General features: G+C 67.7%; 42 protein-coding genes and 1 tRNA gene (1 of these 43 running past the window's edge). 23 read left to right on the forward strand and 20 right to left on the reverse strand.

The window, feature by feature from the left end; all coding sequences use genetic code 11:
• The first annotated feature begins 4 nt into the window (after positions 1 to 4).
• From DLM85_RS06650 to DLM85_RS06660, 3 genes are all read left to right on the forward strand, one after another.
• Positions 5 to 1210, forward strand: a complete 1206-nt coding sequence (locus DLM85_RS06650; protein ID WP_111477258.1) for an aspartate aminotransferase family protein — start codon at positions 5 to 7, stop codon at positions 1208 to 1210.
• A 352-nt stretch (positions 1211 to 1562) separates the two neighbouring features.
• Entirely contained in the window at positions 1563 to 3557 is a 1995-nt protein-coding gene (locus DLM85_RS06655; protein WP_111477259.1) for a tetratricopeptide repeat-containing sensor histidine kinase, read from the forward strand.
• Positions 3558 to 3871: 314 nt separating this feature from the next.
• A complete protein-coding gene (locus tag DLM85_RS06660; protein WP_111477260.1) occupies positions 3872 to 4495 on the forward strand; it encodes a response regulator in 624 nt (207 codons plus the stop codon).
• Positions 4496 to 4703: 208 nt separating this feature from the next.
• Here the strand turns inward: DLM85_RS06660 and DLM85_RS06665 are convergent, their stop codons facing one another.
• A complete protein-coding gene (locus DLM85_RS06665; RefSeq protein WP_111477261.1) occupies positions 4704 to 5168 on the reverse strand; it encodes a tellurite resistance TerB family protein in 465 nt (154 codons plus the stop codon).
• Between the two features lie 280 nt (positions 5169 to 5448).
• Here DLM85_RS06665 and pfkA point away from each other — a divergent pair, with 280 nt between their 5' ends.
• Both pfkA and DLM85_RS06675 read left to right on the forward strand, forming a co-directional pair.
• Positions 5449 to 6420: a 6-phosphofructokinase gene (gene pfkA / locus DLM85_RS06670; protein WP_111477262.1), complete on the forward strand. Its 972-nt coding sequence runs from the start codon at positions 5449 to 5451 to the stop codon at positions 6418 to 6420.
• Between the two features lie 182 nt (positions 6421 to 6602).
• Positions 6603 to 7211: a hypothetical protein gene (locus tag DLM85_RS06675; RefSeq protein WP_111477263.1), complete on the forward strand. Its 609-nt coding sequence runs from the start codon at positions 6603 to 6605 to the stop codon at positions 7209 to 7211.
• A gap of 50 nt (positions 7212 to 7261) precedes the next feature.
• On the opposite strand, the gene miaA is transcribed toward DLM85_RS06675, so the two are convergent.
• Both miaA and DLM85_RS06685 read right to left on the reverse strand, forming a co-directional pair.
• Complete coding sequence (gene miaA, locus DLM85_RS06680) at positions 7262 to 8164, reverse strand: tRNA (adenosine(37)-N6)-dimethylallyltransferase MiaA (protein WP_111477264.1); 903 nt, start codon at positions 8162 to 8164, stop codon at positions 7262 to 7264.
• A complete protein-coding gene (locus DLM85_RS06685) occupies positions 8161 to 9282 on the reverse strand; it encodes a glycosyltransferase (RefSeq protein ID WP_165822031.1) in 1122 nt (373 codons plus the stop codon). Before DLM85_RS06685 ends, miaA begins: the two co-directional genes overlap by 4 nt.
• A 142-nt stretch (positions 9283 to 9424) precedes the next feature.
• Here DLM85_RS06685 and DLM85_RS06690 point away from each other — a divergent pair, with 142 nt between their 5' ends.
• The 6 genes from DLM85_RS06690 (at position 9425) to DLM85_RS06715 (ending at position 18113) form a co-directional block, all read left to right on the forward strand.
• Positions 9425 to 13546 carry a PAS domain S-box protein gene (locus tag DLM85_RS06690; RefSeq protein ID WP_111477266.1) on the forward strand — a complete coding sequence of 1374 codons (4122 nt, stop codon included), beginning with the start codon at positions 9425 to 9427 and terminating at the stop codon, positions 13544 to 13546.
• 59 nt (positions 13547 to 13605) lie between these two features.
• Positions 13606 to 13983, forward strand: coding sequence for a response regulator (locus DLM85_RS06695; protein WP_111477267.1), 378 nt, complete (start codon positions 13606 to 13608; stop codon positions 13981 to 13983).
• A gap of 92 nt (positions 13984 to 14075) precedes the next feature.
• On the forward strand, positions 14076 to 14843 hold the full coding sequence (locus DLM85_RS06700; RefSeq protein ID WP_111477268.1) for an MBL fold metallo-hydrolase: 768 nt from the start codon (positions 14076 to 14078) through the stop codon (positions 14841 to 14843).
• Positions 14844 to 14920: 77 nt separating this feature from the next.
• Complete coding sequence (locus DLM85_RS06705; protein WP_165822032.1) at positions 14921 to 15973, forward strand: alpha/beta hydrolase; 1053 nt, start codon at positions 14921 to 14923, stop codon at positions 15971 to 15973.
• A 10-nt stretch (positions 15974 to 15983) separates the two neighbouring features.
• A complete protein-coding gene (locus DLM85_RS06710) occupies positions 15984 to 16376 on the forward strand; it encodes a VOC family protein (protein WP_111477270.1) in 393 nt (130 codons plus the stop codon).
• Positions 16377 to 16538: 162 nt separating this feature from the next.
• A complete protein-coding gene (locus DLM85_RS06715; protein WP_111477271.1) occupies positions 16539 to 18113 on the forward strand; it encodes an NFACT RNA binding domain-containing protein in 1575 nt (524 codons plus the stop codon).
• Positions 18114 to 18382: 269 nt separating this feature from the next.
• Here DLM85_RS06715 and DLM85_RS06720 read toward each other — a convergent pair.
• A tRNA-Leu gene (locus tag DLM85_RS06720) sits at positions 18383 to 18464 on the reverse strand.
• Positions 18465 to 18703: 239 nt separating this feature from the next.
• Between DLM85_RS06720 and DLM85_RS06725 the strand changes: the two genes are divergently transcribed.
• Positions 18704 to 19186 carry a low affinity iron permease family protein gene (locus tag DLM85_RS06725; RefSeq protein ID WP_111477272.1) on the forward strand — a complete coding sequence of 161 codons (483 nt, stop codon included), beginning with the start codon at positions 18704 to 18706 and terminating at the stop codon, positions 19184 to 19186.
• A gap of 89 nt (positions 19187 to 19275) precedes the next feature.
• Here DLM85_RS06725 and DLM85_RS06730 read toward each other — a convergent pair whose 3' ends face one another.
• Positions 19276 to 20007 (reverse strand): Dps family protein, encoded by a 732-nt coding sequence (locus DLM85_RS06730; RefSeq protein ID WP_111477273.1) that lies wholly within the window; start codon positions 20005 to 20007, stop codon positions 19276 to 19278.
• 173 nt (positions 20008 to 20180) lie between these two features.
• Here DLM85_RS06730 and DLM85_RS06735 point away from each other — a divergent pair, with 173 nt between their 5' ends.
• Together DLM85_RS06735 and DLM85_RS06740 are read left to right on the forward strand one after the other, a co-directional pair.
• Entirely contained in the window at positions 20181 to 20888 is a 708-nt protein-coding gene (locus tag DLM85_RS06735; protein ID WP_111477274.1) for a VIT1/CCC1 transporter family protein, read from the forward strand.
• 352 nt (positions 20889 to 21240) lie between these two features.
• The gene (locus DLM85_RS06740) at positions 21241 to 21774 is read left to right on the forward strand and encodes an MOSC domain-containing protein (protein WP_111477275.1); all 534 of its coding nucleotides are present in this window, start codon (positions 21241 to 21243) and stop codon (positions 21772 to 21774) included.
• 171 nt (positions 21775 to 21945) lie between these two features.
• Here the strand turns inward: DLM85_RS06740 and DLM85_RS06745 are convergent, their stop codons facing one another.
• From DLM85_RS06745 to DLM85_RS06755, 3 genes are all read right to left on the reverse strand, one after another.
• Positions 21946 to 23604 (reverse strand): T9SS type A sorting domain-containing protein, encoded by a 1659-nt coding sequence (locus DLM85_RS06745; protein ID WP_111477276.1) that lies wholly within the window; start codon positions 23602 to 23604, stop codon positions 21946 to 21948.
• A gap of 130 nt (positions 23605 to 23734) precedes the next feature.
• Positions 23735 to 24535 (reverse strand): DUF2490 domain-containing protein, encoded by an 801-nt coding sequence (locus tag DLM85_RS06750; protein ID WP_111477277.1) that lies wholly within the window; start codon positions 24533 to 24535, stop codon positions 23735 to 23737.
• A gap of 60 nt (positions 24536 to 24595) precedes the next feature.
• On the reverse strand, positions 24596 to 25396 hold the full coding sequence (locus DLM85_RS06755; RefSeq protein ID WP_133256942.1) for a hypothetical protein: 801 nt from the start codon (positions 25394 to 25396) through the stop codon (positions 24596 to 24598).
• Between the two features lie 357 nt (positions 25397 to 25753).
• On the opposite strand from DLM85_RS06755, the gene DLM85_RS06760 reads away from it, so the two are divergent.
• The 3 genes from DLM85_RS06760 (at position 25754) to DLM85_RS06770 (ending at position 32978) form a co-directional block, all read left to right on the forward strand.
• The gene (locus DLM85_RS06760; protein WP_111477279.1) at positions 25754 to 29257 is read left to right on the forward strand and encodes a class I SAM-dependent DNA methyltransferase; all 3504 of its coding nucleotides are present in this window, start codon (positions 25754 to 25756) and stop codon (positions 29255 to 29257) included.
• 25 nt (positions 29258 to 29282) lie between these two features.
• Positions 29283 to 30962 (forward strand): hypothetical protein, encoded by a 1680-nt coding sequence (locus DLM85_RS06765; RefSeq protein WP_111477280.1) that lies wholly within the window; start codon positions 29283 to 29285, stop codon positions 30960 to 30962.
• Positions 30963 to 31313: 351 nt separating this feature from the next.
• Positions 31314 to 32978, forward strand: a complete 1665-nt coding sequence (locus DLM85_RS06770) for a hypothetical protein (protein WP_111477281.1) — start codon at positions 31314 to 31316, stop codon at positions 32976 to 32978.
• Positions 32979 to 33160: 182 nt separating this feature from the next.
• Here DLM85_RS06770 and DLM85_RS06775 read toward each other — a convergent pair whose 3' ends face one another.
• Positions 33161 to 33730, reverse strand: coding sequence for a hypothetical protein (locus DLM85_RS06775; protein WP_111477282.1), 570 nt, complete (start codon positions 33728 to 33730; stop codon positions 33161 to 33163).
• 418 nt (positions 33731 to 34148) lie between these two features.
• Between DLM85_RS06775 and DLM85_RS06780 the strand changes: the two genes are divergently transcribed.
• Together DLM85_RS06780 and DLM85_RS06785 are read left to right on the forward strand one after the other, a co-directional pair.
• Positions 34149 to 38576, forward strand: coding sequence for a DUF4394 domain-containing protein (locus DLM85_RS06780; RefSeq protein WP_111477283.1), 4428 nt, complete (start codon positions 34149 to 34151; stop codon positions 38574 to 38576).
• Positions 38577 to 38650: 74 nt separating this feature from the next.
• Positions 38651 to 38869, forward strand: a complete 219-nt coding sequence (locus tag DLM85_RS06785) for a PID-CTERM protein-sorting domain-containing protein (protein WP_111477284.1) — start codon at positions 38651 to 38653, stop codon at positions 38867 to 38869.
• Between the two features lie 73 nt (positions 38870 to 38942).
• On the opposite strand, the gene DLM85_RS06790 is transcribed toward DLM85_RS06785, so the two are convergent.
• The 7 genes from DLM85_RS06790 to DLM85_RS06820 form a co-directional block, all read right to left on the reverse strand.
• A complete protein-coding gene (locus tag DLM85_RS06790; RefSeq protein WP_111477285.1) occupies positions 38943 to 40859 on the reverse strand; it encodes a CocE/NonD family hydrolase in 1917 nt (638 codons plus the stop codon).
• 98 nt (positions 40860 to 40957) lie between these two features.
• Positions 40958 to 41530, reverse strand: coding sequence for a hypothetical protein (locus tag DLM85_RS06795; RefSeq protein ID WP_111477286.1), 573 nt, complete (start codon positions 41528 to 41530; stop codon positions 40958 to 40960).
• 111 nt (positions 41531 to 41641) lie between these two features.
• A complete protein-coding gene (locus DLM85_RS06800) occupies positions 41642 to 43078 on the reverse strand; it encodes an RtcB family protein (RefSeq protein ID WP_111477287.1) in 1437 nt (478 codons plus the stop codon).
• A gap of 196 nt (positions 43079 to 43274) precedes the next feature.
• Positions 43275 to 43826, reverse strand: coding sequence for a 2OG-Fe(II) oxygenase (locus DLM85_RS06805; RefSeq protein ID WP_165822033.1), 552 nt, complete (start codon positions 43824 to 43826; stop codon positions 43275 to 43277).
• A 151-nt stretch (positions 43827 to 43977) separates the two neighbouring features.
• Positions 43978 to 45381, reverse strand: a complete 1404-nt coding sequence (locus DLM85_RS06810; RefSeq protein ID WP_111477289.1) for an RtcB family protein — start codon at positions 45379 to 45381, stop codon at positions 43978 to 43980.
• Between the two features lie 1888 nt (positions 45382 to 47269).
• Positions 47270 to 48799 (reverse strand): TROVE domain-containing protein, encoded by a 1530-nt coding sequence (locus tag DLM85_RS06815; RefSeq protein WP_111477290.1) that lies wholly within the window; start codon positions 48797 to 48799, stop codon positions 47270 to 47272.
• Positions 48800 to 49004: 205 nt separating this feature from the next.
• Positions 49005 to 50306 (reverse strand): PcfJ domain-containing protein, encoded by a 1302-nt coding sequence (locus DLM85_RS06820; protein WP_111477291.1) that lies wholly within the window; start codon positions 50304 to 50306, stop codon positions 49005 to 49007.
• A gap of 913 nt (positions 50307 to 51219) precedes the next feature.
• Here DLM85_RS06820 and DLM85_RS06825 point away from each other — a divergent pair.
• Both DLM85_RS06825 and DLM85_RS06830 read left to right on the forward strand, forming a co-directional pair.
• Positions 51220 to 51615: an NUDIX hydrolase gene (locus tag DLM85_RS06825; RefSeq protein WP_111477292.1), complete on the forward strand. Its 396-nt coding sequence runs from the start codon at positions 51220 to 51222 to the stop codon at positions 51613 to 51615.
• Between the two features lie 69 nt (positions 51616 to 51684).
• Complete coding sequence (locus tag DLM85_RS06830; protein ID WP_111477293.1) at positions 51685 to 52587, forward strand: histone deacetylase family protein; 903 nt, start codon at positions 51685 to 51687, stop codon at positions 52585 to 52587.
• 274 nt (positions 52588 to 52861) lie between these two features.
• Here the strand turns inward: DLM85_RS06830 and DLM85_RS06835 are convergent, their stop codons facing one another.
• Both DLM85_RS06835 and DLM85_RS06840 read right to left on the reverse strand, forming a co-directional pair.
• A complete protein-coding gene (locus DLM85_RS06835) occupies positions 52862 to 53422 on the reverse strand; it encodes a cupin domain-containing protein (RefSeq protein ID WP_165822034.1) in 561 nt (186 codons plus the stop codon).
• An 84-nt stretch (positions 53423 to 53506) separates the two neighbouring features.
• Complete coding sequence (locus tag DLM85_RS06840; RefSeq protein WP_111477295.1) at positions 53507 to 54337, reverse strand: AraC family transcriptional regulator; 831 nt, start codon at positions 54335 to 54337, stop codon at positions 53507 to 53509.
• A gap of 170 nt (positions 54338 to 54507) precedes the next feature.
• Here DLM85_RS06840 and DLM85_RS06845 point away from each other — a divergent pair, with 170 nt between their 5' ends.
• Positions 54508 to 55521 (forward strand): hypothetical protein, encoded by a 1014-nt coding sequence (locus DLM85_RS06845; RefSeq protein WP_111477296.1) that lies wholly within the window; start codon positions 54508 to 54510, stop codon positions 55519 to 55521.
• A 369-nt stretch (positions 55522 to 55890) separates the two neighbouring features.
• On the opposite strand, the gene DLM85_RS06850 is transcribed toward DLM85_RS06845, so the two are convergent.
• Together DLM85_RS06850 and DLM85_RS06855 are read right to left on the reverse strand one after the other, a co-directional pair.
• Complete coding sequence (locus DLM85_RS06850; RefSeq protein WP_111477297.1) at positions 55891 to 56823, reverse strand: alpha/beta fold hydrolase; 933 nt, start codon at positions 56821 to 56823, stop codon at positions 55891 to 55893.
• Positions 56824 to 56918: 95 nt separating this feature from the next.
• The gene (locus DLM85_RS06855; protein WP_111477298.1) at positions 56919 to 57518 is read right to left on the reverse strand and encodes a TetR/AcrR family transcriptional regulator; all 600 of its coding nucleotides are present in this window, start codon (positions 57516 to 57518) and stop codon (positions 56919 to 56921) included.
• Positions 57519 to 57616: 98 nt separating this feature from the next.
• Here DLM85_RS06855 and DLM85_RS06860 point away from each other — a divergent pair, with 98 nt between their 5' ends.
• Positions 57617 to 57671 carry the start of a DUF3592 domain-containing protein gene (locus DLM85_RS06860; RefSeq protein ID WP_111477299.1) on the forward strand. 365 nt of this gene lie beyond the right edge of the window, so 55 of the gene's 420 nt are visible here — the first part of the coding sequence; its start codon is at positions 57617 to 57619; its stop codon lies beyond the right edge, outside the window.

The following is a 57671-nucleotide window of genomic DNA, read 5'->3' on the forward strand; positions in this document are numbered from 1 at the left end:
ACCCATGCTCACGCCCCGCCAGCTCTTTTTGCGCCACCAGGCCCAGACATCCGACTTTCCCCTGCTGCTCGAAATCGAGCGGGCCGAGGGCGTGTGGATGTACGGCCCCGACGGCCGCCGCTACCTCGATTTGATTTCGGGCATTGGCGTCAGCAACGTGGGGCACCGCCACCCGCGGGTGCTGCAGGCCATTCAGCATCAGCTCGATAAGTACCTGCACCTGATGGTGTACGGCGAGCTGGTGCAGGCCCCGCCGGCCGAGCTGGCCCAGGCCCTGCACCACACGCTGCCGCCCGAGCTGGACAACGTGTACTTCACCAACTCCGGCACCGAGGCAGTGGAGGGCGCCCTCAAGCTGGCCAAGCGCCACACCGGCCGCACCGAGCTGATCGGCGCCCACAACGCCTACCACGGCTCCACCCAGGGCGCCCTGTCCGTTACCGGCTCCGAGAGCTTCAAGCGCAGCTTCCGCCCCCTGCTGCCCGACGTGCGCCACCTGCGCTACAACCACGTCGAGGACCTCGCGCTGATTACCGGGCGCACGGCCGCCGTCATCGTGGAGACGGTGCAGGGCGAGGCCGGCGTGCGCGTGCCCGCCGGCGACTACCTGCGCCAGCTGCGCCGCCGCTGCCACGACGTGGGGGCGCTGCTGATTCTGGACGAAATCCAGTGCGGCTTCGGGCGCACCGGCACGTTCTGGGCCTTCGAGCAGTTCGGCGTGGTGCCCGACATCCTGCTCACGGCCAAGGGCATGGGCGGCGGTATGCCCATCGGCGCGTTCATTGCGCGCCAGGACATCATGCAGGATTTCAAGTCCGACCCGATTCTGGGCCACCTGACCACCTTCGGCGGGCACCCGGTGTCGTGCGCGGCGGCGCTGGCCACGCTGCGCGTGATTCAGGAGGAAAACCTGCTGGCCGGCGTGGCAGAGAAGGCCGCACGGTTTCGGCGGCAGCTGCGCCACCCGGCCATCCGCGGGGTGCGCGGGCTGGGGCTGCTGCTGGCCGTGGAGTTCGAGTCGTTTGCGGTGCTCAAGCCCATTATCGACCACGCTCTGGCGCACGAGGGCGTGCTCACCGACTGGTTTCTGTTCTGCGACAACTCCCTGCGCCTGGCCCCGCCGCTGACCATCACCGACGCGGAAATCGACTGGGCCTGCGCGGCGCTGCTGCGGGCCGTGGCCCACGTGACCGGGACGCCGGCCGGCTAGGGTCCACCGGCCGGGCCGCGCGGAATGCCGCCCGCAGAGGTGGCCGGCTCCGCGCGGAGCCGCTGCGCGGAAATGCTGCCCCTGGTGCCAGCGCGGAGCAAGCCAGGGCGCCGGCGTCGGCCAATCACTGCAACCAGAAGTAGACCGACCGGCCGCACGCGGGGTGGGGCGCTGTGCCCTTGCGCGGGCTCTTGGAGGCGCACGGCCCGGCAGCCGGGGCACCGCTTCCGCAAGCCCCGGCGAGGCGCGCTGGTTGATTTAAAAACCAACTACCCCAGCAGAGTGAAAGAAATAGCCCCGGAATTGTGGTATATTGTACCACTTATTTTGCCTGTACTCTGTCCTTTCCTCAATGCGCTGGTTTTTGTTTGCTTCCGCTGCCTTCTTCAGCCTTTGGCTGCTCGTGGTATCCGGAGCGGAAGCAACGCCGCGTAACGCCCACCCAACGGCCCCGCCCCCGCCTTCCGGGCCGACGACGCTGGCGGCCGGCCGGGTGCAGCGCACCAGTCAGCACCGTCTCGACAGCATTCAGGCCCTGATCCGGGCCCGGCCGCGGCTGGATACCGTCAAGATTGCGCTGACCACCCACCTGGCCTGGGAAATCCAGCAGCGCGACACCCGCGCCAGCCTGCCGGTGCTCCTGGAAGCGCTGCGGCTGGCCCGGCAGCTGGGCTACAAGGACTACGAAGCCGAAGCCCTGCTCGACGTGGCCGACTGCTACATTCTGCTCGGCGAGTACGACGCGGCCAAGCGCTGGATGAGCAAAACCAACACGGAATTCACGCGCCTGCACAACGTCGGCGGGCAGATCCGCTGCCTGGGCCGCCTGGCCAGGATTGCCGCCCAGCAGGGCCAGTACGCCACGGCCCTCGCCTACTGCCTCCGGGTGCCGGCCTCCTACGACGCCGGCGACACCCGCCGCTTTTATACCAGCCTGCAGATTCAGATCGGCAACGTGTACCGCCAACTCGGCGAGCTGGACCACGCCGAGCGGTACCTGCGCCACGCCCTGCAGGTGTCGCAGCGCTACGACTACCCTGACCGGCTCAACCTGATCTACGGGGAGCTGGGCGAAATCCGCCGGGCGCAGGGGCGCTGGCCGCAGGCCCGCCGCTACTACGCCCGGAGCATGGCCATCAGCCAGCGGCTGCACCTGGCCCCCGAAATCCTGCGCATGGAAATCAACCTGGCCGAAATGGACGAGCAGCTCGGCCACCCGGCCGCCGCCATGACGCGCGCCCACGTGGTGCTGGGCCCCACGCGCCAGGTGCTGCCGCTGGCCGTGCCGCGGGTGCTGGGGCTGCTGGGCCGCAGCAGCCTGACGCGCGGCTGGACCGACAGCGCGGTGGCTTATGCCCACCAAAGCCTGCGGGAAAGCCGGCTGCTGCGCGCGCCCGAAGGCATCCGGGACGCCCACGAGGTGCTGGCCCGCGCCTACGCCCACCGCCGCGACTTCGCCCGCGCCTACCAGGCTCAGCAGCAGTTCATGGCCGCCCGCGACAGCCTGACCGGGGCCGAGGTAAGCCGCCGCACCGGGGCCCTGCAGTACCGCCACGAGCTGGGCCGGCAGCAGGCCCAGATTCAGCTGCTCACCCAGAAAACGCGCCTGCAGCAGCAGCAGCAGGAGCTGAACCGCCTGCGGCAGCGCTGGCAGGCCCTGCTGCTGCTGGGCCTGATTGGCGTGGTAGCCGGGCTGAGCGGCCTGGCTTTCTGGCAGTACCGCCGCCGCCAGGCCGCCCGCGAAGCCGCCCTGCGCACCAGCCTGGCCGCCGACCTGCACGACGACGTGGGTTCGCTGCTCACGCAGATATCCATGCAGAGCACCATGCTGCGCGAGGGCCTGTACCCGCCTGAGCAGCAGCGCCAGCACCTCGACCACATGGCCGAAACCAGCCGGCAGGCCGCCCGCCAGATGAGCGACGTGGTGTGGGGTATTGACGCGCGCAACGACTCGCTCTCCAGCGTGCTCGACCGCATGCGCGACCATGCCTACCTGGTGCTGCCCCCGGCCGGGGTGGAGCTGGACTTTGCGGCCGACCCGGACCTGACGGCCACCGCCGTGCCGCTGGCCTCGCGCCAGGCCCTGTACCTGATCTACAAGGAAGCCCTGCACAACGCCGTCAAGCACGCCGGGGCCCGGCAGGTGACGGTGCGCCTGCGCCTGCACGGCCGGCAGCTGGAGCTGGATGTGCACGACGACGGCCGCGGCGCCCCCGTACCCGCCCGGACCAGCGCCGGGCAGGGCCTGCGCAACATGCAGGCCCGGGCCGCCGCCGCCGCCGGCACCGTCAGCTACGACGCCAGCGGCCCGGGCTTTCGGGTGGTGGCGCGGCTCCCGCTGAGCTAGGGTGCGTGGATAGCGAGCGAAAAAAACGTTATGCGCAGCCCCGCGAACCGCAGGTCGACGCAGTCAAGCCTCTCTACCGAACAACGAAGCCCTAGAGGAGCTTTGACAAGCGGATACCAGTTCAAGCATAACGGCCTGGAAAGCAGCCGAACCCCGTTTTCAGCTACTGTCCACACACCTTAGCGGGTCCCGGCGGGCTTTTGCCGGCCGGGCTTTCCCGCCGGCCGTACACGCGCGCCGACCTTCATTGGCTCCGGCGCGTTTCACATCTTTATGCGATACTTTCGGCCCGGCCCACTTCCGACCTTTGCCCCGTGATTTACCTCGGCATCATTGAAGACCAGCCCACGATTCGGGAAGCGCTGACGGGCTACCTCTGCGCCCAGCCCGAGTTCAGCTGCGTGCTCAGCGCGGCGTCGGTGGAGGAGTTTCTGGCGGCGGTGCCCACCATGATTCACCGCCCCACGCTTATCCTCTCCGACATCGGGCTGCCCGGGCTGTCGGGCATCGAGGGCCTGGTGCCGCTGCGCCAGCTGCTGCCCACGGCCGAGGTGGTCATGCTCAGCGTGTACTCCGACGCCCAGCGCGTGTTCGATTCGCTGCGCGCCGGGGCGGTGGGCTACCTGGAGAAGGATACGCCCCTACCCGTCATCAAGGAAAACCTGCTGCAGGTAGCCGCCGGCGGCTCGCCCATGTCGCCGGGCATTGCGCGCCACGTCATCCGTTACTTTCAGCCCGCTCCGCGCCTAGCCCTGGAGCCGCTCACCGCCCGCGAGCAGGACATCGTGCGCGGCATCGAGGACGGGCTGAGCTACCAGCGCATTGCCGACCGCCTGTTCCTGAGCATCGACACGGTGCGCAGCCACATCCGGCAAGTGTACCGCAAGCTGCAGGTCAACTCCAAGGCCGAGCTGCTGGCCCGCGGCTACCGCCGCTAACGCCCCGCCTGGCCCGGCTCCCGGGCGGCTAGCGGGGCGTCTTGCCCCGCGCCCGCCGGTACGCCCCCCGTTCCGGCTGGGGGCCTGGCGCCGTTTTCGGGCCGCGCCCGCCCGGGCCGATTTTACGCAGGCCCAACGACGCAAACAGGCGTTCCTGCGCGCAGGAACGCCTGTTTTAATAACTGTTAGGGGTGCGGCGCCGGCGCGGTTACAGCCCGTTGCCGTGGGCCGGCTCGCCCTTACCCTGGAAATTCAGGAAGGCCTGCGACTCTTCCTTGATTTGCTCGCGGGGCAGCCCGTCGCGCACGCCCATCGAGATTTTGCGCACCAGCACGCCCACAATGGCCTTGCGGAAACCCAGCTTCTCGGCCATGTCGATGCAGAAATCCATTTCGTTGTCGTCCACCACGCCGTCGGCCAGCATCATATCCACCAGGTCGAAGATCTGGTCGAAGCGCTCGGAGTCGTTGTCGGGGATGTGCAGCACGTGGGAGCTGGCATTCGACACGGCGCTGCGCACATCGTTGGCGTTCAGGCCATTTTTCTTGCCCACGGCCACCAGGAAATTCATTTCCCGTTCGTCGATGTGCCCGTCGACGCGGGCCAGGGCGGCCAGGTTGTGAATGTGGCTGCGGACTTTCTTATTCTGTTCGCTTTCGAAGAAACCAAACATAGGTCGGGCAGGGTAAAACGGTGAAGAGGGAGCGGCCGCGGAGTAGGCTGGGAGTTTTGCCACCGGCCCGGCGACCATGGCGGGCAGTAGCGGGTGCGAGGTTAAGGTAGGGTTTCGCCCGCAACCGTTCAATACGGCAAAGCGAAAAAAACTGCCATTTTGCCGGTCATATTTGCGTACAAATTTTAGCTCAAGCGGCGGCGGTTGGCCGGTTCTTGTACCTTTGCCATTTCATGGACGGCCCATCTGCGGATGCATTGTCCTTCTGACCCACGAAAGAATGAAGCGAATTGGAGTGTTTACCAGCGGCGGTGACGCGCCCGGTATGAACGCCGCCGTGCGCGCCGTGGTGCGCACGGCCCTGTACCACGGCATCGAAGTCTACGGCATCATGCGCGGCTATTCGGGCATGATTAAGGGGGAAATCGTCAAGCTCGATTCCACCTCCGTGGCCAACATCGTGCAGCGCGGCGGCACCATTTTGAAGTCGGCGCGCAGCCAGAAGTTCCTCACCAAGGAAGGCCGCCAGGAAGCTTTCGACCAGTTGGTGAACCACCGCATCGAGGGCCTGGTGGCCATTGGCGGCAACGGCACGTTCACCGGCGCCGAGCTGTTTGAGCGCGAGTTCGGCATTCCGACGGTGGGCGCCCCCGGCACCATCGACAACGACCTTTACGGCACCGACTACACCATCGGCTACGACACGGCCGTGAACACGGCCCTCGACGCCATCGACAAAATCCGCGACACGGCCGACTCGCACGACCGCGCCTTCTTCGTGGAGGTGATGGGCCGCGACTCGGGCTACATCGCCATTCCCTGCGCCATCGGCGGCGGGGCCGAAATCGTGCTGGTGCCCGAGCAGGTGCAGAGCATCGACACGGTTATCGAAACCCTGCAGGTGGCCCGCAAGCGCCAGAAATCCTCGTTCCTGATCATCGTGGCCGAGGGCGACGAGGAGGGCAACGCCACCACCATTGCCAGCAAGGTGAAGGAAGCCATTCCGGAAATGGACGCCCGCGTGACCGTCATCGGCCACATCCAGCGCGGCGGCGCCCCGTCGGCCGCCGACCGCCTGCTGGCCTCGCAGATCGGCATTGCCGCCGTGGAGGGCCTGCTCAACGGCATGCGCAACGTGATGGCCGGCATTGTGGACCGCAAGCTGGTGTACACGCCCTTCCAGGAGTGCATTTCGCGCAAGAAGATGATCAACCAGGGCTTCATGCGCATGGTGGAAATCCTGAGCGTGTAAGCCGCCCTTCGGCCGGGCAGCAGGGCGGGCCGTAGCAGTACGGCCCGCCCTGCCGGCGTTGGCGGGCGGCGGGGCGCCGGAAAATAATTCGGCTTGCGGGAGCGGGCAGGCCAACCTTTCGGGTTCCGGGCCTCCCCTTGGGGTAACTGTCCCGCTTATCTACCCCTTTCCACCGTTTCCGCATGCAGCTTCTTTACCCGCTCGCTCTGGCCGTTTCGCTCAGCCTGCCCGCCCTGGCCCAAACCGCGCCATCCACCCGCCCGGCACCCCGCAACCTTGTCGAGTTCGGCGCGGGCCGGAGCCTGAACGGCTCGGGCGACTATTTCTGCCAGAAATTCCACGTGGGCTACGCCCGCACCCTGGGCCGCCACTTCAGCGTGGGGCCGCGCCTGGCCCTGATCAACGGCTCCACGGACATCTACTTCGGGCAGGGCGCCACGCTGCCCATCACTTACCGCGCCATCAACCTGGAGGGCGAAGCCTACTACGCTCCCTTCGGCTACGAGCGGCGCTTTGTCTTCGCCTTCGGGGCCGGGGCTTACGTGGGCCACACCCGGCAGCACGACTTTTACTACGCCGGCTGGGGCCGCAACGCCAACAACGAGTGGGTGTTCGACTCCCGGCCCCGCAACACCCAAGGCTTCCACGTGGGCTACCTGGCTTCGCTGAATGCCGACTACGTGGTGGACGACGAGCAGCGCTGGCTGCTGGGCGCCAAGCTGGCCCTGCAAAACGACACCTACGGCAACATACTGCCCGGGGCCCAGCTGCGCCTGGCCAGACGGTTCTAGCGCAAATGTGGTTACGTTAGTGAGTTGGTGAAGTGCCGCTCGGACATTCACTAACTTACTAACGCACCAATGGCCTCAAAGGCCGCGTCCGGGTGCAGCCACTGGTAGGCTTCGTCGCGGCGCAGCCAGGTGAGCTGGCGCTTGGCATAGCGGCGGGTGTTGCGCTTGAGCAGGCGCACGGCTTCGGGCCAGTCGTAAGCCCCGTCGAGGTAGCCGAAGATTTCCTGGTAGCCCACCGTTTGCAGCGCCTGCGCGTGGCGGTGCGGCAGCAGTGCCGTTACTTCTTCCAGCAGGCCCTGGGCCAACATCTGGTCCACGCGCTGATCGATGCGCTCATACAGCTCGTCCCGTTCGCGCGTCAGGGCGACTTTCTGGGTGCGCCAGGGCCGCTCGGCTTTCGGGCCGGCCTGGTGGAAGCTGCTGAAGGGCCGGCCGCTGCTGCGGCACACCTCCAGCGCCCGCAGCACGCGCACCGGGTTCTGCCGGTCGATGCGCTGGTGGCAGAGCGGGTCCAGCGCGGCTAATTCTTCGACCAAGGCGGGCAGCCCCTTTTCGGCCAGCTCCGCCTGCAGCTGCCCGCGGATTGCCGCGTCAGCGGGCGGCAGCTCGTCCAGCCCGTCGGTGACGGCCTGCAGGTACAGCCCCGAGCCGCCGGTGAGGATGACGACTTCGTGCTTTTGGAACAGCTCGTGGAGCAGCTGCAGGCAGTCGGCTTCGTAACGGCCGGCGCTGTAGTCCTCGGTGATGCTGTGCGAATCGACGAAGTGGTGGGGCACGCCCTGCATTTCGTCCGCAGTAGGCTTGGCCGTGCCGATGTGCATCTCGCGAAAAAACTGCCGGGCGTCGGCCGATACCACCTCGGTGCCGAAATGCTGGGCCAGGCGCACGCACAGGGCCGTTTTGCCCACGGCCGTGGGGCCGGCTACCACCAGCAGAGTGGGTTGCTTGCTCATGCGGATACGGGGGATGGGGCGGCGGGCCAGAGCGCGGCAAACAGGCGCTGCAGCTCCTGCTCCTCGTGCTGCCAGTTCAGCTCCAGGCGGGCGCGCTGGCAGTTGTGGGCCAGCTGCTGATAATGCGTGGCGTCGCCGAGCAGGCGGTTCAGAGCGGCGGCCAGGGCGGCGGGCGTCAGCTCGGGCACCACTTCGGCCACCTGGTACTGTTCGTTCAGAGCCAGGTACTCGGGGAAGGGCGAAATCAACTGGGGCACGCCGGCGTGCAGGTAGTCGAAGAACTTGTTGGCTAGGGAGTAGTAGTAGCTCAGCCCCAGGTTTTCCAGTACGCTGATGCCCACGGCGGCCCGCGCCGTCACCTCGCGCAGCTCGGCCGGCAGCACGTAGCCGCGAAACTCCACCCGCCCGTTCTGCAGCAGCCCCAGGTCCTGGGCCCGCCGCCGCAGGCCGTCCGACAGGTCGCCTTCGCCGCAGACGACCAGGCGGGCGGACACCGCGGGCATGGCTTCGAGCAGGGCTTCCAGGCCGCGGCCGGCGTTGAGGGCGCCCTGGTAGAGAATGTAGCCCTCGTTGGGCGTCGCCGGGGCGTTTTCCGCCAGCCGGCTGATGTTGCGCACCGTGCCGAAGGCGCGGCCGTAGCGCTGCTCGAACAGCCGCGCCAGCGCCGGGCCCACGGTGTAGGCCAGCGTGGCCCGGGGCACCACAAACCGTTCCACGGCCAGCCACAGGCGGCGCACGGCCGGGCGGCCGACCACCTCGGGCACTTCGGTGAACAGCTCGTGCGCGTCGTACACGAACGGGACGCGGCCCAGGCGCGCGCGCAGCCAGGTGGGCAGCGCCGCGTCGAGGTCGGCGCAGCCGTAGGCCGCAAAGCCGCGCTGCCCGAGCAGGTACAGGAGCAGGCGCAGGTTGTATTCGAGGTAGAACAGCTTGCCCCGGCTAAACCAGCAGCGCAGCCGGTGCTGCTCGTAGGGCTGGGCCGTGAGCGGCTGGGAATTCGGCCACTGGCGGCCCACGAGGCGCACCTGGTAGCCCGCCCCGGCCAGCGAGGCGCAGATGCGCTGCATCCGCTGGTCGTAATTCAGGTCGGTGGTGACGGCGAAGAGCAGGCGGCGCACGGGAGAAAAGGAAAAAACCAAGCCGGCCGGGCAACGAATGCGCACCGGGGTTCGGATATATTTGACAAATTTAAGAAGTAAACCCTGCTCCCCGCCTGCGCCCCGCCCCCACGGCGGCGCGGCCGGCCGCTCGTTCTCCCGCATGGCGCTGCTTTCCGATACCACCCACTCCCAGGCCGCAACCGACGCCGCCACGTACCGCGCCCTCTTCGACGGCGCCTACGACGGCATTTTGCTCTATGACGAGCACGGCCGGCTTTTCGACTGCAACCAGCGGGCCCTCGACCTGCTGGGCACCACCCGCGCCGTGCTGCTCTCGGCCGGGCTGATGGCTTTTCTGCGCCCCGAGCAGACCACCGAGCAGCACTGGGACGGCGAAGAAACCTTGCAGGAAGCCCTGCTGCAGACGGCCCGTACCGGCCAGCCCGCGGCCCGCATTTGGTACGGCCGCCGGCAAGACGATACCCTGCTCGACGGCTGGGCCACGCTGCACCGCCTGGAGCTGCCCCCCGACCAGCGCATCGTGGTGGAGCTCAGCCTGCGCGACGTGACGCAGACGCGCCGGCAGTTTGAGGCCCTGCAGCACGAGCAAGCCGCCACCCGCTCGCGCGAGCAGCTGCGCGAGGTGCTCAGCCGCGCCGACCTGGGCTTCCTGCAGCTCGACCGCGAGGGGCGCATCGTCGACGTGAACGAGTTCTTCCTGGTGATGACGGGCTACTCGCGCGAGCAGGTGGTGGGCCAGGAGTACTTCAGCCTGTTTGCCGCCGAGGTGGAGCGCGAGCCGCGCCGCTACGCCTACCGCCGGGCCCTGGAGCACGAGGAGCTGCAGGATTTCTTCGAACGCTCCCTGCTGGCCCACGACCGGCACCGGCGCACGGTGTACTGGTACGCCGAGTTCGTGCGCGACGCCGACGGGCAGGTCAACGGCGTGATGTTCGTGGGGCGCGACGTGACCAAGGGACAGTTTACGGCCCGGGCCCTGGGCGAAAGTCAGTCGCGGCTGCAGGACTTTCTGGACAACGCCCACGACCTGATCCAGAACCTGAGCATCGACAACCGCTTCCTGTTCGTCAACAAGGCGTGGAAGGAAAAGCTGGGCTACGCGGCCGAGGAGCTGCCCGGCCTCTCGCTCACCGACGTGGTGCACCCCTACTACAAGGCCAAGCTGCTCTACCAGCTGCGCAACCTCTACAAGGGCGAGAAAGTCAACAAGCTCGAAACCGTCTTTCTGACCAAGACGGGCAAGCCGGTGCACCTGATCGGCTCCATCACCTGCTCCTGGGACGACGGCGAGCCGGTGAGCACCCGCGCCATCCTGCACGACATCACCGACCGCATCAAGGCCGAGCGGCTGCAGAAGGTCTACTACAGCATTGCCAACCTGGCCATCAGCTCCAAGGACTTGCACTCGTTGTACGGGGCCATTCACCGGGAGCTGAGCAAGATTATCGAAACCAACAACTTCTACATTGCCCTCTGCGACGAGGCCCGCACGCAATTGCAGTTCGCCTACTTCGTCGACCAGAATTCCCAGGGCGAGAAGGCGATGGTGATGCGGCCCTTCTCCTCGGGCGTGTCGGAGTACATCATCCGCACCGGCAAGCCGCAGATTCTGCTCAAGCCCGACCTGCAGGGTCTTATTGCCGACGGCACCATCACGGCCTACGGGCTGATGCCGGAGGTGATGCTCTGCTCCCCGCTCAGCATCGGCGACCGGATCATCGGCGTCATCACGGTGCAGGACTACACCAAGCCCGACGCCTACGCCCCTTCTGACCTTGAAATCCTGCACTTCATCTCCAACCAGGTGGCGCTGGCCATCGAGCGGAAGCGCAACGAGGTGCAGATCAACAAGCAGAACGCGCGCCTGAACGCCATCTTCGAGAGTGGGACGCACCTGATGTGGTCGGTGGATTTGAAGTCGCGCCTGACCTCGTTCAACCGCAACTACGCCGCCTACTTCCTGCGGCGCAACGGCGTGCACCCGGCCCTGAACATCAACCTCTGGCACGCCGACCTGGCCATGATGGAGGAAGACGCCCGGCAGCTGTTCATCGAGCACTACACCCGGGCCTTCGAGGGCGTGCCCCAGCGCTTCGAGGTGCGCCTGCGCGACGTGCGCGGCCACGACACCTGGCGCGAAATCTACCTCAACCCCATTTACCTCGACGACGGCACCTTCGAGGAAATTTCGGGCATTGCGCACGACATCACCGACAAGAAACGCTCGTTGCTGGAAATGGCGGCGCAGGAAGAGAAATTCCGCGCCATCTTCGAGTCGTTCCAGGATATCTACTACCGCACCGACGAGAAGGGCGTCATCACCATTATTTCGCCCTCGGTGGTCGACATCGTGGGCTACCTGCCCGAGGAAGTGGTGGGCCACCGCGTGGCCGACTACTACGAATTTCCCGACCACCGTGCCGATTTGATCAGCGAGCTGGAAATCGGCGGCGGCGTGGTGCGCAACTTCGAAACCGCGCTCATCCACAAGGAGGGCCACCCCATCAAGGTGCTGGTGAATGCCCGCGCCCTCTACGACGAGCAGGGCCGCATGGCCGGCATCGAGGGCATTGCCCGCGACGTGACGGACTTCAAGCAGATGCAGGACGATTTGCGCCGCGCCAAGGACGAGGCCGAAACCGCCCTGCACGCCAAAACGCAGTTTCTGGCCAACATGAGCCACGAGCTGCGCACCCCGATGAACGGCATCATCGGCATGATTGACCTCTTGCACCAGACGGTGGCCTCGGAAGAACAGGAGGAGTACATCGACACGCTGCGCAAGTCTTCGGACGCGCTGCTGGCCATCCTGAACGACATCCTGGACCTCTCCAAGATTCAGGCGGGCAAGATGGAGCTCAACGAGGAGGGCATGGACCTGCACTACACGCTGGAGAAAATCCACTCGCTCTTCGCCAACCGCGCCCAGCAGAAACAGCTCGACTTCACCTACGAAATCACCCCGCACACCCCGCGCTTCATCATCACCGACGAGACGCGCCTGCTGCAGGTCCTTTCGAACCTGACCTCGAACGCCATCAAGTTCACCCAGCAGGGCCGCGTGACGGTGCGCGCCACCTCCGTCTTCACCGACGGGGTGGAGCACACCCTGCGCTTCGAGGTGAAGGACTCGGGCATCGGCATCTCGCCCGAAAACGCCAAGCTGCTCTTCACCAACTTCACCCAGCTCGACACCACGCCCACCAAATCGTTTGGCGGCACCGGCCTCGGGCTGGCCATCAGCAAGCAGCTCACCGAGCTGATGGGCGGCCAGATTGGCGTCGACTCGGTGGTGGGCGAAGGGGCCACGTTCTGGTTTACCATTCGCTGCCGGGTGGCCGAAAACGAGGAAGCCATCCTGCAGGAGCGGCAGGCCTCGCGCGACCGGTCGCAGGTGGGCGTGCTGCGCTTCGAGCAGAGCCCGCGGGTGCTGCTGGTCGACGACAACCCCATCAACCAGAAAGTGGCCGTGCGCCTGCTCGACAAGCTCGGCTGCCAGACCGACGTGGCCGGCGACGGGTTCGAGGCCATCGGCCTGGCCACCAGCGGGGTGCGCTACGACGTGATTTTTATGGACATCCAGATGCCGGAAATGGACGGCGTGACGGCCATGCGCGAAATCCGCCGCCGCCTCGGGCCCGGCTGCCCCCCGGTGGTGGCCATGACGGCCTACTCCATGAAGGAGGATGCGGAGCGCTTCGTGCAGGAAGGCATGGACGACTACGTGCCCAAGCCGGTGAAAAGCCAGGACCTCTACGAGGTGCTGCACCGCTGGCGCCCGCAGCTAGCCGTAGCCCTGGCCCCGGTAGCCGATAACGAGGACGGCGCCCAGACCGCGCCCGCGGCTTCGCAAGCTGCTGAAACGACCGCGCCGCCCGTGGCCGAAGAACCCGCGCCCACCTACGCGGCGGACCCGCGCCCCGTTATCGACCTGGACACGGTGGAGCAGCTGCGCCAGCTGGGCGGGGCCGATTTTGCCGCCAGCCTCTTCAGCGACTTTGAGCAGGAAGCCGGCCCGCTTTTGGACGAAGCCAAGGCGCTGGTGGAGGCCGGCCGGCCCGCCGATATCCTGCCTCACCTGCACCAGCTCAAGGGCACGGGCTTCACCCTGGGCCTGACGCGGCTGGCCGAACAGGCCAAGCACCTCGAACACGAGCTCAAACAAGGCCGTACAGAACACGCGGTGCGGGATTTTCAGGCGCTTTTGCATTACTTCGCAGAGTTCATCCGGGAGTACCCGGCCCGCACCAGTGCCCCCTGACGGGCCTTTTTGGCAGTACCGCTCCACACCACCTTCCCCCAAACCCTTAGCTAGCAGTCATGTCCGACTCGAAAACCATTCTGATTGCGGAGGACAGCTCCGTGATTCTGAACCTGACCAAGAAGATCCTGGAGCTGCAGAAGTACCGCATCGTGTCGGCCAAAAACGGCGGCGAGGTGATGAAACAGCTCGAAGCCCAGCCCATCGACTGCATTTTGCTGGATATAAATATTCCGGTAAAAGACGGCATGACCGTGGCCCGCGAAATTCGCCAGAGCACCAACGACAAAATCCGCCAGGTGCCCATCATTGCCATTACCGGCAACGCCAACAACTACTCCATGGACGACTTCCGCGAAGCCGGCGTGACGGACTACCTGCCCAAGCCCCTGGACTTCGACGCGCTGGTGCGCACCGTAAAGCAGCACATTGGGTAAGTAGATAGGAGTTAGGAGCTAGGAGTTAGAATGGCTGTTTGATCCATTTTCGAACTCCTGGCTCCCAGCTTCTAACTCCTAGCTCCTTTCCTATGCAAGTTACTTTCCTCGGCACGGGCACTTCGCAGGGCGTACCGGTTATCGGCTGCCACTGCGACGTGTGCCGTTCGGTGGACTTCCGCGACAAGCGCCTGCGCGTGTCGGTGCACCTGCAGGTGCAGGGGCGCAGCATCGTCATCGACTCGGGGCCCGACTTCCGGCAGCAGGTGCTGCGCGAGCGGGTCGACCGGCTCGATGCGCTGGTGTTCACGCACGAGCACAAAGACCACACGGCAGGCATGGACGACATCCGCGCCTACAACTTCAAGCAGCAGCAGGACATGCCCGTGTACGCCGAGCCGCGGGTGCTGGAGCAGCTCAAGCGTGAGTACGCCTACATCTTCGCCGAGCACAAGTACCCCGGCGTGCCGCGGGTGCAGACGGTACCCATCCTGAGCGACACGGCGGCTTTCGAGGTCGAGGGCATCGAGTTCCAGCCCATCCGCGCCCTGCATTACAAGCTGCCGGTGCTCGGCTTCCGCGTGGGCCGTTTCAGCTACGTGACCGACGCCAACCACCTCTCGCCCGAAGCCCGCGCGCAGCTGCGCGGCTCCGACGTGCTGGTGCTCAACGCCCTGCGCCACGAGCCCCACATTTCGCACTTCAGCCTGACGGAGGCCCTGGAAGTCATTGAGGACGTGCAGCCCAAGCGCGCCTACCTCACACACATCAGCCACCTGCTGGGCAAGCACCGCGAGGTGGAAGCCGCCCTGCCCGCCCACGTGCGCCTGGCCTACGACGGGCTGCGGCTGGAGCTGTGAGCACGGCCAAGTTTCTGGGCGAATAGATGGCCAGTACGCTGCGCGGTCCTACGGCTTCACCGGTATCTTCGCCGCCGATGAAATACCTCCTGCTGGCGCTGCTGCTACTGACCGGGCTGCCGCACGCCTTCGCGCAGACCGCCCCCACCGGCCGCGTCGTCACCACCTACCTCGACTCCCGGCTGCTGCGCGGCAACGCGGGCGGCGAAAACCCGCGCCGGCGGGTGAGCGTGTACCTGCCGCCGGGCTACGAGGCCAGCCCGGCGAAGCGCTACCCGGTGCTCTACTACCTGCACGGCTTCAGCTGGAACGACAGCCTGATTTTCCACGCCGACGGCATGGCCCGCCTGCTCGACGCGGCCATTGCCGCCGGGCAGATCCGCCCGCTGCTCGTGGTGGTGCCCAACGAGTCGACGCTGTATCTGGGCAGCTTCTACGCCAACTCGGCCACCAACGGCCCCTGGGCCGACTTCACCGCCCGCGAGCTGGTGAGCTTCATCGATAAGCAGTACCGCACGCTGGCCCGGCCCGGCAGCCGCGGGCTGGCCGGCCACTCCATGGGCGGCAACGGCGTGCTGCGGCTGGCCCTGCTCTACCCCGGCACCTGGGCCGCCGCCTACGCCCTCAGCCCCGGCCTGGTGGCGCCCCACGCCGAATGGATGGCCGACCGCCCCAGCCAGGCCGTGGCCGCCCGCGCCGCTACCCGGGCCGAGGTGCTGAAGGATTTCAACGCCGTGCGCCTGCTTTCCGTGGCCCGCGCCTTTTCGCCCATGCCGGCCCAAAAGCCCTTCGGCGCGGCCTTGCTCCGCTACCCTGGCCCCGACAGCCTCGCCCGCCGCGACGCGGTGCTGCGACAGTGGGCCGCCGCGACGCCGCTGGCGCTGCTGCCCGCGCACCTGGCGGCGCTGCGCCAGCTGCGCGGTCTGGCCTTCGACTGGGGCGCCCAGGACCAGCTGCGGCACATCCCCATCACCTGCCGGCAGCTGAGCACCGCGCTGACGGCCTTCGGCGTGGCGCACTCGGCCGAGGAGTACCAGGGCGACCACGGCAACCGCGTGATGGGCCCCGACGGGCGCATGTACCAGCAGCTGTTGCCCTTTTTCAATCACCACCTGGATTTTGCTCCGTAACGTCCGCGCCATGCTTCACCTCCAACACCTGCACCACGTCGCCATCATCTGCACCGACTACGCCGCGTCCAAGCGCTTTTACACCGAAGTGCTGGGCCTGAGCATCGTGCGGGAAGTATACCGCGCCGAGCGCGACTCCTGGAAGCTGGACCTGGCGCTGCAAGGGCAGTACCTGATCGAGCTGTTTTCCTTCCCCGGTCCGCCGCCGCGCCCCAGTCGCCCCGAGGCCGCCGGCCTGCGCCACCTGGCCTTCGCCGTGGCCGATGTGGAGGCGGCCGTGCAGCACCTGGCCCGGCACGGCGTGACGTGCGAGCCGGTGCGCACCGACGAGTACACCGGTCGCCGCTTCACCTTCTTCTTCGACCCCGACCAGCTGCCGCTGGAGTTCTACGAAATCGGGTGACGAGTGCGCCGCCTGGCGCAACGGCCAGCCGGTGAGGCGCAGCTGGCACCGGGGGCCCAAACCAGTCCCGGCCAGCCGCTGCCCTTGCCCCCTGGCGGCACCGCGGGGCGTAGGCGGCGCGGCAAAATTCCCAACTTGCGTTGCACGCCCGCGCCTTTCGCTATGCACAACAACTATTACTTCCTGCGCCTGCTGGCGCCGGCGCTAACCCAACAGCTGGCCGGCTACCGCGTGGCCGCGTGTTTTTCGCAGGAAAAGGACGAGCTGGTCATCGGGCTGACCAACGGCGCGGCGGAGTTCTGGCTGAAGGCCCGGCTGGCCGGCACCCAGCCCCTGCTGAGTTTGTCCACCGAGTTCCACCGCGCCCGCCAGAACTCGGTGGACTTGCTGCCCGCCCTGCTGGGCCAGCAGGTGCAGCGGGTGGCCGTAACGCCCAACGACCGGGTGCTGCACCTGCAGTTTGGCAGCGGCGCCGAGCTGCTGCTGAAGCTATTCGGTCCGCACGCCAATGCCGTGTTCTACCCCGCCGACGCCACCGCACCGGCCCAGCTGTTTCAGCAGCGCTTCACCGCCGATGCGGCCCTGCGCGCAGTGCCCCCACGGCCCGACCCCTCACCCGCCGAAGTGGCCGCCCACCCCGACCCGGCCCGCCTCTACCCCACCCTGGGCGAGGTGCCGCGCCACTGGCTGCGGCAGCGCGGCTACGACGCGACCCCGCCGCCCGGGCGCGTGGCGCTGCTGCACGAGCTGCTGGCCCTGCTGGAGCAGCCCCCGGCCCTCTACATCGTCAGCCTCGAGGGGCGCACGCGCCTGAGTTTGCTGCCGGTGGGTGAGGTGGAGCAGACCTTGCCGCCCGACCCGGTGGCCGCCCTGCGCGCCTTTGTGCCGCTGCTGCTGGGCCGCGGCGTCTACGAGGGTGAGCTGCGCCTGCTGCGCCAAACCCTGGAAAAGCGCGCCGACGAGGCCACCACCAGCGCCGGCATGGCCCGCAAGCGCCTGCACGCGCTGGAGCACGAAGCCAGCTACCGCCAGACGGCCGACCTGATCATGGCCAACCTGCACCAGATTCCGGCCGGAGCCGCCGCGGTGGAGGTGCTCGACTTTTACCAGAACGACCAGCCGCGCCTGATCAAGCTCAAGCCCACCGAAACACCCCAGCGCACGGCCCAGAACCTCTACCGCAAGGCCAAAAACCAGCAGATCGAGCAGCGGCAGCTGCAGGAGCGCGCCGACCGCCGCGAAACCGAGGCGCTGTGGTGCCTGGAGCGGCTGGAGGAGCTGCCCACCCTGCCCGACCTGCGCCAGCTGCGCGCCTGGCGCAAGCAGCACGGCCTCGACCCGGCCGTGCAGGCCAAGGCGGCGGCCGCGGAGCTGCCGTTCAAGGTGTTCGAGGACTCGGGCTTCACCATCCTGGTCGGGCGCAACGCGCAGAACAACGACCTGCTCACCCAGCGCTACGCCCACAAGGACGACCTGTGGCTGCACGCCAAGGACGTGAGCGGCTCGCACGTGGTCATCCGGCAGCGGCCGGGCCACGCGGTGCCCGCGCCGGTGGTGGAGCGCGCCGCCCAGCTGGCCGCCTGGTACTCGCGCCGCCAGAACGACTCGCTCTGCCCGGTCACCGTCACGCCCAAGAAGTTCGTGCGCAAGCCCAAAGGCGCCCTGCCCGGGCAGGTGGTGGTGGAGCGCGAGAAAGTGGTGCTGGTGGTGCCGGCCAACCCCTTCGAGCGGACGTAGGCCCCTGCGTGCCGGCGCCGGGCAGCCGGGGCGGGTTTCCCGGCTCCAGGAGCCGCTCGGCTACCCCTGCTGCAGCCAGGCAGTACACCGGTGAATAGCCGTAGCAAAGCCTGGAGCCGGTCCCGATGCCACCAGCGGCTACTGATCCTGCAGCGGCGTTTCGGGGCGGCTGCCTTCGCTAGGGCCCTCGAAGCCGCGGCCGGATCCGCACGGGCCGCCAAAACAACAGCGGCCGGCTCCTGAATAAGGAACCGGCCGCTGGGCTGGTGTGCGCACAGGGAGAGTCGAACTCCCACACCCGAAGGCACCACCCCCTCAAGATGGCGTGTCTACCAATTTCACCATGTGCGCAGAACACGATAACGACGCTGTTGAGGGCGTCCGCTCCGCCGTCGAGGGCGGCGAAGTGGCGACAAAAGTAGTAGAAGCTTTTGGGCAGTGCAAGCCGGCGGAGTGCTTTTCTGCGTTTCAATGCGTAGCAGCAAGGGTATCAGGCATAAAAAATACCACCATGGGCACTTTCACCGGACTGTCATGCCTTGTGACGAAGTTGCCGAGCATTCCTCACCGCGTTTTCTCTCCCTCTCGTCATGACCCGCAACGAAGCATTTCTGGAAATCGGCCAGCAGCGCCGGGGTTCCTTTTTTCAGCGCGTCGCCCAGGCCATTACCCAGTGGTCGGGCTCAACCAGCGCCTTTCTGCTGGCGCTGGGCACGGTGCTGGTCTGGGCCATTACCGGCCCGATCTTCAAGTACTCCGAGGACTGGCAGCTGGTCATCAACACCGGCACCACCATCGTCACGTTTCTGATGGTGTTCCTGATTCAGCGCGGCCAGAACAAGGACTCCCTGGTGCTGCACCTGAAGCTCAACGAGCTGATTGCGGCCACCAAGGGCGCCAGCAACCGCCTCATCAACGCGCAGGACTTCACCGAGGAGGAAATTGTGCTGCTGCACCAGTTCTACTGCCTGCTGGCCGAAAAAGCCAAGAAGGACAATGACCTGGGCCTGACCCACACCGTGGAGGAAGCCGAGGAAAACCACGCCGAAAAGCTGGAGCACCAGCGCACCTAGCCGCGCCGGCGCCCTCTGCACACAACGCGGCGGCTCTTCCCGGAAAGGAAAAGCCGCCGCGCTGGTGTTTGGAATAAGATGGGCGGGGCTTAGTCGGCCTTGGCCAGCGGGGTGTTCACCACGTGCTCCGACACAAACCACACCTGCATTTCGTTGGCGCGCATCACGTCGCTCACCACCAGGTCGTTGGTGCCGTCGTCGCCCGAGTCATCGGCGCGCTTGGCGAAGTCGTGGCAGTTCTTGAGCATGATCTGGTGGGCTTCCAGCAGGCGCGACACCTGCACCGGGGCCTCTTCGCGGTCCTTGGGCGGGCGCGGAATGCTGGTCAGCTCGGCCACGTCGGCGGCCATGGCAATGGCCACGCCGCCCAGGATCTGAATGCGCTCGGCAATGGTGTCGACCAGCTCGCTTTGCTCCTCGTAGTGCTTGTCGTAGAGCAGGTGCAGCTGGTAAAAGGTGGGGCCCACCACTTGCCAGTGGTGCTTTTTGTACATGTCGCGCAGCGTGATGGTGTCGGCCAGCAGCTGGTTGAGCATGGTCACGCTTTCCTGGCGCACCTGCTCGCTCAGGCCGATGGGCAGGCGCTGGGCCACGGTGCCGTATTTCTGCAGGGGGGCGGGGGCGTTTTTCTGCTGGTTCAGGATGGGCTGCACCAGCGGCTGGTTGCGGTCGACGGGGCGCACCGGGGCGTCGATGTCGGCGGCCTGCGCGGCTTTGGCCGTGTCGGCTTTGCCGTTGGAGCTGGCGGCTTTTTTGGCGGCGGCGACGCGCGGAGCCGGGGCGGCGGGGGCCTTTTTGGCGGGGGTGGCTTTGGTTGCCATGGAGGTAATGAGAGGAAAGAAGTGCGGATGATGCGGGAAGCCGGCCGGGGCCGGGGCGGGAGCCCCGAATTCAGGGCCTCGCCTGACGGCAGTACGCCAAGCAACCGGCCCAGGTTAGGGCCAGCGCGTATATTTAGCCGCATTCCCGGTTGCGGCCGGGTGCTTTGCTCCCTATGTCGGCCCACCACCAGCACCCCCACCCCGAAGAGCACCTGGGCAGCTCCGCCCTGCTGCAGGACATTGTCATCGGTCTTTCCGACGGCCTGACGGTGCCCTTTGCGCTGGCGGCGGGCCTGAGCGGGGCGGTGCAGTCGTCGGAGCTGGTGATTACGGCGGGGCTGGCCGAAATCGTGGCCGGCTCCATTGCCATGGGCCTGGGCGGCTACCTCTCGGGCCGCACCGAGCTGGACCACTACGCGGCCGAGCAGCGCCGCGAGTACCGCGAAGTGGACGAAGTGCCCGAGGTGGAGCGGGCCGAGGTGCGGGAGCTGCTGGCCGACATGGGCCTCTCGGCCGCCACCCAGGAGCTGGCCATGCGCGAGCTGACCGCCGACCGCGACCAGTGGGTGAAGTTCATGATGAAGTACGAGCTGGGCCTGGAGGAGCCCGACCCGCGCCGCGCCCGCCACAGCGCCCTCACCATCGGGCTGGCCTACGCCGCGGGCGGCCTGATTCCGCTCAGTGCCTACTTCGTTACGGCCACGCCCGCCGAGGGCCTGCTCTGGTCGGCCGTCATCACGCTGCTGTGCCTGCTGGTGTTCGGCTTCTTTAAAAGCCGCCTGACGGGCCAGCCGCCGGTAGCCGGGGCGCTGAAGATGGCCGCCATCGGGGCGCTGGCGGCGGCGGCGGCCTTCGGGGTGGCCCGGCTGGTGGGGGGCTGATTTCTACGTTTTTCGTTGCTCGTTATTCGTTTTTCGTACTGCGTGTGCACGATCAGCCGCCGGGGCTGATCCGGACCAGGGCTGACCGCTGCAACCCCACAGCCAGGGGCTGCGGACAGCAACCCCAAAATTGAGTTTTGATGTTTTTTGGCCGCATGCCTGATCTGGCCTCCGCTTGTCGAAGCATCCCTACTGCGTTGGTCGCCCGAAATCGTTCGGTAGAGATGCTTGACTGCTTCGGCCTTTAGTTCGCGGGGCGCCGCATGACGTTCTTTTGGCGTCTGCACAGCCTAGCAGCAACAAAACCAGTACCGGCCCGAACAACGAACAACCAAATAACGAAAAACGAGCTATGCCTTTTCCCAACTTCGGCGACGACAAATCGGTGGTGGCGCGCCTGCTCTCCACCCTCCCCCAGACCGGCCGCGTGGAGTGGATCGGCGTACGGCCCAGGCGGCGGGAGCCGCTGCTGGCCCTGCCCGCAGTGGAGGTGCTCACCGACGCCCACCTGGCCGGCGACCATGCCCGCATCAAGCCCGGCGGCAAACGGCAGGTCACCTTGATTCAGCACGAGCACCTGGCGGCAGTGGCGGGCTTTCTGGGGCTCACCGAACCCCTCGAGCCCGGCCGGCTGCGGCGCAACCTGGTCGTCGGGGGACTGAACCTGCTGGCGCTGAAGAACCGCCGCATCCGCATCGGGGACGAGGTGCTGCTCGACATCACCGGCGAGTGTCACCCCTGCTCGCGCATGGAGGAAGAGCTGGGTCCCGGCGGCTACAACGCCATGCGCGGCCACGGCGGCCTCACCGCCCGCATCGTGCAGGGTGGCCGCATCCGCCTGGGCGACGCGGTGCGGGTGGAACCGGATGCCCCCGCACCGAGCTGACGCATCCCGGCTACGCTCCCCGGCAAACGGCAACGCCGCCCCGGCAACCTACAGGCTACCGGGGCGGCGTTGATTCAGGCTTTGTGGAGAGTTAGCCGGCTAAAAGCTTGCCCAAGCTGCCATCGTTTACTCACTTCCGCTCAGACGCGCAAGTCGGCTTACCGCAGAAACTTACTGCTTGACGATGCGCGTGGTCTGGTGCCACTGCCCGGCTTCCAACGACACCGAGTAGCTGCCGGCGGCCAGGTGCTGCACGTCCAGCGCCAGCTGCTGCGCCCCGGCGGCCTGCTGCCCGGCCCGCGCCGTAGCCACTACGCGGCCCAGCACGTCGCGCACGGTGGCCTGGGGCGCCGCCGCGGCGGGCAGCACGTAGCGCAGTTGCAGCTCGCCGGCAGTGGGCACCGGCGCGGGCTGCAGCTGGAGCACCGCCTCCTGGCGCGGGCGCAGGCCGGTTACGCGGCCGGCGGTGTAGCGCGTCAGGCGCATGCCCGGGTTGGTAGCGCCGGCGGTAAACACGGCCTCCCAGGCCAGCAGCTGGTCGTTGGGCAGGGCCGTAAGCGTGCGTACCAGGCCGCCATCGGCTACGGGCATCCCGTGCGCGCCGGCGGGCAGGCCCGGGGTGCTGCCAAACGAGGCATCGAGCACGCCCGCGGCGGAATAGCGCGCCAGCAGCAGCGCGGGCACCTGGGCCGCCGGCGGGTAGTACGAGCCGCCCACCACAATGCTGCCGTCGCTCTGCACGGCCACGGCGGCCAGCCCGCCCACGGTGGTGCCAAAGCTGCGGGAGGCGGCGGTATTGAAGGCCGCATCGGCGCTGCCGTTGGCGTTGAGGCGGAACAGAATCGGCGACTCCCAGGAGCCGCTGACGCTGCCCACCAGCAGAATTCGGCCGTCGGGCTGCACGGCCACGCCGTGAATGGCGGTGGGCCGCTCGAGGGGCGGCTGGCCGTTTGCGGCGGTGCTGTAGCCCACCACGCTGGTTTCGCCGTTGGTGCCGAAGCCGGTGTCGGGCGTGCCGTTGGCGTTCAGGCGGGCAATGCGGGTACTGTTGAGCGACAGGGGGCTGCCCGGCGCTGCGTGCGTCACCAGCAGAATCTTGCCATCGGGCTGCACCGTCATGTCTTTGAACATGGCGTAGTACATCGGGCCGACGGGGGAGCCGGCCCCGCTGCCCGCGGCCGTGCCGAAGCTGTTGTCGGGCTGCCCGTTGGCCAGCAGGCGCACCATGCGGGTGGGGCTGAGGTGGTCGAAGCTGGCGGCGGCCAGCAGCTTGCCGTCGGGCAGGATTACCACCCGGGCCAACTCGGTGGGCCCGGTCGGCAGCTGCGGGTCGGGGTAAGCCAGCCCGGCGGTGCCGAAGCCCGGGTCGGGCTGGCCCTGGGCGGTGTAGCGGGCGGCGGCCCACACGTTGCCCGCGTCGCCCCGAATGCCGCCGACGACGACCAGCTTGCCGTCGGGCTGCCGCGCCAGGCCGCTGGCAACGGAGCGGTTGCCGGGGAAGGCGCTGGTCACGCTGCCGTTGGCGCCGAAGCCGGCGTCGGGGGTGCCATCGGCGTGGTAGCGGCGCACGGTCCAGGTGTTGGCGTTGGCCGCGCACACCACGATTTTGCCGTCGGGCTGCACCAGCGTCTGGCCCATCACCGACCACGCGGCGCCGCCCGGGGCGACGGGCGAAAAATTAAACCGCTCGGCCAGCAGGCCGGTGGCCACGGAGCCCGCCGTGCCAAACGCCGCGTCGCGGGAGACGCTCTGCGCCCGGGCGCCCAGCGTGCCAAGGGTGAGTAAACCGGCCGCCACGCAGGCGCGCCCCAGAGTAAATGATTGCAGCATAAATGAACTGATTAAGAAGAAAAATACCACGCGGCCCGGCCCGCCGAAGCACCGAAAAAGTGTCCGCCGGGCCGGGCCGACAAATTAAACGACGCGCCCAAAAATTGGTATAGTTTTATTCCAAAATATATTAATCCTGCTGCGAGGGCAGGCGCTCGGGCGCGGGGGCGGTGGCATTGCGGCGGGCCAGGCGGTAGCTCAGGGCCAGCACCACGTTGTTTTTGGCCGAGGTATTCTGCGGCACGAACTGCCCTTGCTTGATGGTGGGCAGGTTGTAATTGGCCTGCAGCACCCAGCCGGCCTGCAGGGTCAGGCCCCGGGTCAGCTGGTAGCCCGCGCCGGCGTACACGCGGTTGCGCTCAAACACCGGCCCCCGGGGGTTGAGAAATATCTCGTCGTACACCGACAGAAACACCGTTTTGGGGCCCAGGGCGCTGTGGTTCAGCGGCAGAAAGGCGTTGATGCGGTAACGCAGGCGGTTGCGCTGGCCGGTGCTGTCGGCGCGGTAGCTGAACCAGCGCTGCTCCACGCGGTAGCGGTGCTCCAGCTTCAGGCGGCTGGCGTACTGGGTCAGCGTGAGCTGGCCCCAGAGGCGCTTCTCCACGTTCAGCGGCCCGGCGCCCCAGTCCTGGTAGTCGCGGGTGGCGTAGCGGCCGCCGCCCAGCAGCACCACGAAGTTCTTGTTGATGTCGTAGCTCAGCCCGCCCTTCAGCTCGTTGTAGAAGTACTGGCGGAACACGGCATTGGTGCGGGCCTGAAACTCAAAGAAACCGCCCCAGCGGTGCTCCTCGCTGCCCGGCAGCTGCAGCGTACCGATAAACCAGCTGCCCCAGGGCTGGGTGGGGTTGGCCGCTCGTTGGGCCCGGGCGGGCAGCGGGGCAGCCAGCAACCCCGAAAGGCTGGCGGCCGCGAAAAGAAAAGAATAGCGCATTGCAGAAGCCAAAGGTAGGGAGCGGGGGCACACGGACCTGCACTGCCCGCCCGGCCGGTGCTACCGGGGCTGCAGCTCCAGCAGCAGCACGGTGTCGAAAGCCTGCACCGCCTTGCCGCGAAACGATTGGGCACTTTCCCGGCGGTAGGGCAGCGTGGGCCCCCAACGCATCCAGGTGCTGGCGGTGTACCCCGCCGGGCTTTGCCGCAGCTTCGGAAAGTCGTCGACGGAGGTCCAGATGGTGGTGGTGTCGGTGCCGCGCCGGGTCAGGATGTACGGCTTGACGATGGTGGAGCCGTCTTTTTTGGCCCGCCGGGGCACGGCCACGCGCCGCAGGTAGGTTTCGTCGGGGAAGGTGGGCAGGCACTCCAGCACCACGTATACGCCCGCCGCGGGCAGCGGCAGGGCGGCGGGGCGCAGGTCGAGGCGCACCTGGGTGCGGCGCCGGGCAATGGAGTCGGGCGGGGCCACCACCACCGGCTGCGCCGACAGCAGGGGCCCAAGCAGCTCGGGCCCGGCGCCGCGCGCGTAGAAGCTGATTTGCAGCCGCCCCGCCGTGTAGCGCCGGTGCAGCGGCACGGTCAGCGCCTGCAGGCCGAAGGTCTGGCTGGTATCGGGCGAGGCCAGCCACACCACGCAGCGCTGCCCCGGCGTCAGCGGCCGTACGCCCCGGATGTAGGCGCCGTGGTAGGTGCCCACCGCCTGCGGCCGCCGGCCGCGCACGGTTACATCGGCCAATACAATGTGCCGGGCCGGCGCGTTGGGCGGCGGGGTTTGGGCCGTGGCCGCGCCGCCGGTGCCCAGCAGCAGGCCAACCACTGCCGACCATCCCCGGCCGGCTGACTTCGCAAAGAAAAGCATGGGCGCAAAGTACAGAACGCCCCCAGGGCTCCGCCAGGAAAATCAGCCTTGCTATAAAAATTCGGCCGGTTTCCCGCTCCTTTTCGGCACGCGGGCGGCACTACGGCGGGGCGTTTCGGCAGATGACGCGCCGGACCAAGAGCCCCGCCGACCAGCCGGCCCGGCGGGCAAAGGCCGGCCGAGCGAAGTCGAGCCCCGGACGGCCCGGGGCTTTCGGCGCGGGCGCCAGGCGCCTGCGCCCGCCCGGGCGCCGCCTTTCGGCCCCGAGGCCCCGAGGCCCCGAGTAGGCCATTTCCTCACCCCGCCCTATCTTCCCACCCCCATTCATAACTCAGAATTTCTAATTCAGAATTAGCCTTGACTTACTCCGACTTTGAAGCCCGCTGGCGCCCGGCCGGCGGCGCCGAGCGCGCCAACTACGGCCTCTTCCTGCAAGACCTCTGCGACCTGCTCGGCGTGCCCCGCCCCGACCCCACCACCGACAACCCCGCCGCCGACCAGTACGTGCTCGAACGGGCCGTGGAATTCCGCGACGGCGGCAAGAAGAGCACCGGCCGCATCGACCTCTACCGGCGCGGCTGCTTTATCCTCGAAACCAAGCAGGGCACCGACACCCCCGACCAGCAGCAGAAATCGGAGCGGGCCGAGCTGGGCCTGCCCGCCGAAAAGCGCCGCAAGGGCCACGCCGTGCGCGGCTCCGTGCGGTGGGAGCAAATGATGCAGGCCGCCCGCCAGCAGGCCCTGGGCTACGTGCGCGCCCTGCCCCCCGAGGAGCCCCGCCCGCTGTTTCTGCTCGTCGTCGACGTGGGCTACTGCCTCGACGTGTACGCCAACTTCGCCGGCGTCGGCGACTCCTTCGTGCCCTTCCCCGACCAGACGCGCTTCCGCCTCCCGCTCGCGGCCCTGCAGGACGAGGCCACCCGGCAGCTGCTGCGCCAGCTCTGGCTGGAGCCCCGCGCGCTCGACCCCTCCCGCCGCGCCGCCCGCGTCACCCGCGAGCTGGCCGGCTACCTGGCCGGCGTGTCGGCCCAGCTGGAGCGGGCCGGGCACCCGGCCGAGGTGGTGGCCCAGTTCCTGATGCGCTGCCTCTTCACCATGTTCTCGGAGGACGTGGGCCTCATTCCCAAAGCCTCCTTCACCGGCATGTTGCGCACCTACTCCACCCCCGAGCTGCGCGAGTTTCTGCCCGAGGCCCTCAGCGGCCTCTGGCAGGTGATGGACACCGGCGGCTACGCCTCCGACCTCAAGGCCCGGGTGCGGCGCTTCAACGGCAAGCTCTTCCACGACGCCCGCGCCCTGCCCCTCTCGCCCGACCAGATGGCCCTGCTGCTCAAAGCCGCCGAAGCCGACTGGACCGAGGTGGAGCCCGCCATCTTCGGCACCCTGCTCGAACGCGCCCTCGACCCCAAGGAGCGGCACTCCCTCGGCGCCCACTACACCCCGCGCCGCTACGTGGAGCGCCTGGTGCTGCCCACCGTGCTCGAGCCCCTGCGCCGGGAGTGGACGGCCGCCCAGGCCGCCTCGGCCCGCCGCCTCGAGGAAGGCCAGCCCAAGGAAGCCCGCCAGGAGCTGCTGCGCTTCCTCACCCGCCTCACCGGGCTGCGCATCCTCGACCCCGCCTGCGGCTCCGGCAACTTCCTCTACGTCACGCTGGAGCACCTCAAGCGCCTCGAAGGCGAAGTGCTGGCCGCCATCAACGCCTTCGGCCACTCCGGCCTGCTCGACCTGGGCGGCGGAACAACAGTATCGCCCCGCCAATTGCTGGGCCTGGAGCTGAACCCGCGCGCCGCCGCCATTGCCGACGTGGTGCTGCGCATCGGCTACCTGCAGTGGCACCTGCGCACCCACGGCGCCACCCAGCTGGCCGAGCCCCTGCTCGATGAGTACCAGAACATCCGCCAGCAGGATGCCGCCCTGCGCCACGACCCGCCCCTGCCCCGCCTCGACGCCCAGGGCCAGCCCGTCACGCGCTGGGACGGCAGCACCCGCCTGCACCCGGCCACCGGCCAGCCCGTGCCCGACGAAACCGCCCGCACCCCCGTGCTGGACTACCCCAACCCCCAGCCCGCCGAATGGCCCCAGGCCGATTTCATCGTGGGCAATCCGCCGTTTGTGGGGCCGGCCCGCATGCGCGACGCCCTCGGCGACGGCTACACCGAAGCCCTGCGCAAAGCCTACAAAGGCAAGGTACCCGACTCGGCCGACCTGGTGATGTACTGGTGGTACAACGCCGCCCGCGCCGTGCAGCAAGGACCCGCCGAGCGGTTCGGCTTCATCACCACCAACAGCCTCAAACAAACCTTCAACCGCCGCGTGATGCAGCCCTTCCTGGAGGGCGACACCCCGCCGCTGACCCTCACCTTCGCCATCCCCGACCACCCCTGGGTAGACGCCGCCGAAGGTGCCGCCGTGCGCATTGCCATGACGGTAGCCGAGCGCACGGCCGCTGGCTCAGTGGGCCAGTTGCTGACGCTCAAAACCGAATCAGTAGCGGAAGGCGACGAAGCGGCTGAGGTGACTTTTGAGGAGAAGCAAGGGCAGATTCTTTCTGATTTGTCAATTGGTGCTGCGTTGGATAGCGCTAAGGTGTTGAAGTCGAATGAAGGAATGTCTAGCCCCGGCGTGAAGCTGCACGGCGCTGGATTCATTGTAAGTCAGGACAAAGCCAAGGAATTAGGTTTAGGTGAGGTTCCTAGACTTGAAAACCACATTCGGCATTATCTGAACGGCCAAGACTTCACTGGCAAGTCCCGCAAGGCAATGGTCATTGACTTGTTCGGCTTGACTTCAACTGAAGTATTGACGCGCTTCCCAAGTGTTTATCAACACTTGGTAGAAAATGTAAAGCCTGAACGTGATGCGAAAGGCAATACAAAAGATGGTGCGGGTTATGCCAAATTCTGGTGGGTTCACGGCAAGCCGCGTCAGGAAATGCGGAAGATGCTAGAAGGCTTGCCTCGTTACATCGGAACTGTAGAAACCGCGAAGCACCGCACGTTTCAATTTCTTGATGCAGGCATTTTACCTGATAATAAATTATGTGCTATTGCTTTGGATGACGCCTATTACCTAGGTGTCCTTTCGAGCAGATTTCATGTCGTTTGGGCAATGGCCGCAGGCAGCCGTCTAGGTGTCGGCAACGATTCAGTGTATGTAAAATCCCGCTGCTTCGACCCGTTCCCCTTCCCCGACGCCACGCCCGCCCAGCAAACCCGCATCCGGGAGCTGGCCGAACAGCTCGACGCCCACCGCAAGCGCCAGCAGGCCCTGCACCCCGCCCTCACCCTCACCGACCTCTACAACGTGGTGGAAAAGCTGCGCGCCCAGCAGCCCCTCTCCGCCAAAGACCAGCAGGTCAACCAGCAGGGCCTGGCCTCCGTGGTGCTCAGCCTCCACCAGCAGCTCGATGCCGCCGTAGCCGACGCCTACGGCTGGCCCCACGACCTGCCCGAAGCCGAGCTGCTCCAGCGCCTCGTGCGCCTCAACCACGAGCGCGCCCGCGAAGAGCAAGCCGGCCACATCCGCTACCTGCGCCCCGCCTACCAGGCCCCCGAGCAGCAGCAAGCCGCCCTGCCCCTGCCCGAGCCGGAAGCAAAAGCCACGAAAGCCCCTAAAGCCAAATCGTCCGGCTCCCCCTCTCTTTTGGAGAGGGGGTCGGGGGGTGAGGCTTTCCCCGCCGAGCTGGCCCAGCAGATGCAGGCCCTGCGCGACGCGCTGCAGCAGGCCGCCCAGCCCCTCACCGCCGCCCAGGTAGCCGCCCGCTTCCGCCGCCTCAAGCCCGAGAAGGTGGAGCCCCTGCTGGCCACCCTGGCCGCCCTCTCGCTTATCCGCCGCACGCCCGAAGGCGCTTACGCTGCTTAGTTTCCCGTCCTTACTTGTCCTTACCGTGTCACTGACCTTACTCTCCTCCCTCCGCCGCGCCGCCGGTCTGCTGGCCCTCCTTGCGCTGGCCTGGGGCAGCACCCAAGCCCAGTCGGCCCCGCCCTGGCAGGGCCTCACCGCCACCAATGCCCACAATTCCGGCAAAGGCGTGGTCGACGCCGCCGGTAATTTCTACGCCATGGGCGTGTTCAACGGCTCCGTCACCGTGGGCTCCGTCACCCTCACCAGTCAGGTCGAAAACTCCTTCCTGGCCAAATACGCGCCCACCGGGCAGGTGCTGTGGGTGCGCCAGCTCGCCTCGCCGGCCTTCACCATTGCCGATGATGTAGCCGTGGACGCCGCGGGCAACGCCTACGTATCCGGCGTCTACGCGGGGGGCGTCGCCTTGGGCAACAACGTAACCCTGCCCAGCCCCAATGGCCAGACCCAGGCATTCGTGGTCCGCTACTCGCCCCAGGGCACGGCCGAGTGGGTGCAGTTCAGCGCCCCCGGCTCGGCCATCTACCGGTCCCTCGGCGTCGAGACCGACGCGGCGGGCCACGTATTCCTGCTGGGCGACTACATGACCCTGATGCAGATGGGCGGGGTCACGATCAGTGCGGGCAGCGCGGGCGCGATGATCCGCGCCACCTACCTGGCCCGCCTCTCCGCGGCCACGGGCGTGGTGGAATGGCTGCGCACGGCCTTTCAGTTTCCGAGCACCACCAACGTGTTCGGGGGGCGGCAGCTGGCCGTGGGCGCCGCCGGCGAGCCGCTGGTGCTGACCTCGTTTGTGGGCGCCGCCCCCATCATCCCGCAGGGCCCCGTCCTCACCCCCACGGCCACGTCGGCGCCGCCGAGCTTCGCCGCCGACGTGGCCGTGATTAAGTATTCCGCGCTGCTCACCTGCGACTGGGCCCAGCAGATCAGCGGCCCCGACGGCACGTTCGTGACCGGCGGCGCCCTCGATGCGGCCGGCAACGTGTACGTCTCCGGCGGGATGCTGGGCCCGGCCACCTTCGGCAGCACCACCCTGCCCCACGCCGGCGGCTCCGACGCCTTTCTGGCCAAATACGCGCCCACCGGCGCGCTGCTCTGGGCCCGTGGCGGGGGCGGCCCCGCCCAGGATGGCTGGAACCACGTAAGCCTGGATGCGGCCGGCAATGCCTACCTGGCCGGGTATGCGGAGGGCACCGCGCAATACGGCGCCACCACCATCACCAGCGCCGGCGCTACCGACGTGCTGCTCGCCTCGTACTCGCCCCAGGGACAGCTGCGCTGGACCCAGCAGGCCGGCAGCCCCGCCAACGACCAGGCGTTCTACCTCGGCCTCGACGCGGCCGGCACGGCCTACGTGCGGGGCGCGGCCGAAGGACCGGCGGCGTTTGGCGCCTTCACCTTGCCCGGCCCCGGCCCGGCCGTGCCGAGCTACTTCCTGGCCCGCCTGGGCACTACGCTGGCCACCCGCCCCGCCCGGACCGCCGCTACCGAGCTGTTTCCCTCGCCCGCCCACGACCAGCTGCACCTGCCCGCCCTGCCCGCCGGCACTCCCGTGCAACTGGTGGATGCGCTCGGCCGCGTGGCGCGCACCGTTCGCGTCGTGGCCGGCCAGGTGTCGGTGCGGGGCCTGGCCCCCGGCCTCTACCAGCTGCGCGCCCCCGATGCCCAGGGCCGCCCCTGCACCGGCCGCGTGCTGGTCGAGTAACCGCCCCAACCTCTCCTCCTTGTCGAAGGAGGGGCCGCCGGCGCGGCCGGGGTGGTTGCGGCGTCGCTGACGGCCGCTCCGCAGGTGCCGCCAGGCCGTGTGGCCGGTAGCAGCCCGGGTAATCGGCTGGCCCGTCGAACAGTCGGGCCGAGCACCGCGAAGCGCAGGCCGACGCATCTACGCCGGGTGGTATTCGGCTCGTTGCACCAGAGTACTATTGGCCCGCGAGATGCGTCGCGGCGCGCTGCATGCCGTTTCTTTGGGCTTTCAGGTTCGCCCGGCCCCGGATGGCCGACGGCAGCACTGGCCGCCCCTGTCTCACTCATCTTTCCTTTCTCATTCTTGTAAGCTATGCTACAGCGCTACCTCCCCGCGGCTGCCCTGCTCCTTGCCGCCACCCTAGCCGTACCCGCCCGGGCCCAAACGTCCAGCCCGCCCGCCTGGACCGGCGCGGCCAGCCTCGGCACCGGCACCATCTACGCCAGTGTCTCCGCCGTCGACGCGGCCGGCAACACCTACCAGGTCGGCTCGTTCAACAATACGCTGACCGTGGGCAGCACCACCCTCACCAGCGCCGGCAACACCGACGCCTACCTGGCTAAGTACACGGCCGGCGGCGCCCTGGCCTGGATTCGCCAGCTCGGCTCGGCCGGCGTCGATGCCGGCAATGACCTCGTCCTCGACCCGGCCGGCCACGTTTACATCACCGGCCAGTTTGCCGGCTCGATCAGCCTGGGCAACGGCCTCACGCTCAGCGACGCCAGCGGCGCCTCGGGCAAGATGTTCGTGGTGCGCTACTCGCCCCAGGGCACGCCCGAGTGGGCCCAGCAAAGCCAGATCAACGCCATCGGCTCCGCCGCTTACGGCAACGGCATCGGCCTCGACGCCACCGGCACCGTTCACGTGGCCGGCTACTTCTTCCGCGGCCTGACCGTGGGAACCTCCACCGTCACCACCGCCTCCAACTCCCTGCCCGGCAACTACCTGGCCCGCTTTGCCGGCAGCAGCGGGGCCCCGCTGGCCCTGGTCAGAGCCAGCGACTACGCCGCGCCCGTCGGGGCGGCCTCCTATGCCTATCCGGTGCTGGCCGTGGCCCCCACCGGCGAGGACTACCTGCTCAACTACTCCACCCAGCCGATGATTTTCGGGGGCACCACCCTCAGCAGCCGCGGCAGCTACGACGTGTACGTGGCGCGCTACTCGGCCCAGGGCGCGCTGGAGTGGGCCCGGCAGGTGGGCGGCACCGGCGACGACCGGCTGCGCCGCGCCACCGTCGACGCCGCCGGCAACCTCTACGTGGCGGGCTACTTCAACGCCGCCGCCCAGTTTGGCAGCCTCACCCTGCCCAGCGCCGGCGACTACGACGGCTTCCTGCTCAAATACGCCCCCCAGGGTACCGTGCAGTGGGTGCAGTCCTGCGGCGGCCCCGGCTCCGATGGCTTCGGCGACGTGGTGCTCGACGCGGCCGGCAACCCCTACGTCACCGGCAATTTCGAGGGCACCGCGCAGTACGGCCCCGTCACGCTCACCAGCGCCGGCAGCCGCGATGCCACGGTGGCCGCCTACACCGCGCAGGGCCAGCTGCGCTGGGTGCAGCGGGCCGGCGGCCCCGGCTTCGACGTGGCCTACAACCTGGGCTTCGACGGCACCGGCACCCTGCACGTGCTGGGCCGCTTCGAAGGCACCTGCCTGTTCGGCAGCACCTCGCTCACCACCGCCACGGCCACTGGCGAGCTGTTTCTGGCCCGCCTCGCCAACGCCACGCTGGCCGCGCGCCCCGCCGCTGCGGCTCAGCCCCTGGCTTTCTACCCCAGCCCCGCCCACGACCGGCTGCACCTGCCCGCCCTGCCCGCCGGCACTGCCGTGCAGCTCCTCGACGCGCTCGGCCGCGTGGCCCGCGACACCCGCGTCACGGCCGGCCAGGTGTCGGTGCGCGACCTGCCCGCCGGCCTCTACGTCCTCCGCGCCCTCGATGCCCACGGCCGCGCCTGCACCGGGCGGGTCGTGGTGGAGTAAGGCCGCTGCGCCGGTCATCAGGCAAACGGCCGCCCGGCAATACCGGGCGGCCGTTTGCATTTTCCCGCTGTTGCTCCTTCGCCGTAGGGAAAGGGTAGGTAAATCCGAGGTATATCCAAAACGCCCCCGCCGGCCGAAGCCGACGGGGGCGTTTTTTTAAACATAACCAAGAAACCCGCTGCTTACAGGGAGCGGGTTTCCCGCGTCTGGTTGCCCGGCTTGTCACTGGCCAGCACGGTAATCTTGTCGCCCACCAGCGAGGCATTGGCGACCGTGGCCGTGAACACCCAGTCCAGGCCGTTGGCCTCCCGCACCGCGGCCGTCTCCTCCACCAGCGTGCCATCGGCGTTTTCGATGCGCACCCGCGTCGCGGTGACCTTGAAATTGTCGGTTACCCGCACCCGAATCGTGTCGCCGACCCGGCCCTCGTACTGGCTCAGGTCGATGGAGTGAATATCGGGGGCCTGCATAAAGTCGGCCACGGCAATGGCGTAGGCGCTGGCCGTACCGGCTTCCGGGCGCGCGGCCTCGTACTCGGCCTTGCTGCCGGGGTCCGCCAGCTGGGCCTTGGCATACAGCGCGGCCATCTGAAACCGCTCCTGATGGGCCTGCTGCCGGGCCGTGGGTGCCTTGTCCGACTCCCGCGGCGCTGCCGCCACCACCGTCTGCCCGCCCACCTGCCGGAAGACCAGCGTGCCGCCGATGGTGCCGCTCAGGCCCTGGGTAATAATGTTGTTGGATACTCTTGCCATAGTAGGTGGCAGTTAAAAGGTTAGGGTTGGGAATGCCGGAAAACTAGGCGTTTGCGCCCCGTTTTGCCAGGCTTTACCCATCCTATTTTGAGCCAAAACCGGCCTGATTGCCTCCTTTTTTGGGAAATCTTCCCGCTTGCCTTTGCCCGCCGCTTCCTGCCCCACCTACTCCCGTCCCGGTAGCGCTGCACGCCCGTTTCGTCTGCCTCCCTCTTGCCCTTCGGCGAGGGGCTGGGGTGAGGCCCGGGGGCCCGCCGGAAGGGCAAATCCCTTTAATATCTTTTTAATTCAAAATAATACAATCCACTACCGCTACTTTGTCGTATGCTTCTGCGGCCCGCTCAGCCCGCTGTTTCCCGTCGGCTGCGCCGCTTCCCACTTGTCATTCACCTCCACAAACCAAACCCAATTACTGCGTATGCCCACACCCCTACTCCGGTCCACTGCTTCCGGTTCCGCCTTCCGCCGCTCCCTGGGGCTGCTGGGGGGGGCCGTGCTGCTGAGCCTGGCCGCCAATCCCGCCAACGCGCAGGTCGTGTTCGGCCTCTCCGGCACCGACCTGACCTCCGTTAACCTGGCCTCGCCGGCTACGTCGCAGACGCGCGTGGCCATTACCGGCGTCACGGCCGGGCAGACGCTGGTGGGCCTGGACTTCCGCCCCGCCACCGGCGAGCTGTTTGCCCTGGGCTACGATGCCAGCACGGCCGGCAACAACTCCCGTCTCTACGTCATCAACCAGACCACGGCCGTAGCCACGCCCGTGGGCGCGGCGGCCTTCCGCCTGGAACTGGGCGGGGCCTCGGAGCGCATTGCCTTCGACTTCAACCCCACGGTAGACCGCATCCGCGTCGCCAGCACCAACGACGCCAACTACCGCCTCAACCCCATCACCGGCACCTCCGCGGCCACCGATACCAACCTGGCCTTCGTGGCCGGCGACGCCAACGCCGGGCAGAATCCCTTCATCGGCGCGGCCGGCTATACCAACTCGTTTATCGGGGCGGCTACTACTACGCTCTACTACATCGACGAGCAGCGCAGCGTATTGGTGCGCTCCGACAACCCCAACGGTGGCACCCTCACTACGCTGGTGCCCATTGCCCCGACGGCCGGGGGCAACCCCACGCCCATTAACGCCCCCGGCGCCAGCACCGACCTGGATATCTTCACCGTGGCGGCCGGGGCTGAAAACGCCTACCTGAACGTGAACCAGGTGGACGGCAACGGCAACTTCGTCTCCTTCCTCTACCGCCTGAACCTGACCACCGGCGAAACCACCCTGGCCGGGGCCATCAACGGCCAGGGCGTGGGCATCACCGACATTGCCGTGCGCATCAACCGCACGGCGCCGGCGGTAAGCGGGCAGCTGCTCTACGGCGTGACGACCGGCAACAGCCTGATCAGCTTCTACTCGGGCACGCCGGGCTTTATCAACAGCTCGGTGGCCATCAGCGGTATCACCGCCGGGCAGACGCTGGTGGGCACCGACTTCCGCCCCAACACCGGGCAGCTGTTCGGCTTCGGCTACGACGCCACCACGGCCGGCAACAACTCCCAGCTGTACACCATCAACCTGACGACGGGCGTGGCCACACCCGTGGCAGCGGCTACGCGCCTGGAGCTGGGCGGCGCCACGGCCAACATCGGCTTCGACTTCAACCCGACGGTGGACCGCATCCGCGTCACCAGCACCAACCGGGCCAACCTGCGCCTGAACCCCAACAACGGCGCCCTGGCCGCCACCGACGGGCTGCTCACCTACGCCGCCGGCGACACCACCACGGCCCGCATCGGCGCGGTGGGCTACACCAACAGCTACCCCGGCAGCACCAGCACCACGCTCTACGACATCGACGAGAACCGCAGCGTTCTGGCCATTCAGAACCCGCCGAATGCGGGCACGCTCAACGTGGTGGGCAACACCACCGGCCTGACGCTGAGCCCGACCAATGCCCTGGTCGACCTGGACATCTACTTCGACCGGAGCACGCTGACCAACCTGGCGTTCCTGGCGGCCAACCCCAACGGGCAGGCCACCAGCAACCTGTACACCCTGGCCCTGGGCTCGGGGGCACCCACCCAGGTAGGCGCCATCGGCCTGGGCATTCCGGTGCGCGACATTTCGGCTAGCCTGGAAGGCGCCAACGCGTCGGCCCAGCTCAGCGGCCGGCTGCTCTACGGCGTGGCCGGCGGCAACCTGGTTTCGTTCGACTCGGGCAACCCCACCGTGATTCGCACGGCCGTCAACATCACCGGCCTGCCCGCCGACGGCTCGCAGGTGCTGGTGGGCACCGACTTCCGCCCCGCCACCGGCGAGCTGTTTGCCCTGGGCTACAACGCGGCCACCCAGCAGGGCCAGCTGTACACCGTGAACCTGACCACCGGCGCGCTGACGGCCGTGGGCAGCCTCAACGGCATGGCTCTGGGCAACAACGCGGCCACCATCGGCTTCGACTTCAACCCGACGGTGGATTTGATCCGGGTGGTGTCGGGCACGACGCAGGCCAACCTGCGCGTGAACCCCACCACCGGGGCCGTGACGGTGGACACCGGCCTGACCAACCCCGGCGGGACGCCCGTAATGACGGGCGCAGCCTATACCAACAACGACAACAACGCCAACACCGGCACCACGCTCTACGGCATCGACCAGGCCCGCAACGTGCTGCTGCGCTCCACCAACGCCAACGCCGGCACCTACGTGGACCAGGGCAGCCTGGGCGTGACGCTCAATGCCGCGCTGGGCGCTGATTTCGACATCTACTCGGACCTGTCGACCCCGTCTTCCCCCACCAATGCGGCCTTCCTGGCCGCCGCGGCCACGGGCAGCCCCAGCGACAACCTCTACTCCGTGGACCTGAACGGCGGCAACGCCACCTCGCTGGGCCGCATCGGCTCGGGCTCGAATCTGACCGGTCTGGCCGCCTTCCTCACGCCCGGCCCGGTCATTACGGCCGGCCTGACCTGGACCGGCGCCGTGAGCACCGACTGGGGCACGGCCGGCAACTGGAGCCCGGCCCAGGTGCCTACGGCCACGGATAACGTGACCATCCCCGACGTGGCCAACGACCCGGTGGTGAGCAACGCCCAGCAGGCGGCCAACATCACCCTGGCCAGCGGCGCCACCCTGACCACCGCCAACGGCGGCACGCTGACGGTCAACGGCTCGTTTACCAACAACGGCGGCACCACCCTGGGCAGCGGCACCGGCACCATTGCCTTCACCGGCGCGGCGGCCCAGACCATCAGCGGCACGACCACCTTCTTCAACAACCTCACCGCCGGCCCGGCCGGCGTGACGGCCAGCGCCCCAGTGCAGGTGCAGCGCGTGCTGCTGCTCAACGGCAACCTGGCCTCGGGCGGCAACCTGACCCTGCTCAGCAACGCCACCGGCACGGCCCACGTGGTCAACAACGGCGGCGCGGTAACGGGCAACGCCACGGTGCAGCGCTACGTGGACACGGGCCTGAACGCCGGCCCCGGCTACCGCCACTTCTCGGCGCCCGTCGTCGGCACCACCGTGAGCGACCTGGCCACGGCCGGCTTCAGCCCGGTGGTGAACCCGGCCTACAACTCGGCCCCGGTGCCGAATAACGTGACGCCCTTCCCCACCGTGTTCGGCTACGACGAGACGCGCGTGAATACCAGCGGCAACCCGGCCCCCCGGGACTTCGACCGGGGCTTCTTCTCGCCCAACGCCACCTCCGACCCGATGGTACCGGGCCGCGGCTACACCGTCAACATCCCGGCCGGCCAGACGCCCGATTTCGTGGGCGTGCTGGGCAACGGCCCCGTCATCCTCGGGGGCCTGACGCGCGGCACCCAGACCGAATCGGGCTGGCAGCTGCTGGGCAACCCCTACCCCGCGCCCCTGAACTGGGACGCCGTGGGCCGCACCAACGTGGACGGGGCCGTGTACGTGTACCGCTCCACGGGCCAGTACGCCGGCACCTACTCCACCTACGTGGCGGGCGGCGCGGGCACCAACGGCGGCACCAACGTCCTCGGCTCGGGCCAGGGCTTCTTCGTGCGGGTGAGCACGCCGGGTTCCTCGAACGGGCAGGTCTCGTTTACCAACGCCGCCCGCTTCACCACCTACCAGAGCCCGGTGTTCCAGCGCCCGGCCGCCATCACCGGCCCGCTGGTGCGCCTGGCCCTGCAAGCGGCTTCCGGCCCGGCCGATGAAACCGTGGTGTACCTGGAGCCCGGCGCCACCGCCGGCTTCGACGCCTCGATGGATGCCTACAAGCTGCAGGCCGGCGGCGCCCCGGTGCTGGCCTCGCCCATCGACGCCAGCACCCGCCTCGCGGTGAATGCCCTGCCCCCGCTGTCGGCCACCGCGCCCGAGCGCGTGGTGCCGCTGCACGTGCAAGCGCTGCAGGCCGGCCCCCACACGCTGCGCGCCGCCGAGCTGCTGAACCTGCCCGCCGGCACCTACGCCTACCTGCGCGACGCCGACACCGGCACCCTGGTGGACCTGCAGACGCAGCCCAGCTACGCCTTCACCCTGGCCACGACCGGCCTGACCACGCGCTTCAGCCTGCTGCTGACCCAGAACCGCGTGACGGCCACCGCGCCGGCCGCCCTCAGCCAGCAGGTCGGGCTCTACCCGAACCCGGCCCGTACCCAGGTAACGCTGCAGCTGCCCGCCAGCCTGGCGCAGCAGCCGGTGGCCGTGTCGGTGCTGAACGCGCTGGGCCAGCAGGTGCTCACCCGCGTGCTGCCCGCCGCCCGCCCCGCCCAGAGCGCGCTGACCCTGCCGCTGGCGGGCCTGGCCAAAGGCGTGTACTCGGTGCGCCTGACCACGGCCCAGGGCATTGTCACCAAACGCCTGGTCGTTGAATAAACTGTATCATTGGGTCCGGGAGTCCTGAAAACGCTCCCGGACCTATGATCTTACCCGTTTTCAGCTTCTGCTACATGAATCACATTGCCTCTTCCCTGTGCCGGCTGTTGTCCGGCGCGTTCCTGCTGTTGCTCTCCTACGCGGCTCAGGCCCAGACGCCCGGCTCGGGCGGCCCCGAGCCGGGCACGCCCGCCGAGCCCACCGCCGTGCCCCTCGACGGCGGGGCTTCGCTGCTGCTGGCCGGCGGCGCGGCCTACGCCCTCAACCGCCTGCGCAAGCGTCGTCGGGCCTAGCCCCGCCGCCCCCAAACAAAACCGCCCGGACCGTACTGGTCCGGGCGGTTTTGTTTGGGGGGCGACGGCACGCTCAGCGCGCCAGCACCGGCAGCACCACGCCCGAGGGGTGCTGCGCGTCGTGGTACACGCGAATGGTGGCCCGCTGAAAATCGGCCGCCCCGGCCCCGGGGATGGGCACGAACTGCTGCGGGTTGCGGTCGACCAGGGGAAACCAGGTACTCTGCACCTGCACCATCAGCCGGTGCCCCTTTCGGAAGGTGTGGAGCACGTCGGGCAGCTGGTAGCTGACTGCGGTGACTTGGCCGGGCTGAAAGGGTTCGGGTTTTTCAAATGAGTTGCGGAACCGGCCGCGGATAACCTCGGCGCGCACCAGCTGCTGGTAGCCGGCGCGGGGGGCGGGCATGGCTCCGCCGGCCCAGCCGCGGGCGGAGTCGGGCAGCACGTCGATGAGCTTGACCACGAAGTCGGCGTCGGTGCCGGTGGTCGACACGAACAGCTCCGCCCGAAGGGGGCCGGCCACGGTCACGTCGGCGGGCAGCGGCGCGGTCTGGTACACCAGCACGTCGGGGCGCTGGGCGGCGAAGCGCTGGTCTTCCACCATGTACTCGTTGTTGCGCCCGGCGTGGATGCCGTTGGTATAGGGCACCGGGCGGTGCGGGTCGCTGAGGTATTCATCGAAGCTGCCGGTGCCGGCGGGCTGCTCCGGACCGAGGGCGCCGCCGGGCTGCAGGCGCAGGGCCCAGGCGCTGCCTGTGGGCGGCCAGGCCGAAAGCTGCTCCCACTGGTTGGTACCGGTGTTGAACACGGTGGCTTCCGCGGCGTCGAAGGAGCCCTTGCCCTTGAGGTAGTGGTTGAAGAAGCGCAGCTCCAGATTGTCGCGGTACCACTGGGCGGTGTTCTGCCCGAAGCGCAGCGGGCCGAATTTGCTCCACTCCGGCCGGGCCCAGGCGCCGTGGGTCCAGGGGCCCATCACGAGGCGGTTGTGGGCACCCGGGCTCTGCTGCTCGATGGCCCGGTAGGTGTTCAGGGCCCCGAACAGGTCCTCCGCATCAAACCAGCCGCCCACGACCAGGGTGGCCGGCCGCACGTTCCGCAGGTGCGGGCGGAGGTTGCGGGCCTGCCAGTAGGCGTCGTAGGTGGGGTGCGCGAGGTACTCGTTCCAGGTTTTGGCGCGGCCGTTGAAGTAGGCCGGGCCGTTGGCGTTGTTGATCGGGCCGAGGTCGAGGAAGAAGCGGTAGGCGTCGGCGTACTCGGCGCGAAACAGGGGCGTGTACGTCGGCTGCGGGCCGGGGTGCGGCGCGTCGAAGCTCTGCAGGAAGTCGAAGTTGTCGAGCAGGAAGAAAGCGCCGTGGTGGTTGGCGTCGTCGCCCATGAACTCATCCGTCACCGGGGCCTGCGGCGACACGGCTTTCAGGGCCGGGTGGGCGTCGGGCAGGGCGGCCGCGGCGTAGAAGCCGGGGTAAGAAATGCCCATCAACCCCACGCGGCCGTTGTGGTGCGGCACGTTCCGGAGCAGCCACTCAATGGTGTCGTAGGTGTCGGTGCTTTCGTCGTGGCCGTAGGCTTTGCTGCGTTTGGCGGTGGGCTTGCCGTGAGCGGCGGGCACGGTGGGCGTCATTTCCTCGAACTGCCCCTCGCTCATGTAGCGCCCGCGCACGTCCTGGGTCACGAAGATGAACCGCTCCCGGGTCAGCTCGCGGCTCTGGCCGGGGCCGGCTTTGGGGTAATTGTCCTCGCCGTAGGGCCCGGCCGAATAGGGCGTGCGCCGCATCAGGATGGGGTACTCGTGGCCCTTGCCGGCGTCCTTGGGCACGTAGATGACGGTGTAGAGCTGCACGCCGTCGCGCATGGGGATGCGGCGGTCGAGCTTCTGGTAATGGTCGCGCACGTAGGCCGAGTCGGCGGCGCGGGTGGCGGCGGGCACCTGGGCGTGGGCCGTGGCGGCGCAAAGCAGGAGCGGCAGCGCGGCGGCAGGAAATCGAAGCATACGGATAAGGATTCGGGGCGGCGAAGGTATTGGTGAAGCTGCCCGCGGCCCAAATACCCGTGTTTGGCCCGCCCGTTGCGCACCGCCCCTCCCCCGCCTCAGCGCCGCGCCGTGCCGCGGATGTAGATGCCGGGCTTGGCTGGCCGGGACGGCCGGTGCACGAGGCGGATGTTAATGACCGGCGCGTCGGCCACCGTGGCCGGTTGCTTCACCTCCAGCCCGGCAATAGCCGCCGTGGCGACGCGCAACGTCGGGTCTTCCAGCGGCAGCCCGTCCAGCTCAAACCGGACGGGACGGGCCAGCTTCAGCTCCCGGCGCAGTTGCGGCAGGCTCTTGCTGGCAATGGTATTGAGGGGAAAGCCGGGCTTCATGGTCAGCGCCAGGATGCCGTGCGGCGCCAGGCTGCGCCATTTGGCCGGGGTCGTCAGGCCGCCCTTGTGCACCTCGAGGCGCAGAATCTGGTTCGGGTCCAGCGCCGCCAGTCCGTCGTCGCCGACGATGAGCCGGGCATTCACCAGAAATATTGGCCCCGAGCCCACGCGTACCGGCTGCGGCGCGGGGTGCCGCAAGGAGGTGTCGGGCTGCTGGGCCAGAGCGCAGGGGCCCGGCAGGCCGTGCAGGACGATGAGCAGGCCAAGCAGGGGCCAATAACACAGACGACGGGGCGACATAAGCAGCGGAAACGGGTGATTGAACCAGGAATACCCGGTGGATGCGCGCCGCCTTGCGTTTCCACACGACAGCGCGCAGCAATTGTTGCGGGCGCTGCGCCAGGTACGCTCCTACTCCCCGCCGTACTTGCTTTTGCCGCCGCTCCCGGCATCCATGCGCACAATTTTGGGCAGAAACGAGCCGAGCACGTCCACCAGGTCGCGCTGGTGCTCCATCACCTGGTGAATGTCCTTGTAGGCCATCGGCGCCTCGTCGAGCCCGCCGCCGATGAGCTCCACGCCCTGGTCGCGCAGCAGGCGGCGCAGCTCCCCTTCGCTGCCCTGCTGCTTGGCCTGGGTGCGCGAGAGGCGCCGCCCCGCCCCGTGGGCGGCCGACTGAATCGAGTCCCGCTCGCCCCGCCCGCGCACGATAAAGCCCGGGGCCGTCATCGAGCCGGGAATCACGCCGAGCACGCCCCGGCCGGCCGGCGTGGCGCCCTTGCGGTGCACCACCACCTCGCGGCCGTCGGCCAGCTCCTCTTTCCAGGCAAAGTTGTGGTGATTTTCCACCTTGGCCAGGGGCTTTTCGCCCAGGGCCTGACTGAGGCGGCGGTGAATGTCGCGGTGGCAGGCCGAGGCGTAGTCGCCGGCCAGGTTCATGGCCGCCCAGTATTCCTGCCCTTCCTGGGTGTCGAGGTCGAGCCAGGCGAGGTAGCGGGCTTCGGGCGGCAAGGGGCAGCGGTTTATGGCCAGCTTGGTGTAGTGCTGGGCCACGGCCGCGCCCAGGCCGCGGGAGCCGGAGTGCGAGAGCAGCCCCAGGTACGGGCCCACCGGCAGGTTCAGCTCGTTGTCCTCGGCGGTGATGTCGACCACGCCCCACTCCACGAAGTGGTTGCCGGAGCCGGAGGAACCCAGCTGGTTGATGGCGGCCTCGCGCCGGCCGCGCACCACGGCTATTTCCTTGAACTCGGACCGGTGCAGCACCGCATCGTCGTAGGGGTCCTTGAACACTTCCTTGCCGCCAAAGCGGGTGTGGTGGTGCAGCAGCTTTTTCAGCTCGGCGCGGCGCTGCTCCAGGTAGCGCGGCGGCACATCGAACACCGACAGGGCCATGCGGCAGCCGATGTCCATGCCCACGCCGTACGGGATGACCGCGTTGTCGACGGCCAGCACCCCGCCGATGGGCAGGCCGTAGCCCTGGTGGGCGTCGGGCATCAGGGCCCCGTCGATGGTGATGGGCAGCTGCATGGCCGTGTCCATCTGCCGCCGGGCGCCGTCTTCGATGAAGGAGTCGCCGTAGCGGCGGTAATCCTTCACCTCGGGGCTCAGGCGCACCTCGCGGCTGGGCTGGGGCACCAGCTCCTGGGCCAGGGGGCGCCAGGTCGGGTCGCGCACGTACTTGAACGGGTCGGCTTTGATGTCGCGCAGCAACGCCAGGGCGCTGCCTTTGTCGAGGCGGCGCAGTTCGCGCTGGTCGAGGATGTCGAGGGCCAGGCTGATCTGCTTATCGTCGGTGAAGCCGAGCTGGCGCAGGTCTTTGCCGTGGAGCTTGGTGGTGTTCTTGGCCATGGGTGGTCGGGAGCAAGGATGGTAAGCGTGTAGCGCAGGGGCTGCACGGCGGGTTACGGCCGAGGTTGCGCAGAGTAGCGCGGGCTTTCGGCCGCGTCCGCCTGGCCGATACTGCCACCCGGGCGGACGCGGGCGGAAGCCCGCGCTACATCTGCCGCCCGTTTCCATCCTCCCGGGCACTTGCAGAGAGTGGCCTTTATTCCGCCGGCAGGCGAAACATCACGTCGGTGCGCAGCACGTACTTCACGCCCTGCTCCACCGTGCGCCCGAGGTGGTAGAGGCCGTGCTCGAACACCAGCAGGCGCCCTTGCTGCGGCCATACGCGCAACTCGCGGAAAGCCGTGTCGCCGCCCTGAAAGTTGTCGTTCAGGTACACCATGAAGGTCAGCAGACTGGCCTCGGTGGGGCTGCGCACGTAGCTTTCATCGTAGTGGCCGCGAAACTGCTGACCGGCCTGGTAGCGGTAGAAGCGGAACAGCTCGTTGAGCCCCAGCGCCTGGCTGCGCCCGAACTCGGCCGGGATGAACGGCCGGGCCCGCTCCCAAAGCTTCTGCGCTAGCTCCTCGCTGCGGTGAAAGACCCGGCTGTTGTTGCGCACCGCGGGCATCAGCCGGGCGCCTTTGGTGGTATTCACCTTGGCGGCCTCGTAGCCCAGCTGCTCGCTGAGCGCCAGGTAGTGCAGGCATTCCTGGCGGGTCAGGAAGTCGTCGACGGTAAAGATGGATTCGGCTAGTTGGGTACGGAGCATGGGGTTTGGATGAATGAAAAGAAACGTCAGCCGGAGCGCAGTGAAGGACCTTGTCAGGCGCAAACGAAATCGTTGTGACGACATCGACCCGACGAGACAAGGTTCTTCGCTGCGCTCCGGCTGACGGAACTAAAAGCGCGCCAACTGGGGGCTACGCCCCGCCGTCCATGCGCACGATTTTGGGCGTGAAGGTGCCGAGCACGTCCACCAGGTCCTGCTGGCTCTGCATCACGGTGTGGATGTCTTTGTAGGCCATCGGCGCCTCGTCGAGGCCGCCGCCGATCAGCTCCACGCCGTGCTGCTGCAGGTGGCGGCGCACCTCGGCTTCGCCCAGCTCGGCCTTGGCCCGGGTGCGCGACATGAGGCGCCCCGCCCCGTGCGAGGCCGAGGCCAGCGACTCGGCCACCCCGCGGCCCCGCACAATAAAGCCGGGGGCCGTCATCGAGCCGGGAATCACGCCGAGCACGCCCCGGCCGGCCGGCGTGGCGCCCTTGCGGTGCACCACTACCTCGCGGCCGTCCGAGAGGCGCTCCTTCCAGGCGAAGTTGTGGTGATTTTCCACTTTCGCCAGGGGCCGCTCGCCCAGGGCCCGGGCCACGCGCTGGTGAATCTGCTGGTGGCAGGCCGAGGCGTAGTCACCGGCCAGGTTCATGGCCGCCCAGTATTCCTGCCCGAGTTCCGAGTCCAGCGTGAGCCAGGCCAGGTGCTGGGCTTCGGCGGGCAGCTGGCAGGTTTCGCGGGCCAGCTTGGTGTAGTGCTGCGCGATGCTGGCGCCCAGGCCGCGGGAGCCGGAGTGCGAGAGCAGCCCCAGGTACGGGCCCACCGGCACCCCCATGTCGTTGGCGGGGTCGGTGATTTCCACGATGCCGAATTCCACGAAGTGGTTGCCGGAGCCGGAGGTACCGATCTGCGCAATGGCCGATTCGTGCTTGTTGCGCAGGAAGGGAATGGCGGCGAATTCGTCGCGCTCCAGCACTTCGTGGCCCAGTTTCTGGCCGTGGCGAAACACGTCGCGGTTGCCGAACTTGGTGGTCGTCAGCAGCACGCCTCGCAGCTCCTGCACCCGCTGGGCGAGGTACTGGGGCGGCAGCGCGAAGATGCTCAGGGCCATGCGGCAGCCGATGTCGACGCCCACCGCGTACGGGATGACGGCGTTATCCGTGGCCAGCACCCCGCCGATGGGCAGGCCGTAGCCGTGGTGGGCGTCGGGCATCAGGGCGCCGGCCACCGTCACGGGCAGCTTCATGGCCGTTTCCATCTGGTGAATGGCGCCCGGCTCGATGTGCTCGGCGCCGTAGAGCACGTAGTCTTTGCGCGGCGCCAGGGCAATGTGGCGGCTGGGCGGGGGCAGCAGGGCCGCCGCGGTATGGCTCCAGTCGAGGTCGGTGAGGAAGTTGTTGGGAGTCTGCAGAATCAGCTTGAGCAGCGCCAGCTGATCGGTGTGCGAGAGGCGCTTGAGGTGTTTGCGCTGCAGCTGGGCCAGCGCCAGCCCGATGGCGCGACCTTCCGGGAAACCCAGTTGACGAAGGTCGTTGCCGCGTAATTGATTGGCCATGATGGTGGGTGCGCCCCTGGGGCGCGGTGAGTTGGAGAAAAAGCGCGGCCGACGGCTCGCGCGGCATGGTTGTCCCCCTCAAGAGCCGGAGCAACAGGACGGCCCGCGTACCATGGGATACACCTTGCGGCGTACTGCCCGACGTGACAGGTCGAAGTAACGCGGACCTACGGCATCCGGCCGTGGGAGCGGGTGGTATCGGGCAAGGGTTACGGGTGAGCAGCTTCAGATTCAATTTTCAGTCGAAGGAATGCTGCCCGACGACACCTTGCCCGTCCCACATTCATTTTAGATTGGGCTACGGGGCGCGCCGCCCTCGATAACACTGCGCCCTAACCACTAGGCCACCGTTCCTGGCGGAAACGGGAAGGATTCGAACCTCCGACCTCAGTATCCCTGACGAAGTATGGCGGCGCTACGGCACCAATCAAAAAACCAGCTGCTTACCGGGGCAACCAGCGGCGGGCGTTGCTGACGCCGCTCCTTGCGGACCGGACGTCTACCGGCCGCCGAAGCAGCCGGGTGAAGGAATTGAACCTACTCAACGAAAACGTCTTACCGAAGTAACGCCCGCCTACGACACCCGGTAGGCAGTAAGAAAAAAACCGTTGGGGCAACGGGGCGCCCAGCCCGTTTCCTGCTCTAACCAACTGAGCTACCGCCTCCGAAGAAGCGAGAGGGACTCGAACCCCCGACCCGGGCATTAAAAGTGCGAAGTAGGGCTGCGCTACGGCACCCAACGGCAAAGTCAACCCGAGGCAACCACGGCCCAGCCACGAGTCTGCCCTACCGCTCGTAAGCGCAGGCCCGGCAAGCCGGCCCCACTTCGGGAGTCGAACCCGCGACAGAACTCTAAGTTGGCACGAAGGATGGCTGAGCTACGGCGCTCGGTACGGCTGCTTTATCGGGCAAGAGCGAGGCAACAAACGGGGCGCCCTTTATCACTGGCGCGTCTTCGTTTCGCCACCGGCGGCCCTTGCGGGCGGCCGGGCGGGACTTGAACCCGCACGCCTTGCGGCACCAGTCCCTAGCGAAGGAATGCGCTCCTACGGCACCCGCCTGGCCCGATAATGAACAATCCGCCGGGGTAAAAAAGCAACAAGCGTAACGTGCGGCTGAGTAGCCGTTCTGCTCTACCCGCTGAGCTATTTCCGGCGGCGGTAATCTGCAGCCCGGAAAACAAGATTCGAACTTGTGACCCGAAGTAACGCTGGTCTACGACACCCGGCGGGGTGGTGGGCAGTTCTTGGCAACAACAGCCAGGGCAATGGGCGCAGCGCGTTTATTTTCCTGCCGATGCCAAAGCACCGGCGCGGGATTCGAACCCGAAGCGGCCCGTGGGGCCACCCGAAACAGCCACGAAGTAACGCCCCGCTACGGCACCTGGCTAGCCGTCGAGAACAGTGAGGTTGTTTAGGTGAGCTTCATGAAAGTACAGCGCTTAAAAAGTGAAGGAGCAAATGCCTCCGCGCACCTCAGCGGGCCGGAAACAGCCCCGAGTTCCTGCCCCGGCGCGTTGGCGTCCGCCGGCCGGTAGCGCAGGCTGCCGTAATGGGCAGCGTGTTGCCGAGCCCTCGGTAGTCGCCGCCCGACCAAAGGCGGGCGGGTAACGGCCCGTTTGCGGGGCATCGAGGGGCGGCGGGCCAGGTGTTGACGCGGTTCGCGGTTTATTGGGGCAGGCGTGAAATCGGGGTTCCGGACGCGGGGCGCGGCGGCCCTGTTGCCGCCGCGCCGTACCGCTTGGGGGTTGCGGGTGTGAGTTTGGAATCAGAAGGAAAAATGGGCCGTAAAGCAGCGCACGCGCATCAGCTGGCGGAATCGGGTAGCGAAGGAATGTGGGGTAACGATGGGCACTAATCAGGCTGCTTTACGGCCTGGGGTCAAGTAGTTAGAAGTCGATCCGCTCCATCTCCGTCAGGGCCGAGCCGCCGTTTTCCAGGGCCTGGAGCACGTCGAAGACTTTGTCAGACCAGCCGGCAATGAGCGCCACGCCGTCCGGCTCGCGCACGTCCAGCGGGGTATTGCCGTGGCCGGCCAGGTCGAACAGGTACAGGCGGGCCTGGGGCGCCACGGTGCGGCGGTACTGGCGCCAGGCCTTGGCCAGGTCGTTGCCGTCGCCGGTGCTGTTCCAGAGCTGGCAGTCGGTGAACATCATCACCTTGTCCACCCGCTCGTTGTGGCGGATCAAATCCTGCACCACCAGGTGGCCGTTGGTGCTGTAGCCCACCTCGCCTTCGCGACGGTACAGCTCCTGCACGTTGCTCAGCACCTGGTTCTGGGGCAGCGGCACGCGCTTCCACCGGTCGCCGAACATGCCGGTCACCACGTTCTGGCAGCGGCGCTGCAAGAGCATCCCCAGCACCAGGCCCACGTCGTAGAGCAGCACTTTGCTGCGCGGCGAAATGGGTTGCTGCATGGAGCCCGACACGTCGCAGGCCACCACCACGCGGGTGTCGGCGCCGAAGCCGCGCAGGTTCTGCGTGGAGTGCCCGATGGCCGTTTCCAGCGCCGCGAGGATGCCCGCCACGTGGCCGGAGCGCACCGTGAGCAATTCGCGGTAAGCTGCCAGGTAGCGGAAGGGCAGCTGCTTGCTGCGCGTCACCGCCCGCTCGTCGGTCAGGGCCTGCGTGAGCTGCGCAATGGCCCCGGCCGATACGTCGGCTTCGAGGATGTTGCGCAGGTTGCGCAGCAAAGCCATGTAGCCCAGCTTGCCGCTGCCGATCAGCTCCTCCCACTTCTGGCAGAAGGCCGTCTGCCGCTCCGCATCCGTGGTAAAGGTTTGCTGGCCCAGGGCCGACAGCTCGGTTTCCCAGGTGTAGGGCGTGGGCAGCTCGCCGCGCACCAGCTGGTCGAACAGCTGCTGCTGCTCGGGCGTTTTGGCCTGGGGGTGCACCAGGAACAGGGCGTCGCGCAGGCGCACCTGCCCGGCCCGGTCGTACTTGGCCAGCTGGTAGCCATCGAAGCGGTTGAAGGCCAGGGCCAGCCCTTTCTGCAGCTGCTTGGAGAGGCGGTTCAGCTGCTTCTGCCCCTGGCGCTGGTTGGCCAGGGCGTAGAAGGCCAGCAGCTCGGTAATCTCGTCGGCACGCTGCACCACGCGGGCCACCAGGCGGCTCACCAGGTTGTCGCCGCGGTGCAGGCGGGCCAGCTCCACGGCCAGTACCAGCGGCACGGTGCGCAGGTACATCTTTTCGCGGGCGTACACGGCCAGCTGCGCCACGAACAGGGGGTCGTTTTTGGCCACCAGCTCGCGCAGGCGCTGCAGGCGGGTATCGGCTTTTTCGTAGAACTGGTCGCTGAGCGCGGCCGTGGCCACGGCGGCGTACAGCTCCAGCTGGGGCGTAAGGGAGTAGGCAGCCGCGCCCGCGTGGTTCACCACGTCGGCCGGCTTGTTTTTGCGGAATCCGAAGTTGAAGCGCATAAAAGTGGTGAGATAGTGAGGTGGTGAACTGGTGCGTTTTCGGGGCCCGCATTCGGGCGAAGCGGGGCATTCCGCTGGCCGACAGTCTTCCCGTTCTGTCAGCCGGCAACCTTGCACGGAATGCCCCGGCTTCGTCCGGTAGGCGGTATGAGTTCGTGGTCGGAGCGGTGGCGCTATTCCGGCCAAAGCCGACGGCCCCGCGCCCCTACACGTGCTTGGAAATGGTCAGGCGGGCGTCGGTAGCCCAACGCTGCACCCACAGCCGCTCAGAGGCGTCCATGGGCCGGTTGTGCTTGCCCCGGGCCTGCACGATGACGCCGCCGGCCGCTACTTCCAGGGTGACGGCGCGCAGGCCGGCCTGGGTAAGGCCGAAGATGGCGCAGCGCCCCTGGCGGCAGGAGCTCAGGTACGAGGCCACGCAGTGGTGCAGCTCGCGGCCTTCCTCCAGCAGCGCCCCGTAGGTGAGCAGCTGGGTGATGAGCACCGGGTTCTTCTTGCTGTTGTTCGTGAAATTGGGCACCGGCATGGGCGTCCAGGTGGTCGTGAGCGGAATGACGGGACCGGGGGCGTAGCGGCGCACCTGGGCCAGCTGGCGGTGCCACTGCTCCGTCTGAGCCAGTACACTCACCATCGAGCGGCCTTTCAGCGAGAAACCCGGCTGGGCCGGCTCGTCGCCGATGCCCACGCTGCGCTTCTCGTGAATCCAGTCGCAGACGGGCCCGAAGTGGCGCGGGTCCACCATCGGCGCGGCCACGAAAAAGTCCACCACCGTCAGCCAGAAGGCGTCGTCGGGACCGATTTCGCGGCCCATCCGCGACTCCAGCACCGCCCCGAACCAGGCCAGCGCGTCGCGGGCGGCGAGCTGGGCGTAGCGCAGGGCTTCCAGGAAGGTGCAGCCCGCCGGCGCCAGGCGCAGGTGGTGCTCCAGCTTCTTGGTGAGCGGCACCGGCAGGCCCTGGAAGCGGCGCAGCGCGTGGCCGCTGCCCAGGTGCAGGGTCAGCTCGGCGATGTTCACGCCGCCGTCCTGCAGGCGCCCGGCCGTCCAGGAGTTGAGCAGCCAGCCGGGCACGTCGCCGTACTCATCAAAGAGGTGGCGCACCAGGCTTTCCAGCTGCCGGTACACGTTGCGGGAGCGGGGCTGCCAGTCGGCCAGCTCGCGCCGGCGCAGGGGGTAGTAGTGGGTGAGGGCGGCCACGGCGGCGCTGACTTCGGGGCGCTGCAGCAGCTCGGTGCGCTTGGCGGCCAGGGCCAGCAGCACCTGCTGGCGGCGCTGGCGCTCGGCCCCGTTCTGGCCGTACACGCAGCCCTCGTAGAGCTTGGCCAGCGGGGTTTCTTCGCCGAGCAGGTTGTAGCAGTGCCGTGGTTCGCCGGTGAGCGAAAACAGGTAGTCGATCTGCCGGCTGGGGGCCCACTTGCGCCAGTCGGTGCGGCGGGCCTGGGTGAGGGCGGCTACGGCTTGCTGGGCGCGCTGGGCTTCGTAGGATAGGGGTTTGAGGCGGTTGGCCATCGGTCGGGGTGCCCCTCGCGGGGGCGGTTACCGATTGAAGAATCAGACTTGGAATGCGCCGGAGCGGCGGAGAGTTGAAGCAGAAGTCTGAACGATTCGTACATGGCGGTGCTTGGCAAAAGGGTGTAAAATTCCGTTCGGCAATTCACGCGGAATTAATTGCCGTTACGCAGGTATTTATTACAGAAATAATTCAGGCAATATTTTCCCAGGCGACATTTATTTAGTCGCAAAACCAGGAATTAATTACCGTGAATCAGGCCCGACTGGAAAGCACTCGGGCGGTGGCCAGGGTCGTTAGCAGCCGCGTTTTCGCGGCGCTGTATCCGGGCAACTGGCCGGCCTGATGACGCCCTGCCACAGCGGCGCGGGCACCGATAAGCGGGCAACGAGGCGGGGCTGGGGTTGAGGGGCCGACATCATGGCGGTAACGAGTTAGAAGAGCTATGAGTAAAAACAAAACGCCCGAATCTGGTGGGATTCGGGCGTTTTGCAGGATGAGCTTCTATCGAAAGAGCTTCACTCCGTTGCGTGCGCGCCGAACCCCGGCTGGACCTTATCCTCCGAGCTGGTTGGCATACCTAGGTATTGATTAAAGTGGCGGCGCATGACGAGTGAAGTCGTTTTGTCGTTTGTTGTTTTGGGCTTTGAACGGGTCAAAGGTAGAAAGGTTATTTCGCACAATGCAATAGTTGATGAAATTTTTTTGAAAAAAAGTTTCATCAATTTTACCAAACCTTATTCCGAGCTAAATAGCCGCGGTTGCACTTCTTTATTCAGAATAATTCGGGCCGTAATTTCTTTAATTAATTATTCCCGCCACGGCTATGATACACCCTGAAATCCTCACCACACCTACCCGGCTGCGCTGCCGAGGCCCGCAAATCCGCCGCAGCCGGTGAATCTTTGGCGCATGATCGACAAAGTAGCATGGCTGCACTGGCAGGGCGGCCGCATTCTGAGCACCCGCAGCCGGGGCAAGGACCGGTTTTACTTTCCCGGCGGCAAGCGCGAGGCCGGCGAAACCGACGCGCAAACCCTGCTGCGCGAAATCGAGGAAGAGCTGACCGTGCACCTGCGGTCCGACAGCCTGCGCTACCTCGGCACCTTCGAGGCGCAGGCGCACGGCCATGCGCCCGGTGTGCTCGTGCGTATGATTTGCTACGCGGCCGCGTACACGGGCACGCTGCGGCCCGCCAACGAAATCGAGGAAATCACCTGGCTCAGCTACCAGGACCGCCCCCGCGTGTCGGCCGTCGACCAGCTGATTTTCGACTGGCTGCGCGGGCAGGGCCTGCTGGCTGATTGAGCCGCCCGTAGCCCTGGGGCGCGACCCATTCGCGGTGCTGGCCGTAGACTTGCAGCGTATCCCGCCCGTATGCCCTGCCTCGCCTCCTCCGACCGGTACTCCATTCAGTTGCCCGACGGCCACCGTTTCCCCATTGCCAAGTACGAGCTGATTCGGGAGCAGCTGCTGTGGCAGGGCATTGCCCGGCCCACGGACATCTACGACCCGGGGTTCTGCACCGAGGAGGACATTCTGCGCGTGCACACGGCCGAGTACTGGGGCAAGGTGAAGGAGCTGCGCCTCTCCCCCGCCGAGGTGCGCCGCCTGGGCCTGCCGCAGAGCCCGGAGCTGGTGCGGCGCAGCCTCTCGTCGGCAGCAGGCACGGTGCAGTCGGCCCTAAAAGCCCTGCGCGACGGTATCGGCCTGAGCCTGGCCGGGGGCACCCACCACGCCTTTGCCGACCGCGGCGAGGGGTTCTGCGTGCTCAACGACCTGGCCATCAGCGCGGCCCGGCTGCTGCACCACGGCCAAGCGCGGCAGGTGCTCATCGTGGATCTGGACGTGCACCAGGGCGACGGTACGGCCAGCATTTTCCGCGACGAGCCGCGGGTATTTACCTTCTCGATGCACGCCGGGGCGAACTATCCGCTGCGCAAGGAGCAGTCGGACCTGGACCTGGCCCTGCCGCTGGGCATGGGCGACGCGGAGTACCTGGCGCAGCTGCGCGCTACCCTGCCCGGCCTCATCGAGCGGGTGCGGCCCGATTTCATCTTCTACCAGGCCGGCGTCGACGTGCTGGCTACCGACAAGCTGGGCAAGCTGGCCCTGACGCCCACCGGCTGCCGGCAGCGCGACGAATTCGTGCTCGGCCTCTGCCACGCGCAGCAGCTACCGGTGGCCGTGAGCATGGGCGGCGGCTACTCCGAGCGGCTGGCCGACATCGTGGATGCGCACTGCAACACGTTTCGGGTGGCCTACGGGCTGTGGGGATAGAGCCTGTGAATGGAACCACCCCTGCATCATCTTTTACCCTTGCGCCTACAGCCGCAGCGCGGCGCCATATTGGTAGCCCCGGGGCAAAAAGAACGATTGAGCTGCAGCGCAGCGGTATGGCATTGCTGACGTTGAACGGCTATTGACGCCCATACAGCTCCGAGGCCATGTCGCTGCGCTGCAGCTCGGCCGTGCTTTAGGGGCGCTGGTTCTACCAATATGACGCCGCGCTGCGGCTGTAAAATACAACGCTGTTGGGCCACTGGTTTAGTTATCAGGGCTGAACGGGCAGCGGCGGGCCGAGCTGCTCGATGCCGTGGGCCAGGGCTACGGCGGCCCGCTCGGCGGGGGTGCCCTTGGGCTGGCCGGTGGCAATGCGGCGGAAATAGTCTTCCAGCTGCCCGGCGGGCTGCACCCAGTACAGCAGCTTGCCGGCGGGGGTGAGCTGCGTCCAGGTGTGGGGCACGAGGCGCGGCAGGAAGATGGTGGCGCCCGGCCCCAGCTCGTGCCGCTCCTCCCCCACCACGAACAGGTAGCGGCCCTCCACCACGTAGAACGTCTCGTCCTGCTGCAAATGGCGGTGCAGGCTGGGCCCGCCCTTGCCCCGGCCGGTGTACTCAAACACGGCCAGCGCCCCGGCGGTGTCCTGCCCGGATATCTTCACGTCATTGGGGTTGCCGTTGATCAGGATCTGCTCGGCGGCCCGGCTCTGGGCGGGCGGCACTACGAAGGCGGGCGGAGCAGCTTCCGGCGGCGCGGCGAGGCCAGCGGCGCGCAGGTCGAGGGCGGCGGGGGCGGCCAGCAGGCCGGTTACTACGAAGTGGCGACGGTTCATGACGGGCAGCGGTTTGTTCGGGACAAACATGCACGGCCCGCGGCCCGGCCCGTTGGTAAAATCCGGACATTCTGCCCGGTGGCCTCAGCCTTCGAACAGGCCGAACTGCCGCTCCGGCGCCTGGTTGTCGAGCTGGAAAAAGGCGCTGGGCGAGTGGCCGGTGAAGGCGCGGTAGTCCTTGGCCAGGTGCTGGTGGTCGTGGTAGCCGCAGGCCACGGCCACGCTCAGCCAGTCGAGGTCGGGGTGGCTGTTCTTGAAGCGGAAGGCGCGGTCGAAGCGGCTGATGCGGGCGTACAGGTGCGGGCTGACGCCCAGGCGCTGCTCGAACTGCCGGTTGAGCTGGCGCGGACTCAGGCAGGCGTAGTCGGCCAACGCGGCCAGGGAGAGGCCGGCCGGGGCCAGGAGCAGCCGCTGGGCCGCCGCTTCCACCGGGTGCGCCGCGCCCCGGCTGCGCGCCACCCGGGTCAACAAAAAGGCTTCGACGTGAGGCAGCATTTCCGGCCAGCTGGCCAGGCCGCTCAGCCGCTCGTTCAGGGCCCGCAGCTCGGCGCCCCACACGGCCTCGGCGTCGACGTAGGTATTGGTGAGCAGGGGCTGCGGAATGCCCGTCAGCCGGTACAGCGCCCCGGGCTGCAGCACCACCTGCAGGGCCAGAAACCGCCGCCCCACGTAGCGGTGACTGACCACCGCGTGCTGCCCGATGAGCACGGCCCGGGGCTTGGCCTGCCGGGCGGGGCCATCGGGGTAGGCCACGTCCTCCGCGTCGCGGGGGTAGAAGGCCAGGCAGTGCTCGGGCCTCGGCGGGTAGGCCTTGAAGGGCAGCGGTCCGGCGCCGTCGAAGGCAAACTCGATAACCTGAATCAGGCGCACCCAGGTCCGCAGGGGCGCGCTGGGCAGCATATCCAGTAGTACCATAGGCCCACGGTTAAGGCCCGCGTCACCGTCGCGCCGGGCCGGTCCTAAACATACACGCCCGAACCGACAAACCCGCCGAGGCTGGTCCGTCGCCCGGACAATCGGCCCGCTGGTTTGGCCGCGCCCGGCGCCCTGCCGACCTTTGCCCGCTCATCTGCCGACGCCCGCTCATGCCCCTGCCCAAGTTTGAAGACTTCGATTCCAGCCAGACGCCCGCCGTGCAGCGCGGCCTGAGCCGCCCCGGCCAGCCCGAGCCCGGCACGCCCGCGCAGCAGGCTTTCCGCGAGGCCATCGAGAAGGTGGAAAGCCTGCGCCTGCAGGTGCAGGAGCTGGAAAAAGAGCAGCGCGAGGCCAAAAACAAGTACTGGCGCCAGGTAGGCCCGCTGGCCGACGCGGTGGTGAGCCAGCGCCGGCAGCTGTTTGAGCCCCTGGAAATGGCCCTGACCACCGGCTTTTTCAGCCGCCTGGAGGAGCAGCGCATCGAGGAGCTGCTGTGGCGCAACGCCCGCACGCTGCAGCACCGCTTCGGCGAGGAAGTGGACGATTTGCTGCTGCGCTACGCCCCCCAGCGGCCGGTGCCCCGGTTCGAAGACGAAGACGAGGCCCCGCGCAAACCCGCCGCCCCGGCCGAGCACCAGCACCACGCCCACCAGCGCGACAAGCGCAAAAGCAAGTCCGAGCGGGAGCAGGAAGCCGCCGCCCGCGCCCTGCAGGCCGATCAGCAGCGCCTGCAGGCCGGCACCAAGGCCGTGTACCGGCAGCTGGCCCGCGCCAACCACCCCGACCTGGAGCGCGACCCGGCCCTGGCCCGGCAGAAAACCGAGCGGATGCAGCGCATCACCCGCGCCTACGAAGCCGACGACCTCTACGCCCTGCTGCAGCTGCTGGCCGAGCACAGCGCCGTCGACACCGACCAGGAATCCGATGAGCTGCTGCTGCGCTACGTGCGCGCCCTGCAGCAGCAGCAAAACGAGCTGAAGCTGCGCCTGCAGCAGCTCAAGTACGGCGACAAAAACGCCTTTATGGGCACCGGCAAAAAGCAGGAAGCCGAGCTGCGCCAGATCAAGCGGGAACTGCGCGCCGAAGCCGAGTACCTGGACCTGGTGCAGAAAGCCGTACAGGAGCCCGAAAATCTGCGCCAGCTGCTGCGCGAGCTGGACGCCGCCGGCCAGGAGGAAATCTAGCCGCGGCAGCCCTGGCAGTTATTGCAAGCGAAGCGCGGCAACCGCAGGAAGGCGTAGCCAATCGGTCCTGGCCGGAGCACAGACGGTAACGCTGGCACGACGCGTAATCGGTTCTGGTCGGAGGCCCAACGGCCTAACTGGCAGCAACCGAAAACCCGTTGCGGTAGGGATGCCCTGCCGTTCGAACAGCAAACAGTCCCGACTGAGACTGACACTGCCGTTTCAGCCGGGACTGTTTTCGGTCAGTATGTATTGTAGCGGCGGCGCATTGGCCAAAACCGATTGGCTACGCCTTCCTGCGGTTGACGCCGCTTGATGCGCGGAATGGCTGCGCCTCGCAATGACTGCTACCCGCGCCGCTTCCTTGCGCTACTCCTGCAGGAACTGCGCCACCGCCTGAATCACGCCTTTGTCGCGCATAATCTTGTTGTGGCCCAGGCCGGTGGTCGACTGAAACTCGAGGCCGGGCCAGCTGCGGGCAATGTCCTGGGCTTCGGCGAAGGGCACGGATTCATCCTGGCAGTCGTGCAGGAGCAGCACGCGGGCGGCCGGCACCTTCGAGGCCGCTTGCGTGAGGCTGAAGCTTTCGGCGTCGCGGCCGGTTTGCTCCCGGATAAACCGGCCCATGCGCTGCACCACGGCGGCGGGCAGCTGCAGCAGATCGGCGAAGCGCTGGGCCACGGCGGGCGTGCTGCCGGGCGCGCTCATCAGCACCAGCCGCGGCAAGGTGCCATCAGCGGCGCGGTTGAACTGCACCGGCAGCCCGGCCGTGGTAGCCGCCCCGAAGGAGTGCCCTACCACGGCCCACACTTCGCCCAGGTAATCGGCCACGGCCTGGGTGGCGCGGCCAAACTCGGGCAGGGTAGTCAGGCGGCCGGGCGAGTCGCCGTGGGCGGGGCCGTCGAAGGCCACGACGCGGTAGCCGGCGCGCACCAGGCCGTCGGCAAACACGCCCCAGAAGGCGGCGCGGTGCTCCCAGCCGTGCACCAGCAGCACCGTGCGCCGGCCCTGCGGGTTCCACTCGTAGGCGGCCAGCTCCCCGCCCTCGAAGGGCACGCGGAAGGCGCGGGCGGTGGCCAGGGCGGCGTCTTCCCACTTCTTGCGCGGCAGCCGCTGCGGGGTGCAAAACAGCCGCCAGGCCGCCCGAAATGCCCATTCCGTCGATACCGCGGCCAGCAGCCGAAACTTCAGCCGCACCAAGCCGATACCGGGCGGCTCGGCGTAGCGGAACGGCGTGGGCGGGGCGGGCAGCGGCTCCTGCCGGGCCGGCCACTGGTAAGCGGGCGAGAAGGTATTCACCATAGCGGTAGCGGTGAAGGTGACTGGTAAAACAGGCGCACCACCGACGCGGCGGCGGCAATGCTGCCGGCCGCCGGAACGGGTGGCGGAACGCGGAATCAGGCTTCGCGGGTCGGCAGCAGCTCGGTGCGCAGCTGCCGGAGGATGTAGTGAAACTGCTCTTCGCCGTGCACCCGCGCCACCTGCAGCGAGCCGGCCAGCGTGGTCAGCACCTGGGCCGCTTTGCTGAAGGGGTGGCCGCTGAACTGCAAGGAGCCGTCGGCGCGGCCGGCGGCCAGCACCCCGGCCAGCCAGTGCGTCAGCTCCCCGCTGAAGGTGCGCAGCTCCTGCTGCATCACGGCGGGCAGGGTCAGAAAATCGGCCGCCAGGGCCCCGAACAAGCACACCTGCGGGCCATGGGCCGCGCGGTGCCGGTACACGTCGAGCAGGGCGTCCAGCTGCTGCGGGGGCGTCAGCTCGGTCACGCGGGGCAGGTCGCGCCACTTGCGCAGGCGCCGCTGCTGCCGCTGGATGATGGCCGCGCCCAGCTCCTCCTTGCTCGGGTAATGGTAATGGATGGCCGCCGGCTTCACGCCCAGCTCCTTGGCAATGTGCTGGTAGCTGAAGGCATTGAAGCCCCGGGCCAGCAGCAGCTCCTCGGCCAGATGGAGGATGCGGGTGCGGGTATCGAAGGCAGTGGCGGGGGCGGCGGTAGACATGACGGCTCAAACATACTTACTTATTAGTAAGTAAGCAAAGTCGTCGGTTGATTTCCCGGCGTCTTGTGCCTAGCTTAGGCAGCCAACTTCTTGAGTGTATGCACCTCGCCTTTCCCGCCGAAGCCGTCATTTTTTTGCTGCTGGGCCTGTTTT

This window comes from Hymenobacter edaphi (assembly GCF_003258365.1).
Lineage (GTDB): Bacteria > Bacteroidota > Bacteroidia > Cytophagales > Hymenobacteraceae > Solirubrum > Solirubrum edaphi.

Bases quoted from the DNA above. Each gene is read 5' to 3' on its own strand.
- DLM85_RS06650 (WP_111477258.1), top strand. From the start codon at position 5: ATGCTCACGCCCCGCCAGCTCTTTTTGCGCCACCAGGCCCAGACATCC.
- DLM85_RS06655 (WP_111477259.1), top strand. From the start codon at position 1,563: ATGCGCTGGTTTTTGTTTGCTTCCGCTGCCTTCTTCAGCCTTTGGCTG.
- DLM85_RS06665 (WP_111477261.1), bottom strand. From the start codon at position 5,168: ATGTTTGGTTTCTTCGAAAGCGAACAGAATAAGAAAGTCCGCAGCCAC.
- pfkA (WP_111477262.1), top strand. From the start codon at position 5,449: ATGAAGCGAATTGGAGTGTTTACCAGCGGCGGTGACGCGCCCGGTATG.
- DLM85_RS06675 (WP_111477263.1), top strand. From the start codon at position 6,603: ATGCAGCTTCTTTACCCGCTCGCTCTGGCCGTTTCGCTCAGCCTGCCC.
- miaA (WP_111477264.1), bottom strand. From the start codon at position 8,164: ATGAGCAAGCAACCCACTCTGCTGGTGGTAGCCGGCCCCACGGCCGTG.
- DLM85_RS06690 (WP_111477266.1), top strand. From the start codon at position 9,425: ATGGCGCTGCTTTCCGATACCACCCACTCCCAGGCCGCAACCGACGCC.
- DLM85_RS06695 (WP_111477267.1), top strand. From the start codon at position 13,606: ATGTCCGACTCGAAAACCATTCTGATTGCGGAGGACAGCTCCGTGATT.
- DLM85_RS06700 (WP_111477268.1), top strand. From the start codon at position 14,076: ATGCAAGTTACTTTCCTCGGCACGGGCACTTCGCAGGGCGTACCGGTT.
- DLM85_RS06705 (WP_165822032.1), top strand. From the start codon at position 14,921: ATGAAATACCTCCTGCTGGCGCTGCTGCTACTGACCGGGCTGCCGCAC.
- DLM85_RS06710 (WP_111477270.1), top strand. From the start codon at position 15,984: ATGCTTCACCTCCAACACCTGCACCACGTCGCCATCATCTGCACCGAC.
- DLM85_RS06715 (WP_111477271.1), top strand. From the start codon at position 16,539: ATGCACAACAACTATTACTTCCTGCGCCTGCTGGCGCCGGCGCTAACC.
- DLM85_RS06725 (WP_111477272.1), top strand. From the start codon at position 18,704: ATGACCCGCAACGAAGCATTTCTGGAAATCGGCCAGCAGCGCCGGGGT.
- DLM85_RS06730 (WP_111477273.1), bottom strand. From the start codon at position 20,007: ATGGCAACCAAAGCCACCCCCGCCAAAAAGGCCCCCGCCGCCCCGGCT.
- DLM85_RS06735 (WP_111477274.1), top strand. From the start codon at position 20,181: ATGTCGGCCCACCACCAGCACCCCCACCCCGAAGAGCACCTGGGCAGC.
- DLM85_RS06740 (WP_111477275.1), top strand. From the start codon at position 21,241: ATGCCTTTTCCCAACTTCGGCGACGACAAATCGGTGGTGGCGCGCCTG.
- DLM85_RS06745 (WP_111477276.1), bottom strand. From the start codon at position 23,604: ATGCTGCAATCATTTACTCTGGGGCGCGCCTGCGTGGCGGCCGGTTTA.
- DLM85_RS06750 (WP_111477277.1), bottom strand. From the start codon at position 24,535: ATGCGCTATTCTTTTCTTTTCGCGGCCGCCAGCCTTTCGGGGTTGCTG.
- DLM85_RS06755 (WP_133256942.1), bottom strand. From the start codon at position 25,396: ATGCTTTTCTTTGCGAAGTCAGCCGGCCGGGGATGGTCGGCAGTGGTT.
- DLM85_RS06770 (WP_111477281.1), top strand. From the start codon at position 31,314: ATGCTACAGCGCTACCTCCCCGCGGCTGCCCTGCTCCTTGCCGCCACC.
- DLM85_RS06775 (WP_111477282.1), bottom strand. From the start codon at position 33,730: ATGGCAAGAGTATCCAACAACATTATTACCCAGGGCCTGAGCGGCACC.
- DLM85_RS06780 (WP_111477283.1), top strand. From the start codon at position 34,149: ATGCCCACACCCCTACTCCGGTCCACTGCTTCCGGTTCCGCCTTCCGC.
- DLM85_RS06785 (WP_111477284.1), top strand. From the start codon at position 38,651: ATGAATCACATTGCCTCTTCCCTGTGCCGGCTGTTGTCCGGCGCGTTC.
- DLM85_RS06790 (WP_111477285.1), bottom strand. From the start codon at position 40,859: ATGCTTCGATTTCCTGCCGCCGCGCTGCCGCTCCTGCTTTGCGCCGCC.
- DLM85_RS06795 (WP_111477286.1), bottom strand. From the start codon at position 41,530: ATGTCGCCCCGTCGTCTGTGTTATTGGCCCCTGCTTGGCCTGCTCATC.
- DLM85_RS06800 (WP_111477287.1), bottom strand. From the start codon at position 43,078: ATGGCCAAGAACACCACCAAGCTCCACGGCAAAGACCTGCGCCAGCTC.
- DLM85_RS06805 (WP_165822033.1), bottom strand. From the start codon at position 43,826: ATGCTCCGTACCCAACTAGCCGAATCCATCTTTACCGTCGACGACTTC.
- DLM85_RS06810 (WP_111477289.1), bottom strand. From the start codon at position 45,381: ATGGCCAATCAATTACGCGGCAACGACCTTCGTCAACTGGGTTTCCCG.
- DLM85_RS06815 (WP_111477290.1), bottom strand. From the start codon at position 48,799: ATGCGCTTCAACTTCGGATTCCGCAAAAACAAGCCGGCCGACGTGGTG.
- DLM85_RS06820 (WP_111477291.1), bottom strand. From the start codon at position 50,306: ATGGCCAACCGCCTCAAACCCCTATCCTACGAAGCCCAGCGCGCCCAG.
- DLM85_RS06825 (WP_111477292.1), top strand. From the start codon at position 51,220: ATGATCGACAAAGTAGCATGGCTGCACTGGCAGGGCGGCCGCATTCTG.
- DLM85_RS06830 (WP_111477293.1), top strand. From the start codon at position 51,685: ATGCCCTGCCTCGCCTCCTCCGACCGGTACTCCATTCAGTTGCCCGAC.
- DLM85_RS06835 (WP_165822034.1), bottom strand. From the start codon at position 53,422: ATGAACCGTCGCCACTTCGTAGTAACCGGCCTGCTGGCCGCCCCCGCC.
- DLM85_RS06840 (WP_111477295.1), bottom strand. From the start codon at position 54,337: ATGGTACTACTGGATATGCTGCCCAGCGCGCCCCTGCGGACCTGGGTG.
- DLM85_RS06845 (WP_111477296.1), top strand. From the start codon at position 54,508: ATGCCCCTGCCCAAGTTTGAAGACTTCGATTCCAGCCAGACGCCCGCC.
- DLM85_RS06850 (WP_111477297.1), bottom strand. From the start codon at position 56,823: ATGGTGAATACCTTCTCGCCCGCTTACCAGTGGCCGGCCCGGCAGGAG.
- DLM85_RS06855 (WP_111477298.1), bottom strand. From the start codon at position 57,518: ATGTCTACCGCCGCCCCCGCCACTGCCTTCGATACCCGCACCCGCATC.